The sequence below is a fragment of the uncultured Eudoraea sp. genome, assembly GCF_947258525.1.
Classification (GTDB): domain Bacteria; phylum Bacteroidota; class Bacteroidia; order Flavobacteriales; family Flavobacteriaceae; genus Eudoraea.
The window spans coordinates 1-57,671 of sequence record NZ_CAMYIP010000122.1; the positions used below are offsets into that span (position 1 = coordinate 1).

Annotated in this window: 51 protein-coding genes and 2 pseudogenes (1 of these 53 running past the window's edge); 21 read left to right on the plus strand and 32 right to left on the minus strand. The window is 36.0% G+C overall.

What is annotated here, in order from left to right; genetic code table 11:
* From Q0X89_RS09235 to Q0X89_RS09250, 4 genes are all read right to left on the minus strand, one after another.
* On the minus strand, nt 1-723 hold a 723-nt coding region (locus Q0X89_RS09235; protein WP_297693403.1), incomplete at its 3' end, for an oligosaccharide flippase family protein.
* Nucleotides 714-2,000: a glycosyltransferase gene (locus Q0X89_RS09240; RefSeq protein ID WP_297693405.1), complete on the minus strand. Its 1,287-nt coding sequence runs from the start codon at nt 1,998-2,000 to the stop codon at nt 714-716. The genes Q0X89_RS09235 and Q0X89_RS09240, both read right to left, overlap by 10 nt.
* On the minus strand, nt 2,000-4,435 hold the full coding sequence (locus tag Q0X89_RS09245) for a YfhO family protein (RefSeq protein WP_297693407.1): 2,436 nt from the start codon (nt 4,433-4,435) through the stop codon (nt 2,000-2,002). The genes Q0X89_RS09240 and Q0X89_RS09245 overlap by 1 nt, the downstream gene beginning before the upstream one ends.
* A gap of 21 nt (nt 4,436-4,456) precedes the next feature.
* Nucleotides 4,457-4,726 (minus strand): DUF4834 family protein, encoded by a 270-nt coding sequence (locus tag Q0X89_RS09250; RefSeq protein ID WP_297693409.1) that lies wholly within the window; start codon nt 4,724-4,726, stop codon nt 4,457-4,459.
* 86 nt (nt 4,727-4,812) lie between these two features.
* On the opposite strand from Q0X89_RS09250, the gene Q0X89_RS09255 reads away from it, so the two are divergent.
* A complete protein-coding gene (locus Q0X89_RS09255; RefSeq protein WP_297693411.1) occupies nt 4,813-5,913 on the plus strand; it encodes a transporter in 1,101 nt (366 codons plus the stop codon).
* Nucleotides 5,914-6,022: 109 nt separating this feature from the next.
* A complete protein-coding gene (locus Q0X89_RS09260) occupies nt 6,023-7,141 on the plus strand; it encodes a GTP cyclohydrolase (protein ID WP_297693501.1) in 1,119 nt (372 codons plus the stop codon).
* 52 nt (nt 7,142-7,193) lie between these two features.
* Here Q0X89_RS09260 and Q0X89_RS09265 read toward each other — a convergent pair whose 3' ends face one another.
* The 3 genes from Q0X89_RS09265 to Q0X89_RS09275 all read right to left on the minus strand — a co-directional run bounded on the left by Q0X89_RS09265 (nt 7,194) and on the right by Q0X89_RS09275 (nt 11,826).
* A complete protein-coding gene (locus Q0X89_RS09265; RefSeq protein WP_297693413.1) occupies nt 7,194-8,453 on the minus strand; it encodes an aminotransferase class I/II-fold pyridoxal phosphate-dependent enzyme in 1,260 nt (419 codons plus the stop codon).
* A 124-nt stretch (nt 8,454-8,577) separates the two neighbouring features.
* Nucleotides 8,578-9,618 (minus strand): PLP-dependent cysteine synthase family protein, encoded by a 1,041-nt coding sequence (locus Q0X89_RS09270; RefSeq protein ID WP_297693415.1) that lies wholly within the window; start codon nt 9,616-9,618, stop codon nt 8,578-8,580.
* A gap of 69 nt (nt 9,619-9,687) precedes the next feature.
* Nucleotides 9,688-11,826 carry a S9 family peptidase gene (locus tag Q0X89_RS09275; RefSeq protein ID WP_297693503.1) on the minus strand — a complete coding sequence of 713 codons (2,139 nt, stop codon included), beginning with the start codon at nt 11,824-11,826 and terminating at the stop codon, nt 9,688-9,690.
* A gap of 65 nt (nt 11,827-11,891) precedes the next feature.
* Between Q0X89_RS09275 and Q0X89_RS09280 the strand changes: the two genes are divergently transcribed.
* On the plus strand, nt 11,892-12,218 hold the full coding sequence (locus Q0X89_RS09280; RefSeq protein ID WP_297693416.1) for a YbaB/EbfC family nucleoid-associated protein: 327 nt from the start codon (nt 11,892-11,894) through the stop codon (nt 12,216-12,218).
* Between the two features lie 111 nt (nt 12,219-12,329).
* A complete protein-coding gene (locus Q0X89_RS09285) occupies nt 12,330-12,653 on the plus strand; it encodes a YegP family protein (protein ID WP_297693418.1) in 324 nt (107 codons plus the stop codon).
* Here Q0X89_RS09285 and Q0X89_RS09290 read toward each other — a convergent pair.
* Nucleotides 12,648-13,670 carry a low specificity L-threonine aldolase gene (locus Q0X89_RS09290; protein WP_297693420.1) on the minus strand — a complete coding sequence of 341 codons (1,023 nt, stop codon included), beginning with the start codon at nt 13,668-13,670 and terminating at the stop codon, nt 12,648-12,650. The genes Q0X89_RS09285 and Q0X89_RS09290 overlap by 6 nt on opposite strands.
* A 17-nt stretch (nt 13,671-13,687) precedes the next feature.
* Nucleotides 13,688-16,087, minus strand: coding sequence for a zinc-dependent metalloprotease (locus tag Q0X89_RS09295; RefSeq protein WP_297693423.1), 2,400 nt, complete (start codon nt 16,085-16,087; stop codon nt 13,688-13,690).
* Between the two features lie 193 nt (nt 16,088-16,280).
* Between Q0X89_RS09295 and Q0X89_RS09300 the strand changes: the two genes are divergently transcribed.
* The 7 genes and pseudogenes from Q0X89_RS09300 to Q0X89_RS09330 all read left to right on the plus strand — a co-directional run bounded on the left by Q0X89_RS09300 (nt 16,281) and on the right by Q0X89_RS09330 (nt 24,552).
* On the plus strand, nt 16,281-17,744 hold the full coding sequence (locus Q0X89_RS09300) for a circularly permuted type 2 ATP-grasp protein (RefSeq protein ID WP_297693424.1): 1,464 nt from the start codon (nt 16,281-16,283) through the stop codon (nt 17,742-17,744).
* A 3-nt stretch (nt 17,745-17,747) separates the two neighbouring features.
* Nucleotides 17,748-18,695: an alpha-E domain-containing protein gene (locus Q0X89_RS09305; RefSeq protein ID WP_297693426.1), complete on the plus strand. Its 948-nt coding sequence runs from the start codon at nt 17,748-17,750 to the stop codon at nt 18,693-18,695.
* A gap of 43 nt (nt 18,696-18,738) precedes the next feature.
* On the plus strand, nt 18,739-19,599 hold the full coding sequence (locus tag Q0X89_RS09310) for a transglutaminase family protein (RefSeq protein ID WP_297693428.1): 861 nt from the start codon (nt 18,739-18,741) through the stop codon (nt 19,597-19,599).
* A gap of 69 nt (nt 19,600-19,668) precedes the next feature.
* Nucleotides 19,669-20,678: pseudogene (locus Q0X89_RS09315) on the plus strand (peptide chain release factor-like protein).
* 34 nt (nt 20,679-20,712) lie between these two features.
* Nucleotides 20,713-21,057, plus strand: coding sequence for an arsenate reductase (glutaredoxin) (gene arsC / locus Q0X89_RS09320; protein ID WP_297693430.1), 345 nt, complete (start codon nt 20,713-20,715; stop codon nt 21,055-21,057).
* 135 nt (nt 21,058-21,192) lie between these two features.
* Nucleotides 21,193-21,693: a hypothetical protein gene (locus Q0X89_RS09325; RefSeq protein WP_297693431.1), complete on the plus strand. Its 501-nt coding sequence runs from the start codon at nt 21,193-21,195 to the stop codon at nt 21,691-21,693.
* A gap of 324 nt (nt 21,694-22,017) precedes the next feature.
* Nucleotides 22,018-24,552, plus strand: coding sequence for a TonB-dependent receptor (locus tag Q0X89_RS09330; protein WP_297693432.1), 2,535 nt, complete (start codon nt 22,018-22,020; stop codon nt 24,550-24,552).
* 45 nt (nt 24,553-24,597) lie between these two features.
* Here the strand turns inward: Q0X89_RS09330 and Q0X89_RS09335 are convergent, their stop codons facing one another.
* Nucleotides 24,598-24,771 carry a hypothetical protein gene (locus tag Q0X89_RS09335; RefSeq protein WP_297693433.1) on the minus strand — a complete coding sequence of 58 codons (174 nt, stop codon included), beginning with the start codon at nt 24,769-24,771 and terminating at the stop codon, nt 24,598-24,600.
* 152 nt (nt 24,772-24,923) lie between these two features.
* Here Q0X89_RS09335 and fumC point away from each other — a divergent pair, with 152 nt between their 5' ends.
* Nucleotides 24,924-26,321, plus strand: a complete 1,398-nt coding sequence (fumC, locus tag Q0X89_RS09340; RefSeq protein ID WP_297693434.1) for a class II fumarate hydratase — start codon at nt 24,924-24,926, stop codon at nt 26,319-26,321.
* Nucleotides 26,322-26,494: 173 nt separating this feature from the next.
* On the opposite strand, the gene Q0X89_RS09345 is transcribed toward fumC, so the two are convergent.
* Entirely contained in the window at nt 26,495-27,382 is an 888-nt protein-coding gene (locus tag Q0X89_RS09345; protein ID WP_297693435.1) for a hypothetical protein, read from the minus strand.
* Between the two features lie 178 nt (nt 27,383-27,560).
* On the opposite strand from Q0X89_RS09345, the gene Q0X89_RS09350 reads away from it, so the two are divergent.
* Both Q0X89_RS09350 and Q0X89_RS09355 read left to right on the plus strand, forming a co-directional pair.
* Complete coding sequence (locus Q0X89_RS09350; protein ID WP_297693436.1) at nt 27,561-28,016, plus strand: GNAT family N-acetyltransferase; 456 nt, start codon at nt 27,561-27,563, stop codon at nt 28,014-28,016.
* Nucleotides 28,017-28,074: 58 nt separating this feature from the next.
* A complete protein-coding gene (locus tag Q0X89_RS09355) occupies nt 28,075-28,884 on the plus strand; it encodes an MBL fold metallo-hydrolase (RefSeq protein WP_297693437.1) in 810 nt (269 codons plus the stop codon).
* A 24-nt stretch (nt 28,885-28,908) separates the two neighbouring features.
* On the opposite strand, the gene ettA is transcribed toward Q0X89_RS09355, so the two are convergent.
* The 3 genes from ettA to Q0X89_RS09370 all read right to left on the minus strand — a co-directional run bounded on the left by ettA (nt 28,909) and on the right by Q0X89_RS09370 (nt 31,922).
* Complete coding sequence (ettA, locus tag Q0X89_RS09360; RefSeq protein ID WP_297693438.1) at nt 28,909-30,600, minus strand: energy-dependent translational throttle protein EttA; 1,692 nt, start codon at nt 30,598-30,600, stop codon at nt 28,909-28,911.
* 84 nt (nt 30,601-30,684) lie between these two features.
* Entirely contained in the window at nt 30,685-30,867 is a 183-nt protein-coding gene (locus Q0X89_RS09365) for a CAL67264 family membrane protein (RefSeq protein WP_297693439.1), read from the minus strand.
* A 71-nt stretch (nt 30,868-30,938) separates the two neighbouring features.
* Nucleotides 30,939-31,922: a Gfo/Idh/MocA family oxidoreductase gene (locus tag Q0X89_RS09370; protein WP_297693440.1), complete on the minus strand. Its 984-nt coding sequence runs from the start codon at nt 31,920-31,922 to the stop codon at nt 30,939-30,941.
* Between the two features lie 79 nt (nt 31,923-32,001).
* Between Q0X89_RS09370 and Q0X89_RS09375 the strand changes: the two genes are divergently transcribed.
* Nucleotides 32,002-33,630 carry an acyl-CoA carboxylase subunit beta gene (locus Q0X89_RS09375; protein ID WP_297693441.1) on the plus strand — a complete coding sequence of 543 codons (1,629 nt, stop codon included), beginning with the start codon at nt 32,002-32,004 and terminating at the stop codon, nt 33,628-33,630.
* Here the strand turns inward: Q0X89_RS09375 and Q0X89_RS09380 are convergent.
* The 14 genes from Q0X89_RS09380 to Q0X89_RS09445 all read right to left on the minus strand — a co-directional run bounded on the left by Q0X89_RS09380 (nt 33,627) and on the right by Q0X89_RS09445 (nt 48,815).
* Nucleotides 33,627-34,973 (minus strand): M24 family metallopeptidase, encoded by a 1,347-nt coding sequence (locus Q0X89_RS09380; RefSeq protein ID WP_297693442.1) that lies wholly within the window; start codon nt 34,971-34,973, stop codon nt 33,627-33,629. The two genes, Q0X89_RS09375 and Q0X89_RS09380, sit on opposite strands and share 4 nt — an antisense overlap.
* A 73-nt stretch (nt 34,974-35,046) precedes the next feature.
* On the minus strand, nt 35,047-36,114 hold the full coding sequence (locus Q0X89_RS09385) for an AMP-binding protein (RefSeq protein WP_297693443.1): 1,068 nt from the start codon (nt 36,112-36,114) through the stop codon (nt 35,047-35,049).
* Between the two features lie 10 nt (nt 36,115-36,124).
* Nucleotides 36,125-37,066: a CPBP family intramembrane glutamic endopeptidase gene (locus Q0X89_RS09390; protein WP_297693444.1), complete on the minus strand. Its 942-nt coding sequence runs from the start codon at nt 37,064-37,066 to the stop codon at nt 36,125-36,127.
* Nucleotides 37,057-38,109: an o-succinylbenzoate synthase gene (locus Q0X89_RS09395; RefSeq protein WP_297693445.1), complete on the minus strand. Its 1,053-nt coding sequence runs from the start codon at nt 38,107-38,109 to the stop codon at nt 37,057-37,059. The genes Q0X89_RS09390 and Q0X89_RS09395 overlap by 10 nt, the downstream gene beginning before the upstream one ends.
* A 296-nt stretch (nt 38,110-38,405) precedes the next feature.
* Complete coding sequence (locus Q0X89_RS09400) at nt 38,406-39,086, minus strand: metal-dependent hydrolase (protein WP_297693446.1); 681 nt, start codon at nt 39,084-39,086, stop codon at nt 38,406-38,408.
* A gap of 24 nt (nt 39,087-39,110) precedes the next feature.
* On the minus strand, nt 39,111-41,069 hold the full coding sequence (locus Q0X89_RS09405) for a histidine kinase dimerization/phosphoacceptor domain -containing protein (RefSeq protein WP_297693447.1): 1,959 nt from the start codon (nt 41,067-41,069) through the stop codon (nt 39,111-39,113).
* A 742-nt stretch (nt 41,070-41,811) separates the two neighbouring features.
* Nucleotides 41,812-42,564, minus strand: a complete 753-nt coding sequence (locus Q0X89_RS09410; RefSeq protein ID WP_297693448.1) for a response regulator — start codon at nt 42,562-42,564, stop codon at nt 41,812-41,814.
* A gap of 37 nt (nt 42,565-42,601) precedes the next feature.
* Nucleotides 42,602-43,510 carry a 1,4-dihydroxy-2-naphthoate octaprenyltransferase gene (gene menA, locus Q0X89_RS09415; RefSeq protein WP_297693449.1) on the minus strand — a complete coding sequence of 303 codons (909 nt, stop codon included), beginning with the start codon at nt 43,508-43,510 and terminating at the stop codon, nt 42,602-42,604.
* Nucleotides 43,510-44,106: an SPOR domain-containing protein gene (locus Q0X89_RS09420; protein WP_297693450.1), complete on the minus strand. Its 597-nt coding sequence runs from the start codon at nt 44,104-44,106 to the stop codon at nt 43,510-43,512. The genes menA and Q0X89_RS09420 overlap by 1 nt, the downstream gene beginning before the upstream one ends.
* 153 nt (nt 44,107-44,259) lie before the next feature.
* On the minus strand, nt 44,260-45,090 hold the full coding sequence (locus Q0X89_RS09425) for a S1-like domain-containing RNA-binding protein (RefSeq protein WP_297693451.1): 831 nt from the start codon (nt 45,088-45,090) through the stop codon (nt 44,260-44,262).
* A gap of 65 nt (nt 45,091-45,155) precedes the next feature.
* Nucleotides 45,156-45,500, minus strand: a complete 345-nt coding sequence (locus Q0X89_RS09430; protein WP_297693452.1) for a DUF2853 family protein — start codon at nt 45,498-45,500, stop codon at nt 45,156-45,158.
* 34 nt (nt 45,501-45,534) lie between these two features.
* Complete coding sequence (gene menD, locus Q0X89_RS09435; RefSeq protein WP_297693453.1) at nt 45,535-47,292, minus strand: 2-succinyl-5-enolpyruvyl-6-hydroxy-3-cyclohexene-1-carboxylic-acid synthase; 1,758 nt, start codon at nt 47,290-47,292, stop codon at nt 45,535-45,537.
* Nucleotides 47,293-47,341: 49 nt separating this feature from the next.
* Nucleotides 47,342-48,391 carry an isochorismate synthase gene (locus Q0X89_RS09440; protein WP_297693454.1) on the minus strand — a complete coding sequence of 350 codons (1,050 nt, stop codon included), beginning with the start codon at nt 48,389-48,391 and terminating at the stop codon, nt 47,342-47,344.
* A 1-nt stretch (nt 48,392) separates the two neighbouring features.
* Nucleotides 48,393-48,815: a hotdog fold thioesterase gene (locus tag Q0X89_RS09445; protein WP_297693456.1), complete on the minus strand. Its 423-nt coding sequence runs from the start codon at nt 48,813-48,815 to the stop codon at nt 48,393-48,395.
* 58 nt (nt 48,816-48,873) lie between these two features.
* Between Q0X89_RS09445 and Q0X89_RS09450 the strand changes: the two genes are divergently transcribed.
* Nucleotides 48,874-49,524 (plus strand): esterase, encoded by a 651-nt coding sequence (locus tag Q0X89_RS09450; protein ID WP_297693458.1) that lies wholly within the window; start codon nt 48,874-48,876, stop codon nt 49,522-49,524.
* A complete protein-coding gene (locus tag Q0X89_RS09455; RefSeq protein WP_297693460.1) occupies nt 49,521-50,072 on the plus strand; it encodes a GNAT family protein in 552 nt (183 codons plus the stop codon). The genes Q0X89_RS09450 and Q0X89_RS09455 overlap by 4 nt, the downstream gene beginning before the upstream one ends.
* Before the next feature lie 20 nt (nt 50,073-50,092).
* On the opposite strand, the gene Q0X89_RS09460 is transcribed toward Q0X89_RS09455, so the two are convergent.
* From Q0X89_RS09460 to Q0X89_RS09470, 3 genes and pseudogenes are all read right to left on the minus strand, one after another.
* The gene (locus Q0X89_RS09460; protein WP_297693462.1) at nt 50,093-51,037 is read right to left on the minus strand and encodes a hypothetical protein; all 945 of its coding nucleotides are present in this window, start codon (nt 51,035-51,037) and stop codon (nt 50,093-50,095) included.
* Between the two features lie 103 nt (nt 51,038-51,140).
* Nucleotides 51,141-53,007 (minus strand): annotated as a pseudogene (dnaK, locus tag Q0X89_RS09465) (molecular chaperone DnaK).
* Nucleotides 53,008-53,186: 179 nt separating this feature from the next.
* A complete protein-coding gene (locus Q0X89_RS09470) occupies nt 53,187-53,642 on the minus strand; it encodes a nuclear transport factor 2 family protein (protein WP_297693465.1) in 456 nt (151 codons plus the stop codon).
* Between the two features lie 110 nt (nt 53,643-53,752).
* On the opposite strand from Q0X89_RS09470, the gene panB reads away from it, so the two are divergent.
* From panB to Q0X89_RS09485, 3 genes are all read left to right on the plus strand, one after another.
* Nucleotides 53,753-54,571, plus strand: coding sequence for a 3-methyl-2-oxobutanoate hydroxymethyltransferase (gene panB / locus Q0X89_RS09475; RefSeq protein ID WP_297693467.1), 819 nt, complete (start codon nt 53,753-53,755; stop codon nt 54,569-54,571).
* A gap of 5 nt (nt 54,572-54,576) precedes the next feature.
* Nucleotides 54,577-55,275 carry an RluA family pseudouridine synthase gene (locus Q0X89_RS09480; protein WP_297693469.1) on the plus strand — a complete coding sequence of 233 codons (699 nt, stop codon included), beginning with the start codon at nt 54,577-54,579 and terminating at the stop codon, nt 55,273-55,275.
* Nucleotides 55,276-55,358: 83 nt separating this feature from the next.
* Complete coding sequence (locus tag Q0X89_RS09485; RefSeq protein WP_297693471.1) at nt 55,359-55,886, plus strand: DUF4252 domain-containing protein; 528 nt, start codon at nt 55,359-55,361, stop codon at nt 55,884-55,886.
* Here Q0X89_RS09485 and Q0X89_RS09490 read toward each other — a convergent pair.
* Nucleotides 55,876-57,420 (minus strand): hypothetical protein, encoded by a 1,545-nt coding sequence (locus Q0X89_RS09490; protein ID WP_297693473.1) that lies wholly within the window; start codon nt 57,418-57,420, stop codon nt 55,876-55,878. The genes Q0X89_RS09485 and Q0X89_RS09490 overlap by 11 nt on opposite strands.
* A 145-nt stretch (nt 57,421-57,565) precedes the next feature.
* Between Q0X89_RS09490 and Q0X89_RS09495 the strand changes: the two genes are divergently transcribed.
* A protein-coding gene (locus Q0X89_RS09495; RefSeq protein WP_297693475.1) for a 2-isopropylmalate synthase crosses the window boundary here: on the plus strand, nt 57,566-57,671 show its beginning. It continues 1,067 nt past the right edge of the window; only the first 106 of its 1,173 coding nucleotides appear in the window; it begins with the start codon at nt 57,566-57,568; the stop codon falls past the right edge of the window.

The window sequence follows — 57,671 nt, forward strand, 5'->3', positions numbered from 1 at the left end:
CATGAATCGATCTATTTCCAAAAGGATTACTGCAGTAGATCCTCCCAGAATAATAAGAATACTATAATTTACCATAGAAATGGTATTCTTTGGCCAATTAAACCGAATCTTTGGTCTTCGAAGACTAAAAGCGTATAGCTTCATGAGCAATGTTCTAAGGAGATATAGAACTACCAATGCCTTTAAAAAAAAATCTACACCTACAATCTCCATATATAGCGGAATTAGGAGCAAGCTTACCCCTACTCTAACGAACACTTCTTTCATGAAATTCCCAAAAACCGATTTCATTTGCACTTTAGACCAGGCAAAAAATACCTCAAAATAAGCCATAGCCATTCCTATTAAAAAAATGTACCAGACATAATCTTTTACAATATTATTCTCCCTGGCAAGGAAATTACCTATGGCTTCATTGGCTAAATAACTTGCCCCTGCAAGCGGAAGTACTATTACCAAGGGCAGAAGTACCATAAGAGTAAGAAAACCATCCGCAGATGTTGAATCCTTAAAATTACTGTAATATTTAACTAGTGTATTTGGCACACCGAATGCCATCAAAGGCATTAGAATGGCCGATGTAGAAAGAATAACCCCTACCAGGCCATAATACTCTTCGGAAAGAAAACGGGTATAAAGGAAAAGCACATTAATAGCTCCTATCGCAAATCCAAGATAAGTGATAGTAGTATTTTTTAAGGATTGTTTAAAAATTATTCCCATTCTAACAGTTCAGCCAGCTTTGCGGTGAGCATTCTTCTGTTATACGCTTCTATATTTACTGAAGATACCATTAAATTGCCTTGCTGATAAAGATGAAACCAATTTAAAAGTACAGCTTTAAGATCTGATCCGGAATTGTAATTAAAAACAAGACCAGAATTGGTTCTTTTTACAATTTCCGCGACTTCCCAATCTGGGGGTCCTATAGCTAAGATTGGCCTTTTCGCTGCCAGGTATTCAAACAGCTTTCCGGGAATAATACCCCTGGTATCAGGTGAATCTATTTCAGCTAAGAGCAACAATTGGGAATTCCGCTGATAATCTACAGCTTTCTCATGCGAAACATATTCTTTAATACTCGTATAGGATTTTAAACCATTATCATAAATACATTTTAAAACATCCCGGCCAACCACCCCAATAAGATTTAATTGAAAGACCTTCCTAAAAGCTTCATTTTCATCAATTATTTCTGATAGTACTTTCCAAAGATTTTCCGGATTTCTCCCTGTGAGCAGTGAACCAATATGGGAGAGTGAAAATTTACTATCCAGGGCAGTAAAGGGCAGGTCGCTCTCCGGAATATCAAAACCATTGGTAATCACATGTATTGGTTTTGAGGTAATTGATTCAAATTCAACTTTTGTTGTATTACTGGTAACTAAAAGCTTATCGCAGCCATTTGCTACTTTCATTTCCAATTCACGATGTTTTCTTTGTGAAGCTTTAGTAAGCCTAAGCTTGCTGTGGTAGCCAATAGATGTCCATGGATCCCTGAAATCTGCCAACCATTTAACATCCAGAATCCTTTTCAATTCCAAACCAATTAAGTGTAGACTATGAGGAGGGCCAGTTGTAATTATAGTATCTATTTGTTCTTTATTGATTATGTCCTTTAAAAACCTTACTGAAGGTTTAACCCAGTATTTCCTTGCGTCCGGAATAAACATATTCCCCCTTATCCAAAGTAAAGTTTTCTCTGATAAGGAAGTATGGTTATCACTTATAACACCAGAACTTATCTGTTTGGTTTTACTCTTACTTAAAAATCCAGCTAAATGATATGGTTCAAAGATTTTATTCTTATAAATAGTGACATTTTCCGGAATTTCCTTAAGGAGGCTATTATCGGTGATAGGATATTTTGGGTTTTCGGGTATATAAACAACAGGATGTATTTGAAATTCAGGTAAATACTTTACAAACTTTAGCCAACGTTGAACTCCGGGTCCCCCGGCAGGAGGCCAATAATAATTAATGATAAGGACCTTGTGCATTATCCTTCCTTCTTTTTTCTCAAACTATATATTGAAAATACGCCTCCTCCTATAAACAAAATAATCATTAAAATGGAGCTTGCTAAAGTAATCTTGCTACCAATATCAATAACTTTAGGTTCAAACCTGAACTCTACAGTGTGCCTGCCTCTGGGAATATTCATAGCTCTTAAAACGTAATTGACCTTAAAATGATCTACCGACTTACCATCAATATAGGCCTTCCAATCCCCAGGATAGTACATTTCAGAAAATACTGCAAGTCCGTTATTATCATTGCTCGTACTATATGTTAAATGATTGGGTTTATATTCCTTTAAGGTAATGGAAGCCAAAGAATCTTTTGGAAAATTAAATTCGTCTATTTGAGTAAAATCAACAGTGTTTACAACGGCTTCATTAACAACATCCAAACTATCCAGTGCCTTAATCTCTTCATTGGCACTTTGAACCTCAATGAGCCTCTCTATGAACCAGGCATTACCATTGACTTCAGGATTTGTCATTGGAAATTTGTTTCCTTCATCATCTTGTTGAATTATATACTTTACGTTAAGCATATTCAGGACTCGGAAATTATTTCGATATATATGGAAATCAAATAAATCCTGCATCCCTGCCGGTTTAGCGGCATGATAACCACCAATGGACTGATGAAAATATGATGTTCTGGCGCCGTTAAGGCCTTCTGAAGGATCATAAACCCTGAAAACTCCCTTGTCCTCTGCAATTTGCTTATCCATTGGTAATTGCTGAAAGGGTTGGTTCATTTTTCGTTGTCTGTCAAAATCTTTCTTATTTACATATCTGAGATCAACACCAACCAGATCAAAAACCACAAGCAGAGAGAGTGCCAAAATCACCATGTTTTGCTTAAGCCTCCCTTTAAGATACAGCCAGATAGCCAGGCCGGATAACAGCACATAAATTAGAGATCGTATGGTATCATTAATATAAACAGCCTCCCTGTCCCGTTTAATCATGGTCATTACTTCGTCTCCGAAATATTTAAGATATGTATTATCATTTAAGCCCGTAAAATCGAAAACACTCTTTATTAAAAAGAGGGTAATACCAAGTCCAACAACAATAAGGACACTCATTTTCAATGCTGCAAGTTTCTTACTGTTTTCTAATGAGGGCTTAAACACTTGTACTAATGCCATTACTGCCAGGATAGGTGCACATAACTCCAATATTACCTGAATGGAAGAAACCGCCCTGAATTTGTTATAAAGTGGAAAATAGTCTATCATAAAATCAGTAAGAATACCAAAGTTCTTACCCCACGAAAGAAAAAGTGAAAGCAACGTTCCTCCTAATAACCACCATTTTAAACGTCCTTTAACTAAAAAAAGACCCAGGACAAACAAAAAGAATACAATTGCGCCAATGTAAGCAGGTGCCGCAACTCCAGGTTGATTTCCCCAATACAAAGGAAGTGCGCTACTAAATTCAAGGGCCCTTGTTCTGGGTAATCCCTGTTCTACAAGATATTCATATGCCTTAGAATCGGTACCCAGGTCTTCATTATTACTACCTCCAAAAAGTCTTGGAACAAATAAATTCAAGGATTCAACAATACCGTAACTATATTGAGTTATATACTCCTTGTCCAGTCCTTCAATATTTTCTTTGGGCGTCCCGTCCGGGTTTATCGTAAGAGCCGATTTCCCACGTGTACTCCAATCCGCATATTCTTTGGTTGCCATAATGGATGATGCATTAGCTGCAATACCCAAAACTACTGCCACAATAAGTAGGCCTGTAGCTATGAAAAAGTGTTTTACTTTCTTTTTTTTAATAGAGTCAATCAAGTACGCAAAGCCCATAATAAGGACCAGCAACATAAAATAATAGGTCATCTGGAAATGATTAGCACCTATTTCCAATGCCATTGCTATAGCCGTAAGAATAAACCCCCAAAAGTACTTTTTTCTGAAAGTTAGTATAATGCCCCCTAAGAGAAGTGGTAGATAACCTATAGCATGTGCCTTTGCATTGTGACCCACGCCAAGGATAATAATGAGATAAGTAGAAAAACCAAAAGCCAGGGCACCAAAGACAGCTAATCGATAATCTACTTTTAAGCAACATAGCAAAATATAAAATCCAATAAAATAAAGGAATAAATAATCTGCAGGTCGTGGAAGAAATCGAATGGTTCTGTCTAGTTTTTTAACATAATCATGTGGATAATATGCTCCCAATTGAAAGGTTGGCATACCCCCAAAAGCACTATTTGTCCAATAGGGCTCCTCGTCAGTATATTTTCTGAAATCATTTTGTTCCTTGGCCATACCCGTATATTGAATGATATCGGATTGGATGATTGTTTTACCCTGGAGCACAGGATAGAAGTATGCCAAGGAGGCAACAACAAAAAGAACAAGCGCAAAAAAATGATAAAATAAAGCCTTAGTACCTTTATTCATTGGTTGCTTTAGTGGTAATGGTTATTCAATTTCTTCAAAATCTATGAACTCCCCTAATTGCTCGGAATCCTTTTTATTTTTTTGAACTGTTTTATTATCAATACTTATTTCACCTTCGTTAAAACTTTCTTCGTGATTTTGATAGCCTTGAAATTGTTCAAATCTTTCTTTAAAATGTTTCTCAGTCCGTCGTGCGGCATAACCAAATATTCTAGGACCAAACCATTTCGCAAATAATTTGAGCAGATAGTAGACCAGAAGAATTATTAAAATCGTTCTTAAAAAACCCATAATGTCTCTATTCTATATATCAAAAATACAATTCCAGCGTTGTATTAACATTACAAATTTCATAAAATAATAATAAAATCTACCTAATGTTTCGAGCTGTTGAACTAAAATATCCTAAAAATGCGCTCTTTTTAGTAGCATTATTAGCCCCATTATTAGGTATCTGCCAATACACTGATGTTATTAATTCTAACCGCCCGGGTTTATCTGTAAGTGCCTATGCCGTGGGTAAAGGAGTCCCCCAGTTAGAATTGGGTTTTTCTTATGAAAAGCGAGATCACGCGGATCTGAATTATGATTCTAATGTATACGGCATGGATTTTTCGGTCCGTTATGGATTGTTACTCGAAAATCTCGAACTTAATTGGGAAGGCACCTACCAAAACCAGAACATTACGTATAATTCTCTTGGGTTTAGTGAATCCAGGACCAATTTTTCAAGAAACCGCCTTGGTGTCAAATATTTAGTATTTGATCCGTTCAAAGATCCGGAAAGGAATAAGCCAAACTTATATAGCTGGAGGGCCAATAACAAATTTCGGTTTAAAAATTTACTTCCGGCTGTTTCCGTATATGCAGGTGCCAATTTCAATATTGGCGACAATCCGTTTTATCCAACGGATCCCACATTTTCTCCACGGGCAATGGTGGCAACTCAAAGCAGACTTACTCCGAGGTTTGTATTGATTTCCAATATTTCCTATGATAGGATTGCTACGGATGATCCGGAATTAGGCTATACTCTTTCCCTCTCTCATGCACTTAGAAACCCTAAATGGAGTGTATTTCTGGAAAACCAGGGAATAAGCAGTGATCGCTATGCAGATGTATTATTAAGAGGCGGAGGAGCTTATTTAATAAATGAAAATTTTCAGGTTGATGCGAATCTGGGAGGCAGTTTTAAGAATTCTCCAAGTCGTCTTTTTGTTTCGGTTGGAGCGTCATACAGACTAGACCTTCATAAGGAAGTCCTTATCCCTATTGAAGATCAAAAGGCAGGTGAAAATGGCGGGTCAATTAAAAAGAACTCCATGCAAAAAAGCAAAAAGGCCAAAAAATCTAAAGGAAGTAATAAAGGGAAAGGAGCCGAGGATATAGACCTTGGGCCATCCAAAAAGGATTTAAAAAGGATGAAGAAAAAAGAGAAAAATAAGCGATCTTCCGACAGAGGGGTAATTGATTTCTAATATCTACGCTTTCTTTTGGTTTAATTATATTATATGAATTAGTAAAATTTGTCTTAAAATTTGATTCCTTCATCAAATATCTCTTATCTTGACCATACAAATAAATGGTATGGTAAGGCTCGAGGAAGCTACTACAAAATCAGATTTAAAAAAATTTATAAAATTTCCTTTTACCCTTTATAAAAATTCTCTTTATTGGGTTCCGCCGCTTATTTCTGACGAATTCGAAACATTTAACAAAGAAAAGAATCCAAACTTTAAGAGTGCGGAAGCCAGGTTTTTTCTTGCCTATAAAGAAAATAAACTAGTAGGCAGAGTTGTAACTATAATTAATTGGATAGAAGTTAATGAACAACAAAACGCTAAAATGCGCTTTGGGTGGTTTGATTTTATTGATGACTATGAGGTTTCAAAGGCACTGCTCGACAAGGTAGCCGAAATTGGCAAAAATTATAAACTGGATTATATGGAAGGTCCCGTTGGGTTTTCAAATCTGGATAAAGTTGGCGTGTTAGTTGAAGGTTTTAACGATATAGGAACTATGATTACGTGGTATAATCATCCCTACTATAAGGATCATTACGAACTCCATGGCTTTCTTAAGGAAAAGGAATACATGGAAAATAGATTTCCGGCCAGTAATACGAAACCGGAAAACTTTATTAAAATACAGGCCTTGATAAAAAAGAGGTATGGTTTAAAAGAAATGAATTTTACAAAGTCTGCCGATATCATGCCATGGGCAGATCAGATGTTTGATCTGTTTAATGAGACTTATGCGAAGTTATCTTCATTTGTTCCTTTAACCGATGAGCAAAAAGCCTATTTTAAGAATAAATATGTTGGATTAGTTAATCCAGAATATATAAAGTTTGTAATTGATAGCAACAACAGACTGGTAGCATTTGCTATAGTAATGCCATCCTATGGAACTGCCTTGCAAAAAGCCAAAGGGAGGCTTTTTCCATTTGGCTTTTTGTATCTTCTAAATGCAAAGAAAAATAGCAGAGATGTAATTTTCTATCTTATTGGTATTCATCCTGAGTACCAAAATAAGGGAGTTACCGCTATAATTATGAATGAGTATCACAAAGTTTTTCAGGAGAAAAAAATAAGGAATTGTTACAGAACTCCCGAATTAGAGGAAAATGTTGCTATCCGTCAAATGTGGAAACACTTTGATCCCGAAATCTATAAGCGCAGAAGAACCTATAGAAAAGAGTTATAGCAATTTTGTAATTAAAGCTTCAAATACTGATGCTTGTCGTCATTAAGATTACTTATTCGCCCATTGCCGCAGCTACAGCAGCAGATAATCTCTTGTAAGTACCATTCTGTAATCGATCTCTTATAGCCGAAAATGCATCCAAGGTTACAGCAACATCTTCCAAAGTATGCGTTGATGTAGGTATCATTCTCAATAAGATCATTCCCTTAGGAATAACCGGATATACTACTATTGAACAGAAAATACCATAATTTTCTCTTAAATCTTTAACCAATGCCATGGCCTCGGGGATACTACCACTCAGATAAACGGGTGTAACACAACTTGAGGTTGTCCCAATATCAAAGCCCCTTTCTTTGAGTCCGTTTTGAAGAGCATTTACATTTTCCCAAAGTTTCTCTCTTAACTCAGGCTTTGTGCGCAGCATGTCAAGACGTTTTAACGATCCTTTCACATAGATCATTGGGAGTGATTTTGCAAACATCTGAGAACGCAGATTATATTTCAAATAATCAATAATTTCCTTGTCGGCAGCCAGAAATGCACCAATTCCTGCCATAGATTTTGCAAATGTTGCGAAATATACATCTATATCATCCTGAACACCTTGCTCTTCACCTGCCCCGGCACCGGTCTTACCTAATGTTCCAAAACCGTGTGCATCATCGACCAATAACCTAAAATTAAATTCCTTTTTGAGTGCAACAATTTCTTTGAGCTTACCCTGTTCCCCGCGCATTCCAAAAACACCTTCGGAAATAACCAGGATTCCGCCACCAGTTTGTTCTGCCATTTTACTGGCACGCTCCAAATTCTTTTTTAAACTTTCTATATCGTTGTGGACAAATGTAAATCGTTTACCCATATGCAAACGAACCCCATCAATTATACATGCATGGGAATCTACATCGTAAACTATAATATCATCTTTTGAAACAAGAGCATCAATTGTAGATAAAATGCCCTGATAACCAAAATTTAAGAGATATGCAGATTCTTTATGGACAAAAGCAGCTAATTCATTTTCCAATTGTTCATGAAAATCTGTATGTCCGCTCATCATTCGAGCACCCATAGGATATGCAGCTCCATATTCAGCAGCAGTTTCGCCATCTACCTTTTTTATTTCAGGTAAATTAGCCATGCCCAAGTAATCATTAATACTCCAAGTAATGACATCTTTTCCCTGAAATTTCATTCGATTGGAAATAGGGCCTTCCAGTTTAGGAAAAACAAAGTATCCTTCCGCCTGAGATGCCCATTTACCCAAAGGTCCTTTATTCTCTATGATTCTAGCAAATAAATCTTTCATCTTGCCTAGTTTGGTTAGTGCACAAAATTATGGAATTTTGATTACGATTCATAAATTATTTTAAATCAAAAGAAAAAAGGCAACAGTTTAATACCGTTGCCCTTAATATATAAAGCTTATTTTTTTATTTTACATATTCAACCGCCTGTTCTTCTTCAACATTCTTACTGTCAAAAAAGCCCTGGTCACTCATCCACTGATCATTGTATATTTTACTCATATATCTTGAACCATGATCCGGAAAAATTACAACTACATTGCTATTTTTGTTGAATTCACCCTTATCGTGTAGTTGCTTAACCGCCTGCATAACTGCTCCGCTTGTATAACCTACAAAAATACCCTCTTTGCATGAAATTTCCCTGGCGGTATGGGCACTTTCCTCATCTGTAACTTTTATAAATTCATCAATAATTCTGAAATCAGTGGCATCCGGAATCAAATTCTTGCCAAGTCCTTCTATTCTATATGGGTAGACTTCATTATTGTCAAACTTGCCGGTTTCATGATACTTCTTCAAAACCGATCCATAAGCATCAACTCCTATGATTCTAATATTCGGATTCTGTTCCTTTAAAAATCGTGCTGTACCTGATATAGTACCTCCCGTTCCGCTGCATGCTATTAAATGAGTTATATTACCATTTGTTTGTTTCCATATTTCAGGACCAGTAGTTTTATAATGAGCCAATATGTTCAGTTCATTAAAATATTGGTTGATATAGACTGATCCCTTCATTTCTTCATGTAAACGTTTGGCAACCTGATAATATGACCTCGGATCATCAGCACTTACATGAGCAGGGCACACATATACTTTTGCCCCCATAGAGCGCAACATATCAATTTTGTCCTTAGAAGATTTCGAACTTACAGCCAAAACACATTCATAGCCTTTAATAATACTCACCATAGCAATACTAAAACCCGTATTACCCGAAGTAGTTTCAATAATTGTATTTCCTGGCTCAAGAACGCCACTCTTTTCTGCTTCATCAATAATATGTGCAGCAATCCTATCCTTGGAGGAGTGTCCGGGATTGAAGGCTTCTAACTTTGCAAAAAAATTCCCTTTTAGCGGAGATGTAATTTGGTTAAGTCTAACAAGTGGAGTGTTTCCTATTAAATCCAGGATTGAGTTATGAGCATTTATCTTATTTTTCATAAAGAAAGGTTAGGTCGATATATCTTTTTTAAAAGACTCAAATCTGGCGACAAAATTACTATTTTTTTTTTATTTAACCGTTTTGCCCTCCAAATCTATTAGAAAACTATATTCTTTTGCAGTTTCTTTCAATGCTTCAAATCTTCCCGAAGCACCACCATGGCCTGCATCCATGTTGGTATATAGAAAAAGTTTATTCTCGTCCGTTTTATGGGCTCTTAGTTTTGCCACCCACTTTGCAGGTTCCCAGTACTGAACCTGAGAATCATGTAAGCCTGTGGTTACAAGCATATTAGGATAATTCTGAGCCACAACATTATCATATGGGGAATACGATTTCATATAGTCATAATGCTCTTTATTATTGGGATCTCCCCATTCATCAAATTCTCCCGTAGTCAATGGAATTGAATCATCAAGCATCGTTGTGATGACATCTACAAAAGGCACTGCAGCTATCACCCCATTATAAAGTTCGGGATTCATATTAACAATAGCACCCATGAGCAAACCACCTGCAGAACCGCCATAGGCATATAAGTGTTCCTTACTCGTATATTTTTTTTCAATCAAAAACTTAGAGCAATCTATAAAATCGGTAAAAGTGTTTTTCTTATTAAGGAGCTTCCCTGCTTCATACCAAGGACGGCCCAGATATTCTCCACCACGCACATGGGCAATAGCGAAAACAAATCCTCTGTCTAAAAGACTCAATCTTACCGAAGAAAAATACGGATCTGAAGTACTTCCATACGAACCATAGCCGTACTGTAAAAGCGGACTGCTACCATCTAGTTCTGTGTCTTTATGGTAAATCAATGAGATAGGCACTTTTGCCCCATCACGGGCTGCAGCCCAAACTCGCTCTGAACGGTAATTCTCTTTATTAAATTTACCTCCTAAAACTTCCTGTTCCTTCTTAATTTCCTTCACTTTAGTATCCATATTAAAATCAATAATGGCATAAGGTGAAGTCATAGAATTAAATACATATCGAAAATTATCCGTATCAAAATCAGGGTTTGCATAAGGGTATGCGATATAGGTTTCACTATCAAATGGGATGTAATAACTTTCAGAATCATCCCATTTCGTAATCTTTAGCTTGCTTAGGCCATTATCTCGTTCTGTTAGTACATAGTAATCCTTAAAGATTTCAATATCCTCTAAGAGTATTGTGGGCCTGTGTGAAATAAACTCTTCCCAATTTTCAGAAGATGTATCTTTCTCATCAACCTTCATTAATTTAAAATTAGTAGCCTTATCCCTATTTGTGAGTATATAAAAATTCTTTTCAAAATGATAAATAGAATACTCCAAGCCCTTTTTTCTTTCAGAAAACAATTTAAAATCCCCATTAGGGTTATTAGCATTAAGTATTTGAAATTCAGATGTTAAGGTGCTGTATGAGCCAATAATAATATATTTTTTGGATTTTGATTTGTACACAAATGTATTGAAAGTGCTATCCTGCTCATGAAATATTAATTCGTCTTTTTCACTCGGATTTCCCAACACATGTTTATATATCTTGTCTGATCGCAAAGTAACCGGATCTTTCTTGGTATAAAAAAAAGTTTTGTTGTCATTCGCCCATGCAGCGCTACCTGTAGTATTATCTATCTTATCAGGATAAATTTCCCCTGTTTCAAGGTTTTTTATCCGAATGTGATATTGCCTTCTGCTTATAGTATCGGTGCCAAATGCAGCAAGTTTATTATCCGGACTTACTGTAACACCTCTGAGTTCAAAATAGTCATGTCCCTCTGCAAGCTCATTGCAATTAAACATTATCTCCTCTGAAGCTTCCAGGTTCTCCTTTTTTCTTGAATAAATAGGATATTCCTTTCCTATTTCATATCTCGTTATGTACCAATATCCGTTTAGTTTATAAGGCAATGAAGAATCGTCTTCCTTAATCCGACCCTTCATTTCCTCAAACAATTCCTTCTGAAAAGATTTGGTATGACCAGTTAAGGAGTTGTAAAAATTATTTTCTTCCTCCAAATAAGCGATTACTTCTTCATTATCTCGCTGATTTAGCCAATAATAGTCATCTACTCGAATATCATCATGCCTTTCTAATTTTACAGGTATTCCTTTGGCTTTGGGGGCTTCTATTACTTCCATATTTTGATTTTGATTCTGGCAAGAAACAGCCATAATAAGAACAATGTATAAAGCGATTCTTATTTTAAGAAATTGCATCATTATAACAATTTTTGAAGGCGCAATTTAGTAATTTTGATTTTAGTAATTCTAAAAAGCAAAATATGTTTGGAGACTTAGCAGGTATGATGGGAAAACTAAAAGAAACCCAGGAAAAAGTAAAAGCAACAAAAGAACGCTTGAATTCTGTTACAATCGAAGAAAAATCGTCTGACAGCCTTCTTTCCGTAACTATAACGGCAAATAGAACCGTGAAAGCTATTAATATTGATGACCAGTTACTGGAGGATAAGGAGCAATTGGAAGACTATCTGGTGCTTATCTTAAATAAGGCAATAGAAAAAGCGACCCAGATAAATGAAGCAGAATTAGGGGCAGTAGCCAAAGAGGGAATGCCAAATATTCCTGGTATGGATTCCCTTTTTAAATGATAAACCTTACGGAGTTATGTACATAATAGATGGATAAATTAAGCTTGTCTGGTTTGTTAATTAAGTATGATAGTTGGTTATTATTTAATATTTTTAAAAAAAACACGCTACATGATTAAGATTAATAAGGAAGATAACAACACGTATAATTTCTCTTTAAGCACTACAAACGGTAATACCTTGTTTTATAGTGTCGGATTTTCAAGTAAAGAAGAGGTAAAGAATGTAGTCAGTAGTTTGAATCTACTGGATAAACAGCATATAATAATTGAACGGAAAACGGACCATGATGGAAACTTTCTTTTTAATCTTAAGAATAAAAAGGGGCAGCTTATTGGAAATAGTTTGCTTTATGGCTCCGAAGCAGGAATGGAGAATGGTATAAAAAATCTTAAAAAAAGAATCACTACACTTAAAAAGTCTGAATACTTATAGTGTTTTTAAGGTTTTTAATAACGTTTCATGCATTTGCTCTGTATAGTCCATATGAGTTACTATCCGTAGTTTAGAACTTCCCATACCAATTATATGAATATCCTTTGTGCGAAGTTTTTCAATAAAATCTTCTGCACTTAAATAGTCTTCATTTATTTCAAAGATTATAATATTGGTCTCCAGAGGTTCTACTTTCTTTATAAAGGATAGACTTTCGAGTATTGCGCCAATTTCTTTTGCTTTTTTATGATCATCCGCAAGACGGTCAATTTGGTTGTCCAGCGCATAGATACCGGCCGCGGCCATAAAACCAGCCTGGCGCATTCCGCCACCTAAAATTTTTCTAATGCGCAATGCTTTATCGATCATTTCTTTATCCCCAACCAAAACAGAACCCACCGGGCATCCTAGGCCCTTGCTCAGACAAACACTAATTGTATCAAATAATTCACCATACTGTTTAGCAGATTCGCCTTTTTCTACCATCGCATTCCATATCCTGGCACCGTCCAAATGATAGGCCAGACCGTGCTTTACACAAACTTCTTTAATTCGTACCAGTTCAGAAAAATTCCAACATGCTCCTCCGCCTTTATTGGTAGTATTTTCTGCGCAGACTAAAGAAGTCAAAGGACTATGATAAAAATCAGGTGGGTTTATAGCTTCCTCAACCTGATTTGAGGTCATCATCCCCCGATGGCCATCTATTAATTTACATGAAACTCCGCTATTAAAACTCACTCCCCCACCCTCATAATTATAGACATGGGCATACTTATCACAAATTAATTGATCTCCGGGATTGGTATGTAGCTTTATTGCGGTTTGATTGGTCATTGTGCCACTGGGAAAATACAAAGCAGCTTCCCTGTTAAACATATTGGCTACCTTTTCTTCCAGCCGGTTAACTGTAGGATCTGCTTTAAAAACATCATCACCTACTTCTGCAGACATCATGGCATCTAACATGCCGGGCGAGGGTTTGGTAACCGTATCACTAATTAAATTAATTTTCATAGGCCTGGTTCTTCAATCTAATTCATACAATCCATACCAATTGGAGATCCATCTGGTATTTTGGGAGCTACAATAACTTTGAATTCTGCTGGTTCGCTGTAAAAGTAATCAACCCTTCTGATCATTTCCATAGCATCAAAATTATTCTTACCGGCTTGTAAGGTTGATTTAATTGATTTGAGTTGGCTATTGGCTATAGCATTTACCTGGGGATGAACACCTTTATGGGCTGCAAGGTTCATAATGTGATAAAGTACCCTGTAATTGATTGACTTCTGGACTTCATTAAAATATGGGTCCCTCAGGTCCTTGGCAATCGTATTTTGGACTAATTGACTTAGCACATAATCAAGTCCAATTTGCTGGTTATCTAAACTTTTTTGTTGTATTAATCTCGAAGCTCTTTCGGGGTGCAACAATAATCCTAAAGTCATGTCAGAAGCTGTCTCAGGGGCAGAAAGAGCATCAAATGAAACTCCTGTTCTGCCTTTGAAAGATTCCCTGGTTCTGGGATATCCGATGGCCCTGGGTGGAAACAATGATAATTTTTCCTCGGGGATAGCAATCACATTTGCATCTAATGTTTTGAACAAAACCTCTAACGCTTCAAGCTGTAAGCTTTTATCAATGCTTTCAACAATTTTCTGACCATCGCCCTTCACAGCATAGTTATAGTCCAGGCCTCCAATCATTTTAGCGGCTGCTTCAGTCTGATATCTGTGAAAAAAATAAAGCGGAGCAAAAACATCTTCTAAAGTTGTATTTGGTTCATTTTTACGGATATTGTCTATAGAAAAATTCCCTATTGCAATCTCCCTGATCTTTAAAACATTTTCCAGCTCTGTGCTGGCGCTTTGACCATTATCCCAAAGGTGAGCTAAAGCGTGTGCCCCGCCTAAAGGCCTTGCGTCCTTGTCAGAAATAAATCGAAGTCCTTTCCTGGCAGACTCTTCCAGTATTTTATTCAAAGCTTGCTTTTCATCTGTTCCTTGCGCAAATTCAGAATAGGAATAGGCAACAGTTGTTTTGTCCCATGCTCCTATTCCTGTATCATACGCCTGTGAATAATCTATCTTCCCATTCACGATTGTAAACTGTGGATGCGGATAATCCATTACCGAAGCTCTTTGATTTGTACTTGCCGCGAAATTATGTGTAAACCCCAATGTATGACCAATTTCATGAGCAGACAACTGTCTAATTCGCGCTAAAGCCAAATCCAGCATTGCCTTATAATTATCATCGCGTTCCTCAAAAGGCCTGGTTATTAAGGCCTGTGCAATTAAGAAATCCTGTCTGATCCTTAAACTGCCCAAACTTACGTGCCCTTTAATAATTTCACCCGTCCTGGGGTCCGTAATACTGCTCCCGTAACTCCAACCTCTTGTAGATCTGTGTACCCATTGAATAACATTATATCTTACATCCAGCGGATCAACATCATCCGGCAATATCTTTAACTGAAATGCATCTTTGTACCCTATTGCTTCAAAAGCCTCGTTCCACCACTTTCCTCCTTCCAATAAAGCGGTCCTTACAGGTTCTGGAGTGCCATTGTCTAAATAATAAATAATGGGTTCTACAGCTTCGCTTATTTCGGTCTCTGGATTCTTCTTAGACAAACGGTGTCTGGTAATAAATCGCTTTAAAATAGGTTCCTGCACCGGTGTGGCATAGTCATAATATGAAAAAGGGTATGAACCGCTTCTCGGATCAAAAATCCTTTGTTTATAATTTGAATCGGGCAATTCAATAAACGAATGATGTTGAGCAACTGTTACCAGGTCCGGATTAGGGCTAACAGACCTGATATATTCACCTTTGGATTCTCCTTTAAAAGTCAATGTAACATCAAACTCTATATTTTTTGGAAACGCCTTTGTTCTTTCAAGTGCCATGGCGCTTTTACTCTTATCAAGTTTGTAAGTTCCCTGCTGTTTTTGCTTCAGGCGCTTTGTAACCCCATGAACATCCTGAACTAAAAAATCGCTGATATCAATAATATATTTACCTGTTGATTCTTCTACAATTTCAAAACCGAAAAGCACAGATTTGGCGAAAGCCTGTTCTACAGATTTTTTTTCAAGTTCATTATCCGTTAGTGCTCTGTATTTTAAGTTAGGTTGGATAAGAAGTAGTTTATTTCCAACTTTTTTAAAATATACAACCTGCTCATTACCAAGCTGTCCCCTATCTAAACCTATATCATTACTTCCAATTCCACTGCTTAGGGAATACACGTATAGAAAAGGCTTTTGAAGTTCATTAATTTCCAGGTAAACCTTATCACTGGCAGCGTCATAATAGAAGTCATAAAACCCTTCATATTGCTGAAACGCTTTGCTCTTTTCAGTGAATTGAGCATTGGAAAATTGATAAATAACAAGTGCTAAAATAAAGGATAGAATGTTTCTCATCGTCGCAAATTAAGCGCTAAATTTAGATAAATTCCGCTAATATCTTTATGAATCTTGTTAGTTATTGCAAATAATTAAATCCGCATTAATTCTCTAGATATTTTAATTTATAGCTAAAAAACAAGTGGGATTATTTGGAAATATCTATTCATAAGCTGAGTAAAATAGACTATATTGAAACAAAGTATTTTGTATGACAAAAATCAAGAATCAGATCTTTTCATCTTACCAAAGAAATCCATCATTATATGATGAAATTTATGATAATGACGGAAATGTAAAGGATGTGTACAAAAAGCTTTTTGATTTGTATGGGGAGCATTCCATAGATGATTATGCAAGTCTTAACGTCAAGGCCAGGTCTTCTTTCTTTAATCAGGGTATAACATTTCAGGTTTATAGCAAGAAAAAGTCTCAGGAAAAAATATTTCCTTTTGATTTATTTCCCAGGATCATTGATCCCAAAGAATGGGAATTTATAGAGCGTGGTGCAATTCAACGCAGTAAAGCACTTAATCTTTTTCTTTGGGATATTTATCATGAAAAAAAAATAATCAAGCAAGGCCTAGTACCAATGGAACTAATAAGTTCCTCAGGGAATTACTTACACCAAATGATGGGGGTAGATCCTCCGGGTGATATATATAATCATATCTCAGGCATCGATATTATCAAACACAATGATGGTAATTATTATGTGTTGGAAGATAATATACGCTGCCCTTCAGAGGTAAGCTATGTTATTTGTAACCGGACCGCGCTTAAAAGGGCTCTGTTTGGGGTTTTTAACCATTATCAGACCCATACAGTCACCGATTATGCCGAAAACTTATTGGAACTACTTGAAACAACTAAACCTCATGGGGTTGATATACCGGTTTGTGTTGTTATTACTCCGGGGATGTATAATTCTGCCTACTATGAGCATTCATATCTGGCAAAAACAATGGGGGTTGAATTAGTTGAGGGCCGTGATCTTTTTGTTGAAAATGATTTTGTGTATATGAAAACAATCAGAGGTCCTCAAAAGGTGGATATTATTTACCGCCGTATTGATGATTTATTTATTGATCCCTTAGAATTTAGACCCGATTCTTCATTGGGCGTTCCCGGCTTATTCGCAGCATATAAAAAAGGTAATGTAACCATAGCCAATGCTCCCGGAACAGGGGTCGCTGATGATAAGGCCGTTTATACATATATGCCTGAAATAATCAAGTACTATTTAAATGAAGAGCCCATATTGAATAATGTTCATACATACCATTGCAGCAGGCCGGACGAATTAAAATATGTTTTGGACAACATTCATCAACTGGTCATCAAACCTGTAGATGAGGCCGGCGGATACGGAATATCAATTGGCAATAGATTGACCAAAGAAGAAATTGAAGAGGTAAAAAAACAGGTCAAGTCAGATCCGAGGAGATATGTGGCGCAACCCATTATGTCTCTTTCTGTGCACCCTACCTATATTGCAAAAAAAGAATCTTTTGAACAACGGCACGTAGACCTTAGAGTATTTACCGTCCTGGGAAAAGAAAAAGAGTTTGTTCTAAAAGGAGGACTCACAAGGGTAGCGTTAAAAAAAGGAAATCTAATAGTTAATTCATCTCAGGGAGGTGGTTCTAAGGACACCTGGGTGTTAAAAAAATAAATTATGCTTGCAAGAGTAGCAGACAACCTTTTTTGGATGGGTAGATATATTGAACGCTCTGAGCATATTGCCAGGTATTTAAGCGTTAACTATTTTTCTTCTCTTGATGCCCCAAATGATTTGTCTCAATCCAGACCATTCGTATTGCGGTCTATGCTATTTATGGTTGGAGAGCCGCAAGCGGACAAATCCATGGATATTATTGAAGAAGAAGTGCTTTTTAATATTGGTCTAAACCCGGAATCAGCATATTCAATTCTTAACAATGTAAAAAATGCTCGGGAAAATGCCAATAGTGCCCGAGATCTTATCTCTACCGGACTATATGAGTCCATAAATAAATTTTATCATTTTATAATTAACTATGATCCCGCTGTTCTTGTGAAAAATGGTCTGCATGACTTTACAACAAATGTTACTGAAATGACAGCTGTTTTACGTGGTAAAATTCGCGGTACATTATTGCACAATGAAGCTTATGCGATAATAATGATGGGCGTAAATATTGAAAGAGCTACACAGATAATTCGAATGATTAATGCCAAATATCGTGACGCGTTGGAAGCACAAGGCAGCTATGGAGATAAGTTTAGCAATAGTTTTGAGTGGACGACTTTATTAAAATGTGCTGAATCTTATGATATGATGAGGCGTTTGTATAAAAAACCTCCTAACAGCATCTCAACTTTGGAATTCTTGATTTTAAATCCAAACTGCCCAAGATCTATTATGAATAGCCTCAACCAGGTTTATAAACATATAAGGGATTTGGACACAAGCAAACACTACAATAAAAATGCTACGGCATTCCTGGTTGGTAAAGTAAGATCGGAATATGAATATAAACACATTGAAGAAATTGAAGGGGATATTCAGAATTTTATTGAAGATATACTTAGCAGGCTGGTGCAAATCAGCACAAAAATGGAAAAAGAGTATTTCAACTACTAAAATGATTTTCTATCACTTACCTTAATACGGTTATATAATACTTATGTCATTAAAATATTCCATTGTTTATAGCGCTGAAAACCATTATGATACATGGATAGCAGACGCACACTGGCAATTCCTGATCATTCCTGAGGAGAATGATACACAAACTCATATCAAAATAGATTTTAAAAACTCCGTTCATGCTATTAATGAGGATTCTGTAAACGGTTATGGTTTTAAAACTATCCGTGTGCAACCAAGGGAAAAGTTTAAAGACATTTCTTTTGAAGCCAATTTCAGTTTGGTAAAAAAGAAGGTTAACCCTTTTGATTTTATAGATGAACTTAGCAGGGAACAGGCTTATAAAATAGTTCAGGAATTGGAATTTAAAGTGGACTTTGAACCTTTTCTAAGAACAACGCATTTTACGGCCATACCGTCAAGTCATGGTAAAATATTCAGTTTTAATGGATCCAAATCTATTTTTGAAAACCTTCAGGATCTCAATCAGTGGGTTTTTAATCACCTCTATTACACAACCAATGCTACGGATGTAAATACTACTCTGACAGAAATTATAAGCAATAGACGAGGGGTTTGTCAGGATTTTGCCCATTTGTTTTGTGCTTTAGCAAAACAAAATGAAATCCCTGCTAGGTATGTTTCGGGTTATCTACATCAGGGAAATGGATATTTTGGAGATTCACAAATGCATGCCTGGAGCGAAGCTTATGTTCCCGGCATAGGTTGGTTAGGCTTTGATCCAACGAATAACTTAATTGCCAATGACAACCATATTAAAGTCTCACATGGAAAAGATTATAATGATTGTTCTCCATTAAAAGGAGTAGTTTACGCAAGTGGAAAAAATAAAACCAAACATTCCGTGCAGGTTGTTGCTCAACAGCAGCAGCAATAAGAGCAATTGACTTAAAAATCAACAAATACCAAAAAAAAGATTGTTATTTTTGACTGAAAATTTTTTTTGATGGTAACAACAGATCAGCATAAAGATCTTATAGAACGCCTTGGCGCGTTGAGGAGGTATCTTTGACATAGATGCCAAACTAATAGAAATAGAAAACGAAGAAGAAAAAACCCTTGCTCCGGATTTTTGGGACGATCCTCAAAAAGCTCAGCAGCAAATGAAACTTGTTCAATCCAAAAAAAAATGGGTTTCAGATTTCAAAGCCGCAGAAGGTTTTGTGAATGACCTGGAAATTTTTTTGGAATTTGTTAAGGAAGGGGAAGTATCCGCTGAAGAGGTAGCCAATCAATACAACACTGCGCTGGAAGCTGTAGAAAATCTTGAATTCAGAAACATGCTCTCTGATGAAGGAGATAATATGACCGCGATTCTGCAAATTACTGCCGGTGCGGGGGAATTATCAGGAAGGTGATGTAGCCGGTATTAAAACCGTTACCTTAGAAATTGATGGTGATTATGCTTTTGGCTGGCTGAAAGGAGAAAACGGTGTTCACCGTCTGGTGCGTATTTCCCCATTCGACAGTAATGCCAAGCGGCATACTTCTTTTGCATCAGTGTACGTTTATCCATTGGTTGATGATAGTATTGAAATAGAAATAAACCCGGCGGATATTGAAATTACTACTTCCCGATCTAGTGGTGCAGGCGGACAGAATGTGAATAAGGTAGAAACAAAAGTACAGTTGGTTCATAAGCCTACCGGTATTCAAATTTCATGTTCTGATTCCCGGTCGCAACACGATAACAGAGCTACTGCGCTTAAAATGCTTAAATCTCAACTCTATGAGATTGAATTGCGCAAGAAACAAGAAGCCCGCAGCGAAATAGAATCTTCAAAAATGAAGATAGAATGGGGATCGCAGATTAGAAATTATGTCATGCACCCCTACAAATTAGTCAAAGACGTTCGCACTGGTAAAGAAACAGGTAATGTAGATGCTGTAATGGATGGGCAAATTGATGAATTTTTAAAGGCCTACCTCATGGCCATGGGGCAAAAGGAAGTTTAGAAATCTGGTATAACGATAGAAAAAAAAGACAACAATGATAAAAATCTACCACAATCCAAGATGTCGCAAATCCAGGGAAGGTTTGGCCATAGTTGAATCTTCAGGGAAGGATTATGAAATTATCAACTATCTCAAAGAAATTCCATCTAAGGATGAGTTAAGAAAAGTTATAGAATATCTGACTTTGAGGCCTGAACAGTTAGTACGCAAAAATGAGGCAATCTGGAAAGAAAAATTCAAAGGTGAAAACTTATCCGACGATCAAATTATTGAAGCAATGTTAGCATATCCCAAATTAATTGAACGCCCAATAGTTATTAAAGGAAATAAAGCCGTTATTGGCAGGCCTCCCGAAAAAATACTTGAATTGTTGAATTAATAAGTGAAAAATTTAAGAACCATCCTAAAATTATGGTAATAATATTATAATTTTGTCAAATGGAGCAATACCATAAACAATGATTTAAGTACAAAGCTAAAATCCTTGGTTTAATTTGAATGAAAAATGACAGTAATGAAGTTGAATATTAAATATTTAGTAATAGTCCTTTTGCTTTTGGCAGTAATCCCCATAGCTAATGCCCAATACGGTTATAATAATGGATATAATAATCCATATAACCGGGGCCGGCAGAGTGTAATACCACGCTCCCCCGAACCTGAACGAAAACCAGAAAATCTTACTGCAGAAGAAATAGTAAATAGGGAAATGCCAAGAATAATCGAGGCTATAGAACTAAATGACTTTGAGACGGCTGTAGTCTCTTCTATCCTTACAAAGTATGTACAACAGAGTATTGAACTTCAAATTTTAAAGTTACCGCCTGAGAAGGCAAAAGAAGCTGCTGAAAAAATAAGTAAAAATCAAAAAGAAGAATTGCAAGCTGGTCTTCCGGAGGATAAATTCAATAAATTAGTTGAACTCCAAAAACAAGGGTATAAAAAAGTAAAAAAGCAAAAGAAAAAGGAAAAGAAAAAGAAGGATAAAGGGAAGTCTGAAGATTTAGAAAACTAAGTTTTTAGAGCCCTTATTTTTTACATACCCAAAAAGCAAATAGAAAAAAGTTGGTTGCCCAAATATAAGCTTGCATCAAGCAATCTTATTTTATTCTCATTTACCGACTTTTATACCCTCTCTTAATACTTCTAATCTGCCCTGCTCTATCATACGAACAATTTGCTCTAAGGCGCAAACTTGCCGTTCACTGGAATCCTTAGGTCGTTTAAAGAAGATTGTTTCTGGTCTTTAGTTATTTATTACAACTTTGGATCAGGAAAAATTATTCCTAAATCACGATTTATAAAAATGGATCAATATAATTTTCAGATTAAAAATTTAATGGAAAGAAGAACCAGACAAAACATGGGTGCTTACCAAATGAGAATATTAATTGGTCTAATTTGTTTATTTATCCATTTGAGCTCATTCTCTCAAAGACCAGATCCAATCAAAATTAACGGAAAAGTTATTGATTCAGAAACTGGTGAACCCCTGGAATATGCAACCTTAATTCTACAATCATTACGAAACCCGGAGCGTGTTACAGGTGGATTAACTGACGCTAATGGCGAATTTAGTGTGGAAACTTTGCCGGGTCAATATAACTTAAGGATCGAATATATTTCTTACAAAACCTATGAATTCAAATCCCAAAACCTTCGAGAATCAACAAATCTCGGAACCATAGAATTAGAAATTGATGCCGAGCAACTAGAAGAAGTAGAAGTAATTGGGGAAAGGACCACAATAGAACTGCGTCTTGACAAAAAAATATACAATGTAGGGCAAGATCTTACGGTAAGAGGGGGCTCTGTTACTGATGTTTTGGATAATATCCCGTCTGTAACTGTAGATGTTGAAGGAAATATTAGCTTGAGAGGAAATGAAAGTGTCAGGATACTGATCAATGGGAAGCCTTCTGCCCTATCGGGAATCAATCCTGAAACATTGCAGCAACTACCGGCAGAAACTATCGAAAAAGTTGAAGTTATAACAAATCCATCAGCACGTTATGATGCTGAGGGCACTGGTGGTATCATTAACATAGTTCTCAAACAAGGAAAAAATTCTGGTTTAAACGGATCTGTCAATCTATTTGCCGGCTACCCGGATAATTATGGAGGGGCACTCAGCCTAAATCTGAGACGGAAGAAATTTAATTTTTTTATAAATACAACATATAGATATAGAAATGCTCCAGGCAATGCACTTTTTGAGCAGGAAAATTTTAATCCTGATGGAAGTACAGATAGTTTTCAGGATGAAATCCGTGAATACCAAAGGGAAAGGAAAGGATTTAATAACAATTTTGGTTTTGAATTATTTATTAATCCCTCCACCAGTATTACGAATTCATTTGTTTACAGGACATCTAACGGCGATGACTTAATAAATATAGATTTTTTTAATTTTGATTCTAATGGTGATCCAACGGTACAACGAAATAGATTCACAACTGAAAGAGAAGATGAAAATGATATACAGTACTCCTTTAATTTCGCCAAGAAATTTGATGACAAAGGACACGAAATAGTAGTTGATTATCAGTATTCAACAGGCTCAGAAGTTGAAAATGCAATTATTAATGAGATTGTACTCAATGAAAATGAAAAACTTCCAACAGAACAGACCATTAATGATGAATCTCAAATTAATCAATTAGTTCAGATGGAATATGTGCTTCCTTTTAGCGAGGATAAACAGTCTCAATTTGAATTGGGTTACAGAGGGACTTTCAATACATTTGATACAGATTTTAAATTCGGATTATTAGAAGATGGTACATTAATTAGTGACCCCAATTTTAGTAACCGGCTCATCTATACAGAAAATGTTAATGCCGCGTACGTGCAATTAGGAAGAAAATTCAACAAATTCAATGCCCTTGGAGGTCTGCGGATGGAAGCCTCAGATATTGGAATAGAATTGGTAAATACGAATGAAGTAAATAATAAAAAGTATGTGGATTGGTTTCCATCACTTTTTCTTGGTTACGATTTCTCTGAAATAGATAAGCTAAGTATTAGTTATAGCAGAAGATTAAGAAGGCCGCGCTCCCGATTTATAAATCCATTCCCATCAAGATCGAGCAACACAAACTTATTCCTTGGAAACCCGGATCTTAATCCGACATATACAAATGCCTTTAATCTGGAGTATCTGAAACGATGGGAAAAGGTAACCTTTACGAGTTCTGTCTATTATAATTATTCAACAGGTGTATTCCAATTTATTACGCTTGAAACCGGAGATTTTGTAGAAATTGAGAATCCTGATGATCCAGACAATCCGGTTTTTGTACCTGTACAGGTAAGAACCCCCATAAATCTGGCAACAGATACCAGATATGGAATGGAATTTACAACGGTGTATGTTCCTAAAAGGAACTGGCGCTTTACTCTAAATTTCAATATATTTGACCAAAAACTACGCGGAGACTATACGTATACTAATTTTCAGGGTGAGGAAATAACTCAAATTTTTGATGCGGATAACCTGGCATGGTTTACCAGGTTTAGTGCCAAAATTCCGCTTCCCGGGAAAGTCGATTTTCAGGCCAACTTATTTTACAGAGGTCCAAGGGAAAATGCACAAAGCATCAATAAAGGTATTTTAAGTACCAATTTAGCATTTAGCAAAGACGTAATTAAAGACAAAGCTACACTTTCACTTAACGTAAGTGATCTTTTCAACAGTAGAAAAAGAAGAAGTGAAACCCGAACGGATAATGTTTTTACCTACAGTGAATTCCAGTGGCGCGAAAGACAAATAACACTGTCTTTCTTATATCGCTTCAATCAACAAAAAAACCAAAGAAATGGTAACAGAAGAAGAAATGGTAATGGAGATGATTTTGAATTTGAAGGCTCTTAAAATACTACGTCCTTAAAATGAAAAGAAGCCTCACGGCTTCTATTTTTATTCATTGCGTTGGGCTCTTCTGGCTTCACGTTTTTCTTTCCATAATTCCAGAAGATTACCACCCAGCCAATAGGGCACTACGAATAATAATAAAAACATCATTAGCCAGAAACCTATAGTAACAATGGTCAAAAAAGCCAAAAATCCCAAATACTGATCAAATTCGAACATACTCTTATTCTTTGGAATACAAAGATAGTTTGAAAATAGTAATTTCAGCAAATCAAAGGCAAAAAAAATTGTACTGCATGAAATTTCAATTTTACAACAATTAAAATAGCCCTTTGTATCTTATCTTTGTTGCTACAAAAATACAGACAATTATGAGCTTCCGAATTGAAAAAGACACTATGGGTGAGGTAAAGGTTCCTTCAGATAAATACTGGGGTGCACAAACTGAAAGGTCAAGAAATAATTTTAAAATTGGTCCCCCTGCATCTATGCCATTTGATGTGATCATGGGATTTGCCTATTTAAAAAAGGCAGCAGCATATACCAATTGTGAATTAGGGGTCTTATCGAAGGAAAAAAGAGATCTTATAGGCCAGGTTTGTGATGAAATCCTTGCGGGAGACCATAACAATCAATTTCCGCTTGTAATATGGCAAACCGGTTCCGGAACTCAAAGCAATATGAATGTAAATGAAGTTATTGCAAACAGGGCTCATGAATTGGCAGGAAAAACCATTGGTGAAGGAGAAAAGACAATACAGCCCAATGATGATGTCAACAAATCACAGTCATCTAATGATACTTTTCCAACAGGTATGCATATTGCCATTTATAAAAAAATTGTTGAAGTTACTATTCCGGGATTAGAACAATTGCGAAATACACTCAATAAAAAAGCCGAAGCATTTAACAAGGTCGTTAAAATTGGCCGGACTCACTTAATGGATGCAACCCCATTAACACTTGGACAGGAATTTTCTGGATATGTTTCTCAAATAGATCATGGATTAATAGCTCTTAAAAATACTTTAGATCATTTAAGCGAATTGGCACTAGGTGGAACGGCAGTAGGAACAGGATTAAACACCCCTAAAGGCTACGACGTATTGGTAGCAAAATATATATCGGAATTCACCGGTCTCAAGTTCAAAACGGCTCCAAATAAGTTTGAAGCACTGGCAGCTCACGATGCTCTTGTTGAAAGCCATGGGGCGCTAAAACAATTGGCTGTTTCCCTGAATAAAATCGCCAATGATATTAGAATGATGGCATCAGGGCCAAGATCAGGAATTGGAGAGATCATAATTCCTGCTAACGAACCCGGAAGTTCAATAATGCCAGGTAAGGTAAACCCAACGCAATGTGAAGCACTTACTATGGTTTGCGCTCAAGTTATGGGCAATGATGTTGCTGTTACCATAGGCGGTACTCAGGGTCATTATGAGTTAAATGTATTTAAACCATTAATGGCTGCAAATGTTTTACAATCTGCCCAGCTTTTAGGAGATGCAGCGATAAGTTTTGATATAAATTGTGCTGTAGGTATTGAACCAAACCACGATGTAATACGGCAATTATTGAACAATTCATTGATGCTGGTAACAGCTTTGAATACTAAAATTGGATATTATAAGGCTGCAGAAATAGCAAATACAGCACATAAGAATGGGACTACCCTAAAGGAAGAAGCAGTTAATCTGGGATATGTTACTGAAGAAGAATATGATGATTGGGTTAAGCCAGAAGATATGGTAGGTGGTCTTAAATAGATTTTCACCCTCTATTTTACGCCTTAAAATTTTAGAACTATCCTTAAAACAGAAATAAGCCCACTCCAGGGATTAAATCTCGATTCGCAGGAAAATAATATTTTGATTGGAATAATCTAAATAAAAAAGGGCCAATCCTAAGATTGACCCTTTTTATTATTGGATAGTGTTTATTACTTTAAAGCGAACTTAGATGTTCCTAGTAACTTTAGTTTGTCATCATAAACATTTACCATGTAATTTCCTTTTTGGAAATCCCCTGATGGCTTGTTTATAAAATCACATACATCTAAATCATTGTTTTCGTAATAGAAATTAGTTTCTTTGCTATATGATACTGAGGCACCGTCCTCACTAGATTTAGACATTCCTCCGCCTAAAACATTACCTTGAGGATCTAAAACTTCAACAAGGAATTGTCTGTCACCTGCTTCAGCAATTACGTTATCAGCAACAGTAAAACAGATTTTAAATTTATCTGTACTTTTTGCTCTGGAAGTAGATACCAATTTACCGTTATTACGCTCTCTTACAGCATCAACAGTAAAAGAAGATAAATTTAAAGCAGAACCTCTTTCGACAGCGTCAGCTAACTGAGTATTTTGTACTACAAGTGAATCGTTAAATACGGTTTGTTTTTCCAATTCTACAAAGGTGCTATCTCTTTGCATCGCAATAAGCGTATTAGACTTAGTCAAAGAATCTACCTGACGCAATAATTGCTCTCTTTCTTCCTTAAGAACATTAACCTGCCTTCTGTATCTTGAAAGTGAAGCGATATCAGCTTTCATAGTTTTAACAGAGTCAATATACTTTGCAATTCTATCCCTTGCACCAACTAATTCTTCATTTGTAGCATTGCTTTCAAGGATAGCCTTATCGTATTCAGACTTTAAGCTATTCAAATCCTCCACAACAAGATCTTTCTCTTGTGTAAGAGCCATAGTTGTCTTTTTCTTATCCTGATAGAGACTAACAGTGTAAATAATAGTAGCTAATAGAACTACGCCTAATAAGCCAGCTATAACTTTTAATCCATTGTTACTTTTTGTTTCAGTCATAATGTAAATATTAATTAACCTTTTTGTTACTTTATAGAAAGTATTTGTTTGTATAAGTCTATATACGGTTTAGATTTACTTTTAGATTTTTCTTGTTAAAAAATATTTTAAATAATTTTAACACGTAGTTCCTGATATTAGCCATGGTTACCTTCAAATTGAAATACTTATAATTTCCATGAAAATAATCCCTTTCAGACCGGGTCTTGCCAAATACTTCAGAGATTTGAATTTATCATGGCTGGAGAAACACTTTTACGTTGAACCTAAGGATGCTGAATTACTGGAAAATTGCAAAAGTAACATCATAGATAAAGGGGGATATATTTTTTTTGCAGAAAAAGACGCTGAAATTATTGGCTGCTATTCGCTTATTAAGTTAAAAGATTCTACCTACGAACTTGGCAAAATGGCTGTTGACCAGGCTTATCAAGGGCAAAAGATTGGACAAAAACTCATGATGCACGGAATTGCTTTTGCCAAAAGTCAAAATTGGAAAGATTTAATTCTGTATTCCAATACCATCCTCGAACCCGCCATTTATATCTATAAAAAATTTGGGTTCACGGAAGTACCTCTCGAAAAGAATACACCTTATGCACGAAGCAATATAAAAATGCAACTTGTACTTTAGTAACCATTTATTCAATATCTTTAATTTAAGTACAACGATCTTAATTTAAATCAATACCATGAAAAAGCTTATTATTCCAATTACACTTATTTGCTTTTTGTTTTTGAACGGCTGTAAAGAGAAGTCTAAATCAGAATCCAATCTTGATTCGGAACCTCAATATGGAGAGCAATTACAGGTGCCGCCTGTACCTCAATCCAAAATCAAAATAATGCCTATTGAACACGCCACCACTGTACTTGAGTGGGGTGATATTACCATTTACATTGACCCTGTTGGGGGTGCTGAGGTATTTAAAAATCAAAAGCAACCCGATTTAATTCTGATCACAGACGTACATGGAGATCATTTAAGTTTGGAAACACTAGAGGAGCTAAATACCGAAAAAGCCAAGATCATTGTACCTCAGGCAGTTGCTGATAAAATCCCCGCCAAATATACGCCGCAAATTGATGTATTGAATAATGGAGATTCAAAGGAGCGATTTGGTATTACTGTTGAAGCAATCCCCATGTACAATTTGAGAGAAGAAGCTAAAGCATTTCATGAAAAAGGAAGAGGAAATGGGTATGTTTTAAACATAGGTGATCAACGATTGTATTTCTCAGGTGATACTGAAGATATTCCCGAAATGCGGGCACTACAAAATATTGACAAGGCGTTTATTTGTATGAACCTGCCCTATACTATGACCATAGAAAGTGCTGCCAGTGCAGTGCTTGAATTTCAACCCGGGGAAGTTTATCCCTATCATTATCGGGGCAGACCAGATATTAGTGATGTTGGTAAATTTAAAGAATTGGTAAATCAGGGAAATTCGGACATTAGTGTTATTCAACTGGATTGGTATCCGAGTGATGATTTTTAAGAAATAGTCTTAAGGAGTAAAGTTTTACCTGATTAATTTCTTATACTTTATTCTTTTGGGCATAATATCTGCTCCTAAGCGTTTCTTTTTATTTTCTTCATACTCGGTGAACGAACCCTCAAAGAAATAGACCTGGGAATCGCCCTCAAAGGCCAGTATATGTGTACAAATACGATCCAGAAACCATCGATCGTGAGAAATTACTACGGCACAACCTGCGAAATTTTCCAAACCTTCCTCTAATGCCCTTAAGGTGTTTACATCCAGATCATTTGTAGGTTCATCTAATAACAATACATTACCCTCTTCTTTTAAAGTCATTGCGAGATGCAATCTGTTTCGTTCTCCTCCGGAAAGCATATTTACTTTCTTATTCTGTTCACTTCCTGAAAAATTAAATCGACTCAGATATGCCCTGGAGTTAACCTGCCTTCCACCCATCATAATTAATTCCTGACTGTCGCTGAAGTTTTCCCAGATAGACTTTTCTTTCTGAATATTAGAATGGCTTTGATCTACATAAGCTATTTTCGCTGTTTCCCCCACAATAAATTCACCTTTGTCCGGTGCTATTTCCTCCATTATCATCTTAAAAATAGTTGTTTTCCCAGCCCCATTAGGCCCTATTACCCCAACTATTCCGGCTTGCGGTAACTTAAAATTTAAATCTTCATAAAGCAATTTATCACCAAACGCTTTGCTCACATTCTTAGCTTCAATAACATTGGTTCCAAGCCTTGGACCATTTGGAATATAGATTTCAAGCTTTTCATCAAGTTGTTTTTGATCCTGACTTAATAACTTATCGTAATTCTTAAGACGGGCTTTTTGTTTAGCCTGCCTGCCTTTTGCTCCCTGACGTACCCAATCTAATTCCCGCTCCAGTGTTTTCTGTCTTTTCGAAGCCTGTTTGCTTTCCTGTGCAAGGCGTTTGGATTTTTGATCCAGCCAGCTACTGTAATTTCCTTTCCATGGGATACCTTCACCCCTATCGAGTTCAAGTATCCAACCTGCAACATTATCGAGGAAATAACGGTCGTGCGTTACCGCAATAACAGTTCCTTTATATTGTGCCAAATGGTGTTCTAGCCAGTGAACAGATTCAGCGTCTAAATGGTTTGTTGGCTCATCCAGCAATAAAATTTCCGGTTCCTGCAATAGCAACCTGCATAAAGCAACTCTTCTTCGCTCACCTCCAGATAATACAGCAATCTTCATATCCGCCTCCGGTGTTCTAAGGGCGTCCATTGCAATCTCAAGTTTGGTATCGAGCTCCCAGGCATTTGAGGCATCTATCTTATCTTGCAGCGCTGCTTGCTTGTCCATTAGCTTCTGCATTTTATCAGCATCTTCATATACCTCCGGCAATCCAAACATATCATTAATCTTGTTATATTCGTCAAGGATAGCCACTGTTTCTGACACACCTTCCTTAACAACTTCCAATACTGTCTTGTTTTCATCAAGTACAGGCTCCTGTTCCAAATAACCCACCTTATACCCCGGAGAAAATACTACATCTCCCTGATAGTTTTTGTCAACCCCGGCTATGATTCTCAACAATGTAGACTTACCCGATCCATTAAGACCGAGTATTCCTATTTTGGCTCCATAGAAGAAGCTTAAATAAATATTTTTAAGCACCGGAGTATTGGCATTCTTATAGGTTTTAGTAACCCCGGACATAGAAAAAATTACTTTCTTATCGTCAGACATAAACTTAATATGTTTTTGGAATAGTATTAATAAAACAGTTTAAAGAGCTGTTTTGAAATTGAAAAATATAATTGGAAACAGGGTTCAAACCCTTCCTTTTAGTGCATTGAATACCCAGGCTATTGCAAAGAATCCAATTCCAACGGAGGCAAATCCCCATCCTGCTACATCGTCGTATCGAAATGCCCCAAGTGCAATTAATCCGAAGCCGACAGAAATCATAATAAAAGTAGCCCAGGCAAGGACTGTATTCTTGTTCATTCCCATGATAGTTAGTTTAGTTGGACCTCAAATATCGGAAATTTTATAAGAATTTTTCAAAGTAAATACTTAAACTTTTATTTTTCAAAGGGAAATACTACCCCTGTTTGTTCCCTAATATCGTCCATAATCCTAATTAAATCATGAGTATTTTTCAAAGACCAAAGTTCACTTTCCAAATCACCTTTCATGATACAGCGATGTACTTCTTCTATCTCATACTCATATCCTTTTCCTTTTTTAGGCAACTGAACATTTTCTACTTCATCGTTTTTTTCAATAGAATATTCCTGCGTCTCATGCCAGCGCGGAGCTAAATACACTGTTCCTTCAGAACCGGAAATCTGTGCTTTCATTTCTGAATTAGACGTAAGACCACTGTATAATATCGCCTGAGCATTTGGATATTCAAAAATCATAGAAGTTTGGATATCTACCCCCGTCTTAAATATTTTGGAAGAAGCCAGAATTTTTTCCGGATATCCCAAAATAAGATATGCCAAAAAAATTGGATAGATCCCAATGTCCAGTAGAGATCCTCCGGCCAATTCAGGATTCAGAAGCCTCCCGTTTTCATTTCTGTCAAGTGCGTAAAAAGCAAAATCCGCGTGTATGTATGATACATCTCCAATAAAACCATCATCTAGCAAATCCTTCACTTTTCTAATAGACGGGTTAAACCTACTCCACAATGCTTCCATCAAAAAAACTTTTTTCTCTCTTGCTACAGCTATCATTTCTTCAACCTCACCCCTATTTATCCCCATAGGTTTTTCACAAAGTACATTTCTGCCCTGCTTCATGGCCTCTATACTCAACTCTTTATGAGAAGTATGTGGTGTTGCAATGTAAACCACATCTACATCTCCACAACTAAATAATTCTTTATAGCTGCCAAATGCATATTTGGCATTATTTAATGCCCCAAAATGTTTGGCTTTTTCAATATCTCGGGAAGCAACTGCCGTGAGTTCCCCATCTGCCACTAATTTTAAATCATCTACAAACTTTTGAGCTATATTCCCCAATCCGACTATTCCCCAACGAATTTTTTCTTTCATATCTTACTGTTCAGTTTTGTTAAAGTTAATCAATATTACTCCTTATCTTTAACCCTGTTAAAGAAACTGAAGATAAAGAATGGATATCAACTTCAATAAAAACGAAGATCGCAATAAATTACTAATCTCAGAGCTAAAGAAAAGGCTTATAAAGGTAAAATTGGGTGGTGGAAAAACCCGAATTGAAAAGCAGCATGAACTGGGAAAAATGTCTGCAAGAGAGCGTATAGATTACTTGTTGGATGATAATAGTAATGCTATTGAGATTGGTGCTTTTGCCGGCGATAATATGTACAAAGAACATGGGGGGTGCCCGTCTGGAGGTGTTGTAGTCAAAATAGGCTTTATTAAAGGCAAACAATGTATTGTAGTAGCGAATGATGCTACGGTTAAAGCTGGTGCATGGTTCCCGATTACTGCTAAAAAAAATCTCAGAGCTCAGGAAATCGCCATAGAAAATAAACTCCCAATTATTTATTTGGTAGACAGCGCAGGGGTTTATCTGCCTATGCAGGACGAAATTTTTCCGGACAAAGAGCATTTTGGCCGTATTTTCAGAAACAATGCCATTATGAGCAGTAAGGGTATAGTTCAAATAGCGGCAATTATGGGCAGTTGTGTTGCCGGAGGAGCCTATTTGCCCATTATGAGTGATGAAGCTCTAATTGTAGAAAAAACGGGAAGTATTTTTCTAGCCGGTAGTTATTTGGTAAAAGCAGCAATTGGTGAGGATATTGATAATGAAACTCTAGGAGGAGCTGTAACCCATAGTGAAATAAGCGGAGTAACTGATTATAAGGCAAAAGATGATAAGGATGCCTTAGATATTATCAAAAACCTGATTGATAAAATTGGGAGTCCTGTTACCGCCGGATTTAGCAGAATTAAATCTATAAAACCTGCAGAGAAACAGGAAGATATTTATGGTATTTTACCCGGCTCAAGGACGGAGCAATATGATATGCTTGAAATAATAAAGCGTCTTGTAGACAACTCCGAGTTCCAGCAATATAAGGAAGGTTTTGGGAAAACACTTCTCACCGGTTATGCTCGTATTGATGGCTGGGCAGTAGGCATTGTGGCAAATCAGCGAAAAGTAGTGAAAACGAAAAAAGGTGAAATGCGTTTCGGGGGTGTTATTTATTCCGATTCTGCAGACAAGGCCACTAGATTTATCGCTAACTGCAATCAGAAGAAAATACCTCTTGTTTTCCTTCAGGATGTTACAGGGTTTATGGTTGGGAGTAAAAGTGAACACGGTGGTATTATAAAAGACGGGGCCAAAATGGTTAATGCGGTTAGTAATTCTGTTGTACCTAAATTTACTGTTATTATTGGCAATAGTTATGGAGCCGGGAATTACGCCATGTGCGGTAAAGCCTATGATCCCAGACTAATAGTAGCCTGGCCAAGTGCCGAGCTGGCTGTAATGAGCGGTAATTCTGCAGCTAAGGTATTGCTTCAAATAGAAAAAGCATCGTTAAAAAAGAAAGGCGAGAAAATAACTCCGGAAAAAGAGGCCGAACTTTTTGATGAAATTAAAAAAAGATATGACAGGCAGATTTCTCCTTATTATGCCGCCGCACATTTATGGACAGATGCCATAATAGATCCCCTGGAAACTCGAAAATGGATTTCCTTAGGTATAGAAGCTGCAAATCTTGCACCGATCGAAAAAGCTTTCAATATGGGCGTTTTGCAAGTTTAGTTACCCAAATGTTCAGTTACCCTGGGTATTAGTAATAACTCTGTTTGCCTGCCATTTACATACCTAAAACCTTCTTCCCCATAGAATCCGGCTTCTTCGAGCATGATCCTAATATCTCTATTCCATTCCGGAACATTAATGGTCGTATTTAATTCTATCGCATACACGGTGTTGGGGTTAAGCGGATAGTTCTCACCATCGTCTTTCATAATACCTCCCTGAGAATCCCACATCCCAATTGTTGTTCCTGCAGAATGGCCATAGGATCCTAATGGATGTGTATAAATAGCAGGCCTAAATCCGGCTTCTTTAGCCTGATCTAATGCGATTTTTAATATTTGATTTCCTGTACGCCCCCTTATCATATTCTTTGTAAGATAGTCCTGTACACGATTCCCATCTTTAAGGCCTTGCTTTAAAAACTCCGGTGCTTCCTTCTCTCCCGGTTTTAGAACATAGGCCAATTCCTGACAATCGGTATTTAGCCTCAGGTAGGTAATCCCAAAGTCACAGTGTAATAAATCTCCGGGTAAAATCACCATTTGGTCTGGTCTGCCCGAAAATGAATAGAGATGACCCTCTAATTCATCATTGGTGCGCTGCACATCTACCGTAGGATGGAACCATGTCTCCAGACCCAGATCTGTAACTTTTTGCCGCATCCACCATTCTACTTCAGTAGTTGTTGTAATTCCAGGGGTAATAACTTTTTCAGAAAATGCCTCAGCAATAATTTGATGTGTAATGGATACCAATTGATTATAAATAACCATTTCCCGTTCTGTTCTTGTTTCAATCCATCTAACAGCAAGTTGTTCAGCAGATACTATTCTTGAAGCGTATTCCCTTGGTAAATTCTGCAAGAATTCCTCATAGTCTGTCTTATCTAAACCATCGGCAATATTGTGATCCTTTGAATAATTTAAACCTATTTTTTTTGGATTTCGTTCTTCTATTAGCTGAATTAATCTTTGCCATTGATCCGGTTCTTTCTCCTTATCCCAAGCCGAAGAGATGTTATTTCCCACATTGTATCTCGCCACAGCAAGTTTTTCGATAGTGTTCTTGGTTTTATCCCTGTAAAACAGCAGAATGGTTCTTCTTCTGGCATTGAGCCATGTAGCAGGCAGCATGGTTCTCAATACCGGATCTTCATTATATTCCCGTGAAATAAGAATCCACATATCCATATCCGATTGGTCCATAAGCTCCGGTAATAGTACTTCAAACCGTTCGTTTAAAATTTCATCAATAACTTGTGCTCGCTCTTCTTCTGGGAGGATTTGCTGGCATATTAAGGATGAACTAATAAAAAGCAATAGCAATGTTAGATAAGGTTTCATAAAATGGATGGAATTCTTTTGATTAAAATTCATATTGATATAACAATTGGATTTTTCAGGCTAACCGAAAATATCAGGTTTTTATCATGGCCAAACTCTTTTCTCTCATAATCTTACCATTGGTAGTGTTCTTAAAAGCCGGCAAATAAAAGATTTCTTTTGGTAACTCAAATTTATTTAAATCAGCTTTTAAAATGAGTTCCTTAAGCCCTTCGATATTTTCACCTTCAACAACTAAGACTAATTTCTGCCCTAACTTTTCATCCGGTAAAGCACCAACAAAAAATCTTGATTTTATTAACGTTGATAATTTTCGTTCAATATGTTCGGGAATTAATTTGATGCCACCTGAATTAATAATATTGTCATATCTCCCCAACCAAAGAAATTCCCTTTCCGAAATCAACTCTACAATATCATTAGTGATAACGGGTTCATCACTAATATTCGGAGCATTAATGACAAGACATTTTCTGTCATCCTGTGAAATAGATATATCAGGTAATATTTCAAAAGCATTATGGTCTGAGTTGGGATCGGTATGATTCAATGGTCTAACCGCAACATGTGTAATAGTTTCCGTCATCCCATAAGTTTCAAAAATCCTTGTAGCACTAGAGCTAATCAATTTCCTTAATTGTAAAGATACCGGAGCTCCGCCAACTATGACCGTCTCGATCTGATTTAATTTATTTATAGAAGATTCCAATTGTAGTGGTACCATAGCACAAAATTTATACGATCCTGATACACCATCAAGAGGCCTTGAAGTGGGTGCTACAAAATCTATTTCCAAACCTAGTACCATTGCTCTTACCAGCATCATCTTCCCTGCAATATATCCTGTAGAAAGGCATAGTAATACCCTATCACCCGGTTCTAACCCAAAATATTCACCGGTAACTTTGGCGGAGTTTACCATGTGCTGCTTTTTTAACGCCACCCCAATAGGAATACCGGTAGAGCCAGAAGTTCTCACCGTAAGTTCAGAATCCGGGGACAACCAATCTAGAAGAAAGTCGCCTATTTCCTTTTCAAAATCTTCTCCTTCCTTAATTAAACTATAAGCTACCTCCTTTAACTCCTCATTAGAATATCCATGGCCGTCAAGTTTAAACTGAGGTGGTATTTCAACTTCCATATACTTAAATTTAAGGTATTTTATCTAAATCTGCCGGGGTTAAAACTTCGCCGGTTAGGCGTTCCTTCCAATTAGTCCATCCATATTTTTTTGACAATATAAAGAGCACTATGGGATAGACAATAAAAACAGGTGCAAATACTTCCCAACCAATTTCGGGTTCAGAAATATCCTTATAAATAGAATTTGTTTGAAAAGCTGTCCACTCGGCGGTAACAAGTATAGCTGCCGTTAAATTATTTGCAGCATGAAAACCCAAAGCCAATTCCAGACCTTCATCCATTAGCGTAAGAATACCCAAAAACAGGCCGGTCCCAATATAAAAAACCATGACCCCATACCCTATTTTAGCTACTTCCGGATTAAAAATATGTAGCAACCCAAAAAAGACGGACGTAACCAAAAGAGGAACCCACCTGTTTTTTGCAGCTATACCCAATCCTTGCATTAAATAACCACGCATAAAATACTCTTCAAAACTAGTTTGAATAGGAATAAAAATAAGGGCAATAAGCAATAGAATTAAAAATGGGCCCGGTTGAAAATTATAGACATAATCTTCAGGTGAGATAAAGATATCCAAGCCAATAAATCCTACAGAAATTAGAGCCCACAGGAAAAATGTAAAAAACACTCTTTTCCAATCAATACTTTTCCGTGAAGTAGTCAAAGAACGAAAGCTTTGTTTATGCAAATATTTTACAGTAAGATAGAGTGCCAAAAAACCTACGACAAAGGTTAACAGAGCAAGAAAGAAAAATAAATTAGAACCCAATAGATTTGCAATACTTGCCACGTCAGTTGGGTAATCGCCTGTTTCTAAAGCTTTTGCAAGAAGAATCAATACCAGGGGTCCTGCTCCCAAAAATTGCCAACCTATGAAAATGATTATTACCCCTACAGCATACCGCCAGAGTTCATTTAATCCCTTATAACCTTGTTCTATGTACATAATTTGTTGATTAAGTTTTGTTCCCAATTCGCATTCTTATCGTAATGCAGTTTCCCTGTTTGTATTTTGAGTGGACTGTCAAAGTTATTAGTAAACAAGGACCCGGTTCCCAAACCCTGAGGCATTTTGCTATTTAGCGTATAGGTCCACTGGGCAATTGCGTTAAGGCCAATATTGCTTTCCAAAGCACTCGTAACCCACCAGCCAATATTTAATTTTTCGGCTATATCAATCCATTCCGCGCTTTCTCTAAAACCCCCAATAAGGCTGGGCTTTAAAATTATATAGTGTGGCATTATGGTTTTAAGTAGTTTCTCCTTTTCTTTCGCACTAAAGATGCCAATTAGCTCCTCATCAAGGGCTACCGGGAGTGGAGATTTTTCACAGATGTCCTTCATCTTTACAGGAAATCCTTGTTTAATGGGTTGTTCAATAGAATGTAACTCACAGGCAGCTAATTCCTTGAGTTTATCCAGGGCTTCCTCTTCTTTGAATGCCCCATTCGCATCAACCCGAATTTCTATTTCTTCTCTGGTGTATTTTTTTCTCAGTGAAGTCAGCAGCGATAGTTCCTCATCAAAATCAATGGCTCCTATTTTCATTTTAATACAACTGAATCCTGATTTTATTTTTTGAGTTATTTGTTCCTGCATATATTTTTTATCACCCATCCAAACAAGACCATTAATTTCAATTGCTGCTATAGATTTAGTGAAATTGGATGGGAAAAGCAAAAACGGGTCCTCAGACTGCAGTGAAATGAATGCCTGTTCCACGCCAAATGCAATACTTGGATAATCTTTTAAGTCTTCTAAAAGCCTTTCTTTGCCAAAATGTATATGTGAGCAAGTCCAGGACAATTTGTCTTCATATTCCGGAATATCATCAACACTAAGGCCTCTGAACAAACCGCATTCTCCAATGCCAAGTTTTCCATGATTATTCAGAATTAAAAACCAGGTTTCTTTTTTCTTCAGTATCCCGCGTGAGGTGCCACTTGGTCTTTTAAAGATTAAATCGTATTTCTTGTAAACAGCCTCCATATGAATTGGGGTTAAATTTAACCATATTTTCAGTCTAAAAATTACAGAAAGGAGGGAAATAACTAAAAAGTAATATGAATCAACCATGCTTTTTCGGGCATAGCTGAATTCTAACGTTTAAATTGAGTCTGAATAGTTATTGGTGAAAGATATTTCCTAAAAAAACAGCTCATTTTCTAAGACAAATGCAAATAACACGGTAGTGCCACTTCTATATCTAGAAATTAATTTTAGTTGCTGAAAAGCTTCTAACCAAAGCTAATGGGTAATTAGGTAAAAAGAAATAGGTCAGATAATTAAACTTCGAGCGATTCCCCTATTGGTAATAAGTGCAATTTTTTACCGGCTTCCACAAATGCTTCCTGAGCCTGAGTATGGTCTATTTCTATATATCCAAAAGTATCATAATGATACCCCAATACGGTATCACAGGAAACAAAATCAGCAGCTATTACTGCATCTTCTATACCCATCGTAAAATTGTCGCCAATTGGCAAAATTGCGAGGTCTAGTTGATGTGTTAATGGAATTAATTTCATATCCGTGGTCAAAGCGGTATCTCCGGCTATGTATACTTGTTTATCATCAGTTGAAATTATAAAACCCCCGGGTTGACCGCCATATGTGCCATCCGGAAAAGAAGAAGTATGTATTGCATTTGTATATTTTACTTTTCCGAAGTCAAAATTCCAACTGCCACCGTGATTCATTGGATGCACTTTAAACCCTTTGGCCTGATAATGCATAGCAATTTCATAGTTGCTTACAATTACTGAATCAGCTCGTTTACCAATGGCCTCTAAATCCAAAATGTGATCCTGATGCGCATGGGTAACCAGGATATAATCCGGATTCAAATCTTCAATATCAACCTTTCCGGCTGCCTTTTCGTTTGCGGTAATAAACGGATCTACTAATACCTTGTATTGGCCTATCTCTAATAGTAGGGATGCATGCCCTAAAAAAGTAATTTTCATGATGTGCGAATTAGTAGTTCAAATTTATTTAAAATTGAACCAAAAACGAACACCTTCAGTAGTTTTATCAATATTTAGGGTAGATTGTAACTGATTTACCAAACGCTTCATTAATCGGACGCCCATTGAAGAATTGGCTCTTTCTTCGGAGTCTTCACTAAGACCAACACCATTGTCTGTATACTCAAAGAACCCCTGATCCCCATTTTTTCGAAGGTGAATATATATCTTACCATTTTCATCACCCTCGGGAAATGCATATTTGAACGTATTGGACACTAACTCGTTAAGTATTAATCCAAAAGGAATAGCCCTGTCTATATCTAATTCAACACCTTCTGCGTCAATAGTTATATTAATGTTGTGCCCTCCTTTTTTGAATACCGATTGCACACTATTAACCAAACTTTCTATATAACCCTGCATTTCAATAACAGACAGGTCGTCATTTTGATATAACTTCTGATGTATCAGGGCCATAGCTTTAACTCTGCTTTTACCTTCTTCCAGAGCTTCAATTGCGGCTTTACTGCGGGTGTTTTTCGTCTGCAAGCTCAAAAGGCTGGATACCATTTGCAGGTTATTTTTAACGCGATGATGAATTTCTTTTAGCAGGGAATCTTTTTCCACAAGAGAATTCTCAATTATATACTTTTGTTCGGCAATAAGACGTTGATTCTTTATACTCTTTAAATAGGCATAAACTAATCCGGCAAAACCCAAAAGGGTAAAAATCAAAGAAATAAAGACTAAATTAATTTGTTCATCCTTAGCCTGCATTTCATTTCTGGCACGTTCCATCTCCATCTTTTGTGCATCTATCATTCGTTTGGAATTCTCAATTTCATATTTTGCAACAGTTGAAAGCTGTTGTTTTTTAAGTGAAGAGTCATTAGTGTTTATAGAATCTGCAATCCTGACATTTTTCTTCAAATAAAAACTTGCATTTCTATAATCTTCTATCTTGTCAAAATATGCAGCGAGTAATCTATTTTTCTTAATGATATGCTCTATCTTAATGGGCCTCAGCTTTTCATTTAAAATGTCCCTTGCTTTTTGAAAGTTTTCTAGTTGCAAGTGGCAATCGGCAAGAGCCAGGCTATTTTCAATAATATCTTCAGAATATAGACCTATAATGTTTTCCTCAATTAAATCGATACTATTTTCTAAATAAGGTAATGCCTCTTCAAATTGCTTAAGCTGCAAATAGGACTTTCCTATATTGCCTTCTATAATACCCTTCAATAATTTGGCATCCTGTAATTCTTTCTCTGATTTTACCTGGGTGACATCGTTTAAATAAACATCTACATATCCTTTTGCCTTTTTAAAATTGCTTAGCGCAACCGAGGAAGATTTATCGAGTAGTAAATACCGTCCTACATTATTATTGTATTCCGCGAGACCATAGAGATCACTATTATCAATGGTCTTTTTCATATCCATGATATAATCTTCCATGGCTTTTCTATGTAAGCCCAGATTAGAATAAATATCATAAAAGGTAATATTCTCGGAGAAACCTAAATCTCTTTTCTCCTGCCTGATCTCAACTTGTTTTCCGTATAGTTTTAACTGAGAATAGTTGTTATCTATAAGGTCTAACATAACCCTCTTGGTCTGCAGATTGAGCTTATCCTTTACATTGTACAAGTCATTGGCTATGGCCACACTTTTATCATAGTCTCCCAAATCATAATAGATTTGAGATTGCATAAGTTTGTAATCATTAATCGCAGTTGAATCGCCGGATTTCTCTGCAGTATTTAGATAAACATTAACCTCATCTAACCAATCATAGGCAGAATTTTCATTATACCGGTATAATGTATTGAAGAAATAATCAAACCTATCAGCAACAGTCCGCTTATCCTTAAATACATCCAATGCATTCTCATCAACGGTATCTAAAACTTGTGCTTCGACACTTTGAATTAAAGAAAGAAAGAATATTACTAAAATTTTACCCAGCGATTTTGCCATAACAAGCTTAGGGATATTTGCCAAATACTATTTTGATCAGATTAAAATTATTAAGTTAAAAACCGTAACAACAATTTAAACTTACTATTAAATAGCATTGGGCTTAAATTTTTGTTGTAAAGTAGAATGAAACTGTTGTCTACCGCAGATCTAGCTATAATTCCGCCCTGTAGCCAATCATTTTTCGTCCATACTTATTTTGCCAAAACACTTTCAATTTTCCTCCTGTAATTCATCTGACCATCTAGTTAAAATACGTTGGTCCAATAAAAAAAGACTATACACAAAGCATAGCCTTTAAACTGAAATTTATTAACGATAAGATTTGGGGTGCTGGTTTAGCATTTCAAATGTATTACCTAGAAATTTAGGATTCGGGTTTTTGTTGTGTAAGTGCATATTTATGTTGTGAATGTGCATTTTAAAGTCATATTATGCATTTCACCGGATTTTTTGACCTTTCATGGACATGTAAATCCAGATCAAAATACACAGTTCAATGCAAAACGGTTAGAATCAAAAAGAGCCTTGCCAATTTAGACAAGACTCTTTTACGAGAACACTATATGAAAATGAAAAAAATTAATCGATTAATTATACAGCCAAATTATGCCTATTCTCCTCAGTAGAAAAATAATTGTTGTGAAGTAGCTCAAATGTGTTGTGAGAGGCGTTTTGAAGGCCATAAAGGAGTCTTATAAGGTACTATCCTTATATACAAAAAGCGATGAAACAGTTTAAATTAAGAATTCATGGCTGAAATAATAAACTCTTTAAAATCCTTAGAAATTGGGATCAGAGTATTATTTATCATAATATCTCTGGAGTTAATTGCATCTATGTGATCAACGTTGACGATATAAGATTTGTGTGCTCTGTAAAACTTATTCTTTGGCAATTTCTCTAAATAATCTTTTAAAGGAGACCTAACAAGAAATTTCTTGTCAACTGTATTCACTTCCAGGTAAACATTATCCGCTTTTATAAACTGAATATCACCAAACTGAATTCTATAATAAAGATGCTGCTTTTTAACAAAAATTGAGTCTTTGAGAACTGAATTGGATACTACTCTATCTTCATCTTCCGGGTGTTGCTGCCCTCCTTCTTTAGTTGAGTAATCAAAATTTGAAAGAGCAATCTCGATGGAAGTATATAAATCCTGTTGCTCAAAAGGTTTAACAAGGTAGCCATTAGGCTTAACCGTTTTAGCGTTCTCTACGGTTGCTCTATCAGAGTTGGAAGTAACGAAAATAAACGGAATATTGTAGTTATCTCTGATATGTTTCCCCAGGTCTATTCCAGTTTTGTCGGAAGCTAAAATGATATCAATAAGCACCAGGTCTACATGATTGCTTTTTAAAACCTCTTCAGCCTGTTCATAAACAATGACATTGTCTACAATTTCATATCCTATTTCCTCCAACATTGATTGCATGTCGTCTGCAATAATGACATTATCTTCTACAATAAGAATCTTAATAGCTTGTTCCAAAGTAAGTAAGGGTTTTGTGGGTTACGTCGACTCAAATTTACAAAAAATAATTATACACAATATAAAACAGGAATCCCAACAGAAAAGTACTGAGTGCTACTTTTTTTAATTCAGGATCAAAGTTCTTGGGATTTTCAATCTTTTTTACCGATCTCAAATGGATAAAAAGAGGTACAAATGCGATCAAACAAATGGCGCTTTTCCACGAGTAAAAATGAGTCCCTACAAATAGGAGCATAAAAATAAAAGCTAAAATAATTAGGGCATAATGATATGCTTTCCCTTTAGATCGTCCAATTTTGACTATCAATGTATTTTTATTGGCCTTTTTATCCGATTCAATATCTCTTAAGTTGTTCAAATTGAGTACTGCAGTACTAAGAAAACCTATTGAAGCAGCAGGAAGTATGGCCATAGCCAGTAAAAACTTTGTATATAAAAACATGGAACCCAGGACACTTAATAGTCCAAAAAATATAAATACAAAAAGGTCACCAAATCCTTTATACCCATAGGCATTATTGCCAACTGTATACCTAATAGCTGCCCAAATACTGGCAACCCCAAATATTATGAATAAAAGCACATATATAAGATGTTCCTCCTTAAAAGAGAAGTATAGAAGCAGAAAGACCAGTAATAAATCTATAATAACAGATATACGAATCCCGGTTTTTAATTCGCTTATAGATAATTGGCCGCTTTGCAGTGCACGCATGGGTCCAATTCTATCCTCATTGTCCGTGCCCTTTACTCCATCTCCATAATCATTCGCAAAATTCGAAGTTATTTGAAAAGCCACGGTAGTTAACAAAGCAAAAATAAAAATATACAAATCCCAATGACCGTAGATATTTGCCAAAGCAGTACCTACTAATATACCGGACAATGATAAAGGAAGTGTTCTTAAGCGGGCCGCACTAAGCCAAGCTCTGAATTTGGTCACTAATAAGGATCTTCAATTTTTATTCGCTTTCCATCCTGATAGGATGCAACAAAGGCATCTTCAAAGCCCATTTTAACTAATTGATACCTAAATGATCTTGCTTCTTCCAACGTTTCGAAATTTCCAAGGGAATAAGAATAAAAAGGGTTGGTTTTAACAAACATCGTGTTCGTTAAGGATTCTGAGGCAAGGGTAAGGTTATTATCCACAAAGGATTTAACCTGAACTGAGTAAATTTTTTCTTTTTCTAAAAACATTTTAGCCAGATAGAATTCTTTGACTAAACTCAGCTCTTCATTTTTTTGCTGAAGATTGTCAATTCTGGTTTTTACAGCATCCAGGCTATCGATAGAAACTAATAAATTTTGATTGTCATAGGTATTAGACCTGCTAAGGCCGGCAGTAAAAGAAGTAACCGCAAGAGCTCCAATTAGAAAAAGTGTAGTGACTCCGGCGAGTATATTTCTTTGGATCTTACTTCTTTTTAATTCTTTATTTTTAAATTTTATCTGATCTAATAAGCGTTCATTTATAATCTGCGCTTTGTCAATGTCTTTATGTAATTCTAATAAATCACTTTCTTCAATAAATGGCATTTGATATTTAATTTAGGGGGTCAACGGTTAAAAATAAGTAAAAAGCTTATTATCAACAAAATATATAGGTTTATTTAGCAAAAATAACAGATTTATGGGAAGAATTAAAAACCTGATAGGTAATTGTTTATAACTATTTAAAGTTATTTCTCCTTATGCTGTATAAATCCCATCACTTTTAATTTTAATTTTCCTCTCCTTATACAGGGTTCCAATAGCTTTTTTGAAGGTTTTTTTACTCATTTGAAACATCTTCTGTATCTCCTCCGGAGATGATTTATCATGTATTGGGATATATCCATTTGCCAATTCCAACTTCTCAAAAATCTGTTTAGCAGCAGGTTCAAGACCCAAATGACCAATCGGTTTTAAAGAAATATCAACTTTATTATCTTCTCGAATATTCTTTACATACCCTTTTAATTTCGCCCCAACTTTCATAGGTTGAAATACTTCGCTTTTAAATACCAGTCCCTTGTATTTATTATTGATAATGACATTCCAGCCTAATTCGGATCGTCTGCTGACCAAAAGATCTACTTCTTCCCTGGGATTTAATGAGAGCTCCTCATTCTTGGTAAATCTGTCCAATCTTGATGAAGCTACTAACCTGAAAGTCTTTTCATCGAGGTAACAATAAACTACATAAGATTCTCCTTCAATCATTTTTGTCTGCTGTTCTATAAAGGGTACCATCAAATGTTTTTCCAGACCCCAATCTAAAAAAGCACCAAATTCGTTTACCTCAGCTACTCTAAGGCAACCAAAACTATTTCTTTTTATTAAAGGTTTTAGGGTTGTGGCAATAGGGCGTTCTTCGTGATCCAAGTAACAAAATACGCTTATGTCATCCCCTATTCTAAAATCATCGGGAACATATTTTGAAGGCAATAATAAATCATCCACATCATCGTCACCCAGAAATAATCCTACACCTGTTTCCCTAAGAATTTTTAATGTGTTATAATTTCCTAATTCTATCATTTAGTACGGCTATTCAAAATGGTATTAAAAAAGCCGTTCCTATAAAGAACGGCTATTTTTTTGTTCTAATTATAAACAGATTCTTTTTTAAAGTGCTTTGCTAAAATATAATAGACCACTGCACGATGTTTATTTCTTTCCGATTTGCCATATTTGTCAATTACACTTTTGATTGCTTCCATTAGTTGAGGGCCATCTGTTAGCCCTAATTTTTTTAGTAAAAAATTCTTTCTGACAGTTTCAAGTTCAGCTTCATCCGATCCCGACACTTTAGAAGAATCCATATTATATATGGCAGGACCAAGTCCGATAGTAACTTTTTTCAGCAAATCCATATCAGGAGTTTGACCAAATTTACCCTTGATATCCGCTGCGTACTTCTCAATGAGATCATCCCTCCTATTGCTCATAATGCAGGTGTTCTTTTATGGATTTATTAATTTTCTAAGATATGAAATCAAAGTAACTGAGCAAAATTTTATCATTCAATAATCGAGGGGTTTTTACCTCTAAAAGCACTGGCGTTTTAGAAGGCATATAAAATGTAGACAAGATGGTATTTAAGGTATTTTGATCTTCAGCTACCAGATGAGCTATATTATATAATGAACAAAGACTTTGCAAATCCAAATCCTGTACGGTCTCAAAGAAAGTCTCAAAGTTCTGTGAATTTTCCATACCTGGTAAGATTCTGAAAATCCCCCCGCCACCATTATTAATTACTATTATTCTAAAATCGTTTCGTATATATGAGTTCCAAAGGCCATTGCTGTCATAGAAGAAACTCAGATCTCCTGATATCAGCAAGGTAGGATTCACCGAATGAATTGATGAACCAATCGCGGTGGATGTACTTCCGTCAATACCACTGGTGCCTCTATTGCAAAATACGCTAAGTGAAGGGTCTATGTCAAATAATTGGGCGTATCTGACAGTGGAACTATTTGCCAATTGTAACTGATAGTTTTTAGGAATCCCGCAGCAAATAATTTGAAACGCCAAAAAATCTGTAAATGGAATTTGATCCAAATATATTTCCCTTTTAGTCAGATATTCATGTTTTACTTCATTCCATTTGCTAAAGTAATTACTGGGCAGCTCTATAATATGCTCCAAAAATTGTTCGAAAAACGAATTTTCATCCGTCTTAATGTGCTTTGTAAGACTAAAAAAGGTGTCAAAGGCTTTTTTGTTATTTATATGCCAATGATGCTTTGGTTTATACTGTCTGAGAAATGCCTTAATCTTTTTTGAAACTATTAACCCACCCAATGTTATAAGCAATTCTGGCTGCAGTTCTCTAAAAAGCCGGTCTTTGTCTTTTGATTTTTCAATAGGTGCAATGATACTATCAATACTTGGAAAAAAGTTTTTATTATTTACATTTGATGTAACCTCTGTAAACACTAGTACAGAATCATCATTCGCAAGAGTCTTTAAATATTCAGAATTGATTCTGCCAGGGTCATTAACCCCGATGATTATCATTTTCTTTTCACATGAATTCCAAATTTGGGCGAGATCTTGAAAATTTATATCCTCATTATTCTTCTCTAAATCTAATGGGGAACAAAAAGGGCTTAACTCCGGATTTTCTTCAATGTCATATAAAGGCTCTTCAAACGGTATATTTATTTGTACCGGGCTTTTCTGAATAATTGCTGCCTGCAAGGCGTTATTTAACTGGGCATCATTAAAACCTTGAATTTTAGACTGCAGTTGTTCTAATGTATAATCTTTTGGAAATAAAGAAGGATCAAACTTCTTTACTGTCTCGGTCGCATGTGAGATATCTTGCTTCAAATTGGCTGAATAACCTATATGCTTTTCAAATAATGACTCTTGTCTGATAGTCTGACCATCGCCAATATCTACTTTATAAGCAGGTCTATCCGCAGATATTACTACCAGCGGTATATCACTATAAAAAGCTTCTGCCACTGCCGGATAATAATTCAAAAGTGCACTCCCGGAAGTACAAACAGCTATCACCGGCATTTTTAAATGCTGTGCCATTCCTAAGGCGAAAAAAGCTGCACAACGCTCATCAACTATGCTATAACAAGAAAAATAAGGGTCATTTGTAAATCCAATGACTAATGGGGCATTCCTTGAACCCGGGGAGATCACTACATTCTTAATACCCCTTGATTTGCAATGGAAAACAACCGATTGGGCCGAAGGAATACTGGAATATTTCATAGGCAACACAAAAATACGACGGAACTTATTGTTAATCCAATGAATTGACTCATTTAAATATCATATTTAGCATGGTTTCACTTTTGTGAACTGTTTCTATCCATTCTTGTTCTGCGTTTGAATCCGAAGTTATTCCACCTCCAACATAAAGTAAGCCTGAATCACCTTTTATCTGCATACACCGAAGGTTCACAAAGAGATGCGTGTTCTTGTCTTTACCCATATTTAGTTCTCCTAAATATCCTGTATAAAACTCCCGATCATAATTCTCATACTTTTTAATAAATGCTTCTGCCTCATTTACAGGAAGTCCGCAAACGGCCGGGGTGGGATGCAACGCCTGGATTATTTTTTCCATTTCCAAATCGCGAATCGTTCCCCAAATTTTAGTTTTTAGATGCCATAAATTACCTGCACGTACAGAATCAACTTTACCAATTGACAAATCAGTGACGTATTTCCTGAGCTGTTCGACTATATGACAGGTAACCAATTCCTGCTCCTCTAATTCTTTTTTACGCCACAAAGGCCTGTTTTTTGCCATACTCTTCGTTGTACCTGCCAGAGACACGGTAAGTAAAGAGTTATTTTGTTTAAGCAAAAGTAATTCGGGAGTAGCTCCTATCCAAAGACCAATTTTGGGATGGTACCAGCAATAGCAAAAAGCATTAGGATAAGTATCCAGGATCTTTCGAAATATTTTAATGGGTGAGGATTGATTGGGAACCACAATCTTTCTTGACAAGACAACTTTTTCTAATTTGTTAGTTCCTATTTCTTTAATCCCTTTTTTTACTATTTCAATATGATATGTTTTGTCTTCTTCTAAGATTTCAGGAAAGCTGGTGTCATTGAAGTCGAATTCCCTTAATTGATATTCATGGGAAAAGACTTTATCAGGGAGAATAAGTACCGCTGGAGCTTTTTTGTCATAAGGTGCGAAAACAAAGCCTGTCTCGGTAAAATCCAGTAATTGATGGAGCGCTGAATCATTTTGAAAAACGGAGATTACCTTATTGGTGTTAGGTTTTCTATAGGCAACAAATGGTAATTCACTTTTCCAGTGCGCTTCAATCATACCAAGGTGTTCTTGAAACATGCTAGGCTCTTGGTAGGGAAATGGTGGTTAATTTACACAATGAGATGAGGTTGTCTTCTTTGTCAGTTATTCTGATATCCCACAATTGTGTGGTTCTTCCATTATGAATAATTGTGGCTCTGGCGAACACCTCTCCCTCACTTATACTCCGAAGATGATTTGCTGATATTTCGATACCACGTACAATAACTTTTTGAGCGTCAAGAAATACATAAGAAGCGGCGCTCCCAACACTTTCGGCCAGTGCAACAGTGGCACCGCCATGTAAGATGCCGTCTGGTTGATGAACCCTAGAATTTACGGGCATTTTAGCCACCAGGAAGTTTTCTCCTACATCAACATATTCAATTTCCAAGGTCTCCATCAAGGTATTTTTACGGATATCGTTGCAAACCTTTAGTATTTTGTCCCTGTATTCGTTCATAGAAAAAATTTTGCGTAAAATTAAGCATTCAAATACAACTAATAGCAATTGAAACAATATGAGTAATAAAACTTTGGAAAAATCTGTCAGGTATCAAAGCACAAACACCTATGAAACGTTAAACAAGCTTACAAAAGAAACAAAAAATGTTTGGATAGTTTTTCATGGGATCGGGTATTTGAGCAAGTATTTCCTGAAATATTTTGACGAACTGAATCCTTTAGACAATTACATTATTGCCCCACAGGCACCTTCCAAATATTACCTGAATAATTCCTATAAACATGTAGGCGCCAGTTGGCTGACAAAAGAAAATACCAAAACTGAAATAAATAATAACCTTAACTATCTTGAAGCTATTTTGCAAGAGGAAAACATCCTATCTAAACACAAGCTCCTTATATTTGGTTACTCCCAGGGAGTATCAATGGCAACAAGATGGGTGGCTCAGCGCAAAATTAAATGTAATCATCTGGTGCTTTATGCAGGTGGAATACCAAATGAACTGACTAAAAATGATTTTTCACATTTAGACGATTCTACACAGATATCTATTATTATAGGCAATAAGGATGAATATCTTACCAAAGAACGCTTAACAATTGAGAGAGGAAAAAGCGGGATCATATTTAATGGCAGGGCAAAGGAACATATTTTTGATGGTGGTCATATCGTTAAAAAAGAGCTTATTAATAATTTGAAGATATGATAAAACCTATTACTCTGGAAAATGAACGAGTAAGGCTCTCACCGCTCACGCTGGAGAATTATACTAATTTACTTTCAGTGGCTTCCGAGCCTAAACTTATTCAATATTCACCATCTGATATAGAATCTCCCGCTGCACTCAGAACTTATGTGGAGACAGCTCTCGATCAACAGAAAAAAAATACCTCCATCCCCTTTATTATTTATGACAAAAAAAATGGGGATTTTGCAGGATGTACGAGATATATGAATATTGATCATAGTAACAAAGTATTGGAAATTGGCGCTACCTGGATTGGTAAAAAATTTCAGGGTACCGGACTTAATTCTGAAATGAAGCATCTGCTAATTAACCATGCATTCATTGGGCTGGTGTTTGAGAAAGTTTCCTTTCGGATTGACGAGCGAAACACGCGATCCCGAAAAGCTGTGGAAAAACTGGGCGCAGTTCTGGAAGGAATACTTCGTGAAAATGTTTATTTGCTTGATGGGTTTAAAAGAAATACCTGCGTTTATGGAATTCTAAAAAATGAATGGGATATAATCTAACCTTTTAATAATTAATAGTGTTACTCTTCAACTTCAATTGTTTCATCCGGATAATACGTAATACTTCGGGTTGAAAAAAGATTTTTTGGTGTGATGATTTTTTTCACCCAATTACCTTGGTCTTCTCCATCGAATTGGTAGATATATTCTTTAGTGTTGACAGATTTTTCAATTTTTTCAACCTCCTTTAAAAGCATGCCAGTATCATCATACGTATAGTTTATAGCCTTATTGGGAACAAATGATTTCTTTTTTTCATCGTAATTAAATTCTTTTAATGAGGTTAATTTATTTTCCGAATTGTAGATCATTTCCCGGGCTTTATTAGGAATTCCTTCAATAAATTCTTTAGTGAGAACTATTTTGTTCTTAACTCCTTTTCTATTCTTTTTATAAGAAGTTCTTATTGATTTAAGAACCAAACCATTCAACAAATAGGTTATGGTTGTTTCGCCCTTGTAGGTAGTATATTCAATATTTGTCTCGTCAAATCCTGCATTGTTCGATCTGATTATTTTTATAAGATTTCCATCTTCATTGTATGAATATTCGTAAATATCCAGCACTTCGCCATCATAAGAAATAATTTTTTCCGTAACTTTTTTCGAAGAAGTAGTATCAACTTCATAAAAATGTGCAATTGAAGTCTGCTTATCAAACTCACCTTCCAGATAAATCTCATCACGCTTTTCCATCAACTGATCCCCTGAATATTTATAATAGGTGATATTATAATCAGAATCGCTATAGCGTGTTACATTCTTGGTGAGTAGCCCTTCCCTATTGAATTCGAATTCTTCTTTACCATAATCCGTGATTACAAGACAAGACTTAACAGTTCCCCTTAGGTCGAAGTCTTCTAAAGTGAAAATTTGAGGTTCCTGGGTAAAAATCTTACCTGGTAATAAGAAAAGTCCTATTACCATGATGAGGTCCAAGATGATTGTAGTATAGATTTTTTGCATCTCCACAAAATTACTAGTTTATACCTCAACATGAAAACAAATAACATACCGAAAATAAAAAAGGGCGGAAAACCGCCCTTTCATACCTAAATTTATATGTTCTTTATTTTACTTCTTCAAAATCCACATCTTCAACATTATCTCCTTCTTTCGTGTCTTCAGAAGTAGTCTCTTCACCATTAGGTGATGCACCGGCCTGCTGAGCTTCAGCCTGAGCCTTATACATCTCTTCAGAAGCAACCTTCCAAGCCTCATTAATTTTATCAAGTGCAGCTGTTATTGTTTCAACATCTTTACCTTCATATCTTGTCTTCAGATAATTTATCTCCAAACTCAGTTAATTGCTTCTCGGTCTGGAATATCATACTATCTGCCTCATTCATTTTATCTGCAGTTTCCTTTGCTTTTTTATCAGATTCTGCGTTAGCCTCTGCCTCTGCCTTCATTTTGTTGATTTCCTCTTCAGTAAGTCCGGAAGAAGCTTCAATTCTGATATCCTGCGTCTTGTTCGTAGCCTTATCAGTAGCAGAAACTTTAATAATTCCGTTTGCATCAATATCAAAGGTTACTTCAATCTGAGGCACTCCCCTTTGAGCAGGTGGAATTCCATCCAAATGGAATCGTCCAATGGTTTTATTATCTGTAGCCATAGGTCTCTCCCCCTGCAAAACGTGGATCTCAACGGAAGGCTGATTATCTGCTGCTGTAGAAAACACTTGTGATTTTTTAGTTGGGATAGTAGTGTTAGAATCAATTAATTTGGTCATTACTCCTCCCATGGTCTCAATTCCCAGAGATAATGGAGTAACATCTAGCAGCAAGACATCTTTCACATCTCCTGTAAGAACACCACCCTGGATAGCAGCCCCAACAGCTACAACTTCGTCAGGGTTAACACCTTTTGATGGTTTTTTCCCAAAGAATTTCTCAACAGCTTCCTGAACTGCGGGAATCCTAGTAGATCCTCCAACCAAAATAATTTCATCAATATCACTTTTCGAAAGTCCTGCAGCTTTTAAAGCTGTTTCACAAGGCTTAATAGTTCTTTTTACCAGGTCGGCAATTAATTGCTCAAATTTTGAGCGTGTCAATGTTACCACAAGGTGCTTTGGCCCCGAAGCTGTAGCAGTTACATAGGGAAGATTAATCTCGGTTTGTGCAGAAGTAGACAATTCAATTTTTGCTTTTTCTGCTGCCTCGCGCAATCTTTGTAACGCCATTGGATCTTTTCTTAGATCAATGCTCTCTTCCTTATTAAATTCATCGGCCAACCAGTCAATAACTTTTTGATCAACATCATCACCACCTAAATGAGTATCGCCATCTGTTGACAATACTTCAAAAACGCCATCTCCTAATTCCAAAATAGAAACATCATGCGTACCACCACCGAAATCGAATACTACTATTTTCTGATCCTTGTGTTTTTTATCCAATCCATAAGCTAATGAAGCTGCTGTTGGCTCATTAATTATTCTTTCTACCTTAAGACCTGCAATTTCTCCTGCCTCTTTTGTTGCTTGTCTTTGAGCATCATTAAAATACGCAGGAACTGTAATTACGGCAGAAGTAACAGACTGTCCTAAATAATCTTCAGCTGTTTTCTTCATTTTTTGCAGCACCATTGCCGAAATTTCCTGAGGCGTATACAAACGTCCATCAATATCTACTCTAGGTGTATTATTATCTCCTTTAGCAACCTTATAGGGTACTCTGTCAATTTCTTTTTGACATTCCGAGAATTTATTCCCCATAAAACGTTTAATGGAATATATTGTGTTTTTTGGGTTAGTTACTGCTTGTCTTTTAGCAGGATCCCCAACTTTGATTTCACCACCTTCTACAAACGCAACGACAGAAGGGGTAGTTCGCTTACCTTCGGCGTTGGGTATCACAACCGGCTCATTGCCTTCCATTACGGAAACGCACGAGTTTGTTGTTCCTAAATCTATTCCTATAATCTTGCTCATCTATTTTATTTTATAGTTAATATTTATCCATAGTTCAACGTTTAATTTAATGACAAACAGTATGCCAACAGGAAAAAACTGACAGGATGTCACTACCAGGGGTAGCTATTACTGAGTAGCACTTTGGTCCATAGTATGTTAGAAGGGATTGATAACCGGTAGAAATAAGATCTATTATTCTAATTACAATGCTCCCGGCGTCTGGTGTCTATAAGATAAATGATCTTCCAGGTACCGTCTTGTTTGTGTAATTGAAATGAATTTACTCCGCAATGACTCAATGAATCGTTGATCCAAAGTTCATAGGGAGTCCATGCATTGGCCATACTACCATCAACCTTAATTTGATATGAAAGTAGTTTTTCTTGAAATTTTATAGAGTCAGGAATACTAACTATGGATTTTAGGAAATCATCGAAATCTGAGGTCTTAACAACACTGGTACCCTCTTTATCACGGCCAATGGTTTGCATAATTATTCCGGACCCGGTTGTACTTTTTATGAGTGTGGAATCCTGATCGTGAAATGCTTCGAAAAACAATTGAACTGTCTTCTTAACTTCCTCTTTTTCATTTAGCTGTGCATTTATAATTCCACAACTACAAATCAAAACTAAACCTATAAATACCCTCATTTTTCAATGGTTTCAAATTATAAGCCAAAATAGGAAATAAATTAAAGGCTTTTCCCTGCCCTTATGAATTGAACAAAACTCCTTACATTTATCTCGCCAAAAACAAAGTGATGTCTATTTCAAAAAAAGAGTACAAAAGGGTTACGGTAAAGTCCTTAATAGAAATGAAGAAGCAGGGAGAAAAAATTTCTATGCTAACCGCTTATGATTATTCTATGGCGAAAATTGTTGATGATGCCAAAGTTGACATCATTTTGGTTGGCGATTCTGCCAGCAATGTTATGGCGGGGCATGAGACTACATTGCCAATAACCCTTGATCAGATGATATATCACGCCTCTTCTGTAATACGAGCAGTAAACAGGGCTTTGGTAGTCGTTGATCTTCCTTTCGGAAGTTATCAGAGTGATCCCAAAGAAGCGCTTCGTTCTGCTATCAGAATTATGAAGGAGAGTGGCGCTCATGCAATAAAGGTTGAAGGAGGTGTTGAAATTAAAGAATCCGTAAAACGAATCCTGAATGCAGGTATTCCTGTTATGGGACATCTTGGCTTAACCCCTCAGGCCATTTATAAATTTGGTACATATACTGTAAGGGCCAAAGAAAAACATGAAGCAGAGAAATTATTAGCAGATGCTGAAATTCTTGAGAAACTTGGATGTTTTGGCATTGTACTTGAAAAAATACCCGCTTTATTGACAAAAAAAGTTTCAGAAACTATTTCTATACCAACAATAGGAATAGGTGGTGGGAAATTTGCGGATGGCCAGGTATTGGTAATCCATGACCTTCTTGGAATGACCCATGAATTCAATCCCCGATTTTTGCGCAGATACATGAATCTTTATGAAGATATGGGAAATGCCATTTCACGATATGTAAGTGATGTGAAAAGCCAGGATTTTCCGAGTGATGATGAGCAATATTAAAGATAGTGGATAAGAAAATCAGGACCAATTCACAAAATCTTCTCTTATTATATGAGGATAACCATATAATTGTCATTAACAAAAGACCAGGTGATATTGTTCAGGGTGATAAAACAGGTGATATCCCTTTAAGTGAGATTGTTAAACAATACATCAAAAAGAAATATAACAAGCCCGGCAAAGTTTTTTTGGGTGTCGTTCACCGAATAGACAGACCTACTTCCGGCATAGTTGTATTTGCACGTACTTCAAAAGCACTTTCCAGATTAAATGAATTGTTTTCAAAAAAGTTAGCGAAAAAAATATATTGGGCAATTGTAAAAAATCAGCCCGATAAAGAACAGGATACCCTGGAACACTGGCTGGTCAGAAACACTAAACAGAATAAGTCTTATGCCCATATTAAAGAGGTTCCCAATAGTAAAAAGGCTGTTTTGGATTACCAAATGCTAAAAAAACTCGATAATTATTATTTATTGCAAATAAATTTAAAAACCGGAAGGCATCATCAGATTCGGGCACAGCTTGCAGCCATAAAATGCCCAATTAAGGGAGATTTGAAATATGGTTTTGACCGCAGTAATAAAAATGGAAGTATCCATTTACACGCACGAAGCATAGAATTTTTGCATCCTGTTAAAAAGGAAACTATTAAGTTAACGGCGCCTACCTTTGAAGATCCAATATGGGATGCCTGTTCGTAAATTTTCCCTACTTTTAGAACAAATCCTCTTAAACCGTAAATTCTATTTGTGCTTTTTTTAATCTTTTAAACGATAAATACGGTATGATCAAAAAATTTATACTTCTTGTTTTTGTGTTGATATTTTCGGCTTGCGGAAGTTCTAACTCCATAGATAATTTCTACAATACTCATAAAAATGATAGTCAGGTTACCGCTATTCGTGTACCTCAATTCATGCTGAGCCTTTTAAGCAATATTTCACCTGAAATGAAATCGCTTATTGGAAATACAAAGGATTTAAGATATATGCAATTTCCCAGCACCACGGCTGCCCGCACTCAATATCTGAATAATCAAATGAATTCAATTACCGGAAATTCTTTTATTGAAGTATTTCGAAAAAATGACGAGTTAAAAAGAAATGTAATATCCATTCGGGAAAAACGGAATACGGTAAAGGAAATTCTAATCTACAACAACAATAATGTAAATGGTTCCTTTCTTTACTTCAATGGTAATTTCGACCCCGTAAAAGTGAGGGAAATGGCCAAAAATAATGAGTTCAACGAAATTCCCAAAAGCCTAGTAAAAGATTTTAATATGCAATCTTCCGGGCTAATTAACGAGTAACTGCCAACGCCTTCTCCCGGATAATTTGTCCTACCGGTTTATTCTGTAAATGACCTTCCAGCCAGGAGAGTATATCCAAATATAGAAAGGCTCGTTTTTCATATGGATGATCTTCATATTTCTTCAGCTCATCATAAAGTTTTTGAAATTCAGCTTTTAATTCATGAGGATAAATGTTGCCTAACTTTCTTAAGAATTTGATCATTTCTTTCTGAACGGCCTGAAGATCATTCATTTTGAGCAAAAATTTATAGGTGCTTTTTAGCTGAATCTCAAGATGATAGTCCATTCCTGCCTCATAATGCGCCACTAAGCTTAAAACCCTGGCAAAACACATAAGATCTTCCCTCATCTTTAAACTTTTATTGTCAATGATCTTCTTTAAGTACTTTATACAGGTTTTATTATCTCCAACACCAAAATACAGACAAGCAATTTTATAATAGAATATCATTATATGATGCTGGTCTATGCGATCGCTGTGTTTGGTAATCCCATATTCAATTATTTTTACGAGGTATAATCCTTTGTCAAATGTCCCCTCAAGGAAATGAAGATTTAACTTATTTGAATAAATATACAGGAATGCTAAAGATGATATGTTGTCATTTTTAGAAAATTCTTTATCACCTACAATAGCCTCTAATTTTTCAAGTGTCTCTTTAAATTGTGAACTATATTTTACAAAAAACAATGATTCCAATAAATAGTGATTCCCTTTCAAAAAGAAAACAGGATTTAAATAAATCATATTTCTATTCTCGTAGAACAGATCTACCCATTTACTGGCGTATTTATAACACGATAAGAAGTCCTGTATTAAAAAACTATACCACAAATGAGCTTTATACAACCATAGCTTTTCTCTAAAACCAAGATCTTCAATCTTATATTCGGGTAGATGATCCGAGAAATAGCGTCTTACGCGGTGAAGGTCTTCATCATTTCGTACGTAGCCTACTTTTAACATCATTCCATATAGCTGAAGAGATAAATTGGAAAGTTTGCTTGTCATTACATTCTGCTCGGATAATTTCTTTGCCTGCTGAACCAATTCATCTGCCCTATCCGGAATACTCCTCGTAATATATTGCGTTTCTATAATTTTTTCCAGTTCCACTATTTCATAGGCAATATTTTTCTCTTCATTATCTATTGCTACCCCTTTTACTTTATCCAAAATCTTAAGGCTTTGCTTATACAAGCCTTTTTGATAAAGAATAGTGGCAAAGTCTAATTGCTCTCTAATTTGAACTCTAATATTTTGATTTACCGGATTTAATCTTAAACTCACTAAAATCTGTTTATACAAATGCGCTTTTAGATTAGAAAGCTGTGTTTTTTTAACAATTCCACTTTCTAAAATGGCCTTTTCATCATATCTCTTAAGTTTATCAAGTAAGTTAAAAAGCGCAAGAAATTTGGCATCTGTATTAACTCCAAGACGACCCACATATAGTTTAAATTGTCTCTTTTCAGATTTAGAAAGAGATTTAACTAATACAAACAATGAATCTTTATGGACATTTGTCATCGTAAAAAATGTAATTTATATATTTGTTTTTCAGTACTTTACGAATGCTGAAAAGTAAATTAACGTTGTAAATGAATCATAGGTATAAAAGCAATTCGCATTCCTAACTATATATTCGTATTATGACTAAAATTATGCAAAAATAATGAGTAAAGATAAGGTAGACATTTTTGATACTACACTCAGGGATGGTGAACAAGTTCCGGGCTGTAAACTAGATTCCAAACAGAAGCTTGTAATTGCAGAACGCC

Coding starts and splice junctions, on each gene's coding strand:
- Q0X89_RS09240 (WP_297693405.1), bottom strand. CDS start 2,000: ATGCACAAGGTCCTTATCATTAATTATTATTGGCCTCCTGCCGGGGGA.
- Q0X89_RS09245 (WP_297693407.1), bottom strand. CDS start 4,435: ATGAATAAAGGTACTAAGGCTTTATTTTATCATTTTTTTGCGCTTGTT.
- Q0X89_RS09250 (WP_297693409.1), bottom strand. CDS start 4,726: ATGGGTTTTTTAAGAACGATTTTAATAATTCTTCTGGTCTACTATCTG.
- Q0X89_RS09255 (WP_297693411.1), top strand. CDS start 4,813: ATGTTTCGAGCTGTTGAACTAAAATATCCTAAAAATGCGCTCTTTTTA.
- Q0X89_RS09260 (WP_297693501.1), top strand. CDS start 6,023: ATGGTAAGGCTCGAGGAAGCTACTACAAAATCAGATTTAAAAAAATTT.
- Q0X89_RS09265 (WP_297693413.1), bottom strand. CDS start 8,453: ATGAAAGATTTATTTGCTAGAATCATAGAGAATAAAGGACCTTTGGGT.
- Q0X89_RS09270 (WP_297693415.1), bottom strand. CDS start 9,618: ATGAAAAATAAGATAAATGCTCATAACTCAATCCTGGATTTAATAGGA.
- Q0X89_RS09275 (WP_297693503.1), bottom strand. CDS start 11,826: ATGCAATTTCTTAAAATAAGAATCGCTTTATACATTGTTCTTATTATG.
- Q0X89_RS09280 (WP_297693416.1), top strand. CDS start 11,892: ATGTTTGGAGACTTAGCAGGTATGATGGGAAAACTAAAAGAAACCCAG.
- Q0X89_RS09285 (WP_297693418.1), top strand. CDS start 12,330: ATGATTAAGATTAATAAGGAAGATAACAACACGTATAATTTCTCTTTA.
- Q0X89_RS09290 (WP_297693420.1), bottom strand. CDS start 13,670: ATGAAAATTAATTTAATTAGTGATACGGTTACCAAACCCTCGCCCGGC.
- Q0X89_RS09295 (WP_297693423.1), bottom strand. CDS start 16,087: ATGAGAAACATTCTATCCTTTATTTTAGCACTTGTTATTTATCAATTT.
- Q0X89_RS09300 (WP_297693424.1), top strand. CDS start 16,281: ATGACAAAAATCAAGAATCAGATCTTTTCATCTTACCAAAGAAATCCA.
- Q0X89_RS09305 (WP_297693426.1), top strand. CDS start 17,748: ATGCTTGCAAGAGTAGCAGACAACCTTTTTTGGATGGGTAGATATATT.
- Q0X89_RS09310 (WP_297693428.1), top strand. CDS start 18,739: ATGTCATTAAAATATTCCATTGTTTATAGCGCTGAAAACCATTATGAT.
- arsC (WP_297693430.1), top strand. CDS start 20,713: ATGATAAAAATCTACCACAATCCAAGATGTCGCAAATCCAGGGAAGGT.
- Q0X89_RS09325 (WP_297693431.1), top strand. CDS start 21,193: ATGAAGTTGAATATTAAATATTTAGTAATAGTCCTTTTGCTTTTGGCA.
- Q0X89_RS09330 (WP_297693432.1), top strand. CDS start 22,018: ATGGAAAGAAGAACCAGACAAAACATGGGTGCTTACCAAATGAGAATA.
- Q0X89_RS09335 (WP_297693433.1), bottom strand. CDS start 24,771: ATGTTCGAATTTGATCAGTATTTGGGATTTTTGGCTTTTTTGACCATT.
- fumC (WP_297693434.1), top strand. CDS start 24,924: ATGAGCTTCCGAATTGAAAAAGACACTATGGGTGAGGTAAAGGTTCCT.
- Q0X89_RS09345 (WP_297693435.1), bottom strand. CDS start 27,382: ATGACTGAAACAAAAAGTAACAATGGATTAAAAGTTATAGCTGGCTTA.
- Q0X89_RS09350 (WP_297693436.1), top strand. CDS start 27,561: ATGAAAATAATCCCTTTCAGACCGGGTCTTGCCAAATACTTCAGAGAT.
- Q0X89_RS09355 (WP_297693437.1), top strand. CDS start 28,075: ATGAAAAAGCTTATTATTCCAATTACACTTATTTGCTTTTTGTTTTTG.
- ettA (WP_297693438.1), bottom strand. CDS start 30,600: ATGTCTGACGATAAGAAAGTAATTTTTTCTATGTCCGGGGTTACTAAA.
- Q0X89_RS09365 (WP_297693439.1), bottom strand. CDS start 30,867: ATGGGAATGAACAAGAATACAGTCCTTGCCTGGGCTACTTTTATTATG.
- Q0X89_RS09370 (WP_297693440.1), bottom strand. CDS start 31,922: ATGAAAGAAAAAATTCGTTGGGGAATAGTCGGATTGGGGAATATAGCT.
- Q0X89_RS09375 (WP_297693441.1), top strand. CDS start 32,002: ATGGATATCAACTTCAATAAAAACGAAGATCGCAATAAATTACTAATC.
- Q0X89_RS09380 (WP_297693442.1), bottom strand. CDS start 34,973: ATGAAACCTTATCTAACATTGCTATTGCTTTTTATTAGTTCATCCTTA.
- Q0X89_RS09385 (WP_297693443.1), bottom strand. CDS start 36,114: ATGGAAGTTGAAATACCACCTCAGTTTAAACTTGACGGCCATGGATAT.
- Q0X89_RS09390 (WP_297693444.1), bottom strand. CDS start 37,066: ATGTACATAGAACAAGGTTATAAGGGATTAAATGAACTCTGGCGGTAT.
- Q0X89_RS09395 (WP_297693445.1), bottom strand. CDS start 38,109: ATGGAGGCTGTTTACAAGAAATACGATTTAATCTTTAAAAGACCAAGT.
- Q0X89_RS09400 (WP_297693446.1), bottom strand. CDS start 39,086: ATGAAAATTACTTTTTTAGGGCATGCATCCCTACTATTAGAGATAGGC.
- Q0X89_RS09405 (WP_297693447.1), bottom strand. CDS start 41,069: ATGGCAAAATCGCTGGGTAAAATTTTAGTAATATTCTTTCTTTCTTTA.
- Q0X89_RS09420 (WP_297693450.1), bottom strand. CDS start 44,106: ATGCCATTTATTGAAGAAAGTGATTTATTAGAATTACATAAAGACATT.
- Q0X89_RS09425 (WP_297693451.1), bottom strand. CDS start 45,090: ATGATAGAATTAGGAAATTATAACACATTAAAAATTCTTAGGGAAACA.
- Q0X89_RS09430 (WP_297693452.1), bottom strand. CDS start 45,500: ATGAGCAATAGGAGGGATGATCTCATTGAGAAGTACGCAGCGGATATC.
- menD (WP_297693453.1), bottom strand. CDS start 47,292: ATGAAATATTCCAGTATTCCTTCGGCCCAATCGGTTGTTTTCCATTGC.
- Q0X89_RS09440 (WP_297693454.1), bottom strand. CDS start 48,391: ATGTTTCAAGAACACCTTGGTATGATTGAAGCGCACTGGAAAAGTGAA.
- Q0X89_RS09445 (WP_297693456.1), bottom strand. CDS start 48,815: ATGAACGAATACAGGGACAAAATACTAAAGGTTTGCAACGATATCCGT.
- Q0X89_RS09450 (WP_297693458.1), top strand. CDS start 48,874: ATGAGTAATAAAACTTTGGAAAAATCTGTCAGGTATCAAAGCACAAAC.
- Q0X89_RS09455 (WP_297693460.1), top strand. CDS start 49,521: ATGATAAAACCTATTACTCTGGAAAATGAACGAGTAAGGCTCTCACCG.
- Q0X89_RS09460 (WP_297693462.1), bottom strand. CDS start 51,037: ATGCAAAAAATCTATACTACAATCATCTTGGACCTCATCATGGTAATA.
- Q0X89_RS09470 (WP_297693465.1), bottom strand. CDS start 53,642: ATGAGGGTATTTATAGGTTTAGTTTTGATTTGTAGTTGTGGAATTATA.
- panB (WP_297693467.1), top strand. CDS start 53,753: ATGTCTATTTCAAAAAAAGAGTACAAAAGGGTTACGGTAAAGTCCTTA.
- Q0X89_RS09485 (WP_297693471.1), top strand. CDS start 55,359: ATGATCAAAAAATTTATACTTCTTGTTTTTGTGTTGATATTTTCGGCT.
- Q0X89_RS09490 (WP_297693473.1), bottom strand. CDS start 57,420: ATGACAAATGTCCATAAAGATTCATTGTTTGTATTAGTTAAATCTCTT.